Below are 56878 nucleotides of genomic sequence, written 5' to 3'. Positions count from 1 at the left end.
GTGCTCAAGGCTCGCAACTGCTCGGCCGCGTGCAGCGCGCCACCACCGGCGATGATCATCGGCCGCTTGGCGCGGCGCAGTGTGTCGGCCGCCTGCTGGATATCTGCCGCGGCGGCCGGGCCACGAGCCGGGCGCCGGCGCACCTCGCCGGTCCAGTCGCGGGCGACTTTCGCCGCCAGCACATCCAGGGGCACGCTGATGTGCACCGGGCGCGGGCGCTCGCTGTCGAACACGGCAAAGGCCCGGGCCAGCAGCTCCGGCAGGTCTTCCGGGCTCAGGGCCAGGGCCGAGAACGCGGTGATCGGCGCGGTGATGGCGCGCTGGTCCTGGGTTTCGTGCAGCGAGCCCCAGCCCTTGCCCAGGCTGGCGCTGTGGTTGACGCTGGAAATCACCAGCAGCGGAATCGAGTCGGCGTAGGCCTGGCCAATCGGCGTGGCGACGTTGGTCACCCCCGGGCCGCTGATGACGAAGCACACCCCGGGCTTGCCGCTGACCCGGGCGTAACCGTCGGCCATGAAGCCCGCGCCCTGTTCATGCCGGGTCAGCACATGGCGGATGCCGCTGCCCGGCAGGCCGCGATACAGCTCCAGGGTGTGCACCCCGGGAATGCCGAACACTGTGTCGACGCCGTAGCCGGCCAGCAGGCGCACCAGGGCCTGGCCACCGGTCAAGGTCTGATCGTGCATGTCTCTCTCCTCAAGCCTGGCCAAGGCGAATCAACGCATCGACCGCGACGGTGCCCTGGGCACCGACCAACAATGGGTTCACATCCAGTTCCAGCAATTGCCCGGCGTGTTCGCAGGCATAGTTCGCCACCGCGCCGATGGCCGCCACCAGCGCGCCAAGATCGGCCGCCGGGCGCCCGCGAAAACCCTGCAGCAAGGCGGCGCTGCGCAGGCTCAGCAAGGCCTGGCGGATCGCCCCTTCGGTGGTGGGCAGCAGCAGGCTGCGGCTGTCCTTGAGCAGTTCCACCAGCACCCCGCCGGCGCCTATCACCAGGGCCAGGCCGAAGTCGTTCTCGCGCTTGATGCCGACAATCAGCTCCGCCAGGGGCGGCGCGGCCATGGGCTCCAGCAACACCCGATCAAAGGCCACATCGGGTGCATGCTCGGCCACCCGCGTGCGCATCAGGCGCAGGGCCGCGCTCAGGGCTTCAGGGTCCTTGAGGTTCAGGGCCACCGCCCCGGCCTCGGTCTTATGCGGCAACTGTGCGCTGACCGCCTTGAGCACCAGCGGATAACCAACAGCGGCCGCCGCGCTCAGGGCCTGCTCGGGGCTGCTCAGCACGCCGTCGGGAATACTCAGGCCGAAGCCGCGCAGGGCCTGCTTGGACTGCCACTCGTCCAGCAGCACGCCGGCGCCATGCAAGGCCTGCGGGCACAGCGGCACCAGGGCCGCCTCGCCCAGGGCCAGCAGCGCCTGACGCCGCTGCTGATAGGCGACGATCCGGCCCCAGGCCGCCAGGCCATCCTCCACCCCCTGCAAAGCGGGAATGCCCTGGGCATGCAGACGCTCGCGGGCGCTGGCGGGCAGCAGTTCGGGAAAGGCCGAAGTGACGAAGCCGCGCTGGCCGTGGCGTTGCAGCGCGGCGCAGAACAGCTCCAGCAGCAGGTCGCATTCCTTGCGCTCGCCGGTGAACTCGGCCGGGTAGTCCAGCACCAGCATGGCGCTGTCGGCCTGGGTGCGCAGGGCGCTGTCGAGCATGGTTTGCAGGGCCTGGGCATCGCCCCAGATGGCGGTGGTGAAATCCAGCGGGTTGACCAGGTTGGCGTAGCCCGGCAGCACCTCGGCCAACTCGGCGCATTGCTCGGCATCCAGCTTGGGCAACTGCAGGCCGTTGCGCTCGGCGTAGTCAGCGATCAGCCCGGCGTCGCCCCCGGAACAGGCCAGGGCCATCAGTCGCGGACCTTCCGGCAGCTGGCCGCAGGACGCGGCCTTCAAGGTTTCGACAAAGCTCACCGGACCGCTGACCCGGATCACCCCCAGGCGCTGGAACAGCGCGTCGTACAGCGCGTCCGATCCCGACAGCGAACTGGTGTGACTCAAGGCCAGCTCGGCACCGATCTGCGACACCCCGGTCTTCAGGGCGATGATCGGAATGCCCTTCTCCAGGGCCTTGTACGCCGCTCGGGCAAAGCCCGGCACATTCTTCAAGCCTTCCAGATGCAAGCCGATGGCCGTGACCCGGGGTTCGTCCAGCAGCACGTCCATCAATTCGGCAATGCCCAGCTGCGCCTGATTGCCCACCGAGGCCATGTAGGCCACCGGCAGCGAGCGGTCGCTCATGGACAGGTTGTAGGCAAAGTTGCCGCTCTGGGTCAGCACCGCTACCCCGCTCGGCACCGCTTTACCGCCATGGGCCACCGGCCACAGCGCGGCGCTGTGCAGGTAGTCCAGCAGGCCGTAACAGTTGGGGCCGAGCAGCGCCATGCTGCCGGCCGCCTGCAGCAATTGCTGCTGCAGGGCCTGGCCCTGGGCGCCGGTTTCGGCAAAGCCCGAGGCGTAGCAGATGGCTCCGCCGGCGCCCTTGGCCGCCAACGCCGCGACGCAGCTCAGGGTCAGCTCGCGGTTGGTGGCGACGAACACCGCATCCGGGCCGCAAGTCAGCTGTTCGATGCTGGCCACGCAGGGCACGCCATCGAGCTCGGCATGCTGCGGGTTGACCAGCCACATGGGCCCGGCAAACCCGCCTTCGGCGCAGCGCCTGAGGGCCCGGGCCATGCTGCGCCCGCCGACGAAGGCCAGATGCCGCGGGGCCAGCAGGCGCTTGAGATTGTCACGAAGAGTCTGGGACATGACGGCAGTTCTCCAGGGCGTTCAGCGCATCAGCGGCCGCAGCAGTTCACGGGAAATGATGTGGCGCTGGATCTCCGAGGTGCCCTCCCAGATCCGCTCGATCCGCGCGTTGCGCCAGATGCGCTCCACCGGCCCCTCATCCATCAGGCCCATGCCACCGTAGATCTGCACCGCCTCGTCGGCCACCCGGCCCAGCACCTCGCTGGCAAACAGCTTGGCCATGCCGGCCTCGCCGTCGGTCATGCTGCCCTGGTCCATCTTCCAGGCGGTGTGCAGGGTCAACAGCTCGGCGGCGCGGATCTGCGTGGCCATGTCCGCCAGCTTGAACGAAACCCCTTGGTAACTGCCGATGGCCTGGCCGAACTGCTTGCGGTCCGCCGCCCATTGCAAGGAGGCATCCAGGGCGCGCTGGGCCTGCCCCACGCAGTTGGCCGCGACCATCACCCGCCCTGCGGTGAGCCAGGCGTTGGCCACGTCCCAGCCCTTGCCCACCTCCCCCAGCACCTTGTTGGCGGGCACCCGGCAGTCGTCGAAGAACATCTCGAAGGTGTGGTAGCCACGGTTGCTCACGCACTTGGGGCCACGGCGGATGGTCAGGCCCGGGGTGTCGCGGTCCACCAGGAACGCGGTCACCGCGTTGCGCTGGCGGCCGTTGTGCTCATAGGTGCCGGTGACCGCGAACACGATGGCGAAATCCGCATGCCCGGCGTGGCTGATGAAGTGCTTGCTGCCGTTGAGCACGAAGTCGCCGCCCTCGCGCACCGCGCGGGTCTTGATCGCATTGGCATCGGAACCGGCGCCGGGCTCGGTCAGGGCGAAGCAATCGACCTTGCGCCCTTGCACGCAAGGCAGCAGGTAGTCGCCGATCTGTGAGCCGGTGCAGGCCATGAGGATCTTCGACGGCCGCGCAACGAACACATGCAGGGCCCAGGAACACTTGGCCAGCTCGCGCTCGATCAGCGCCTGGGACAGGTAGTCCAGGCCGCCGCCGCCCACCTCCTCCGGCATGTTGAAGGCATAGAAACCGGCGGCGATGGCCTTGCTGCGGATTTCTCCGGCGAGGTCGGCGCTGACCTCATCGGCGCGGTCCACCGCCTCTTCGTGGGGCAGCAACTCCTTGCTGACAAAACTGCGAACCGCGTCCACCAGCATTTCTTGTTCTTGGCTGAGTTGGAAATTCATGGCGCTACCTGTGAGTGAGTGACGGTGCAAAAAACCAGTGATCGGGCAGGACGGCCTGCCGAAAAAACCTTCCCGTAGGAGCCAGCTTGCTGGCGAAGAGGCCCTTGAATAAGGCGCTGTTCTTGCGGGCGCCTTCGCCGGCAAGCCGGCTCCTGCAAAATGGGCGCACGACCCAGGGGCCCTTGCGCAGGCAAACGCAATGCCGCCCTGCCGCTCCTACAACCCCTGGAAACGTGGCGGGCGTTTTTCCGTGGCGGCGTGCAAGGCTTCGGCGCCGTCGGCACTGCGCCCGCACAACAGACCGGCGGCCAGCTCGGCCGCCAACTGCTGCGGCAAGCTGCGCTCGGCGCCCTGGCGTATCAGCTTCTTGGTCTGGGCAAAGGCGAAGGTCGGGCCCGCCGCCAGGCGCGCCGCCAGCTCACTGACGCAGGCGATCAACTGCTCATCGGCACAGACCTCGCCCACCAAGCCGGCGGCCAGGGCCCGGTCGGCGCTCCACAACTCATCGAGAAACAGCAGGCGCTTGGCCTGTTCGCTGCCGATCAAGCGCGGCAGGTGCCAGCTGGCGCCGGCATCCGGCGAGTAGGCCATGCTGGTGTAGCCGGCCTTGAACCGCGCCGACTGCGCCGCCACCCGCAGGTCGCAGCACAGGCTCAGGTCCATGCCCGCACCCACCGCGGTGCCGTTGATGGCAGCGATGGTGGGTTTGTCCAGGCTGTGCAGGCGGGACATCAGGGCGTGGGCGGTTTCGGTCCAGCCGTAGCTTTCCAGGGCGCCGCGGGCTTCGGCTTCGGCCCACTCCGCCAGATCGGCCCCGGCGCAGAAACTGCGGCCGCTACCCGTCAGCACCACGGCCCGGACGTTGGGGTTGCTGTTATAGGTTTCCAGCAGGCTGTGCAGTGCTTTGAGGGTCGGGATGTCCAGGGCGTTGCGTTGCGCCGGGCGGTTGAGGGTGATCCAGGCGACACCGGCTTCGATCCGGTTGAGCAGCGACGATGAAGGGGTCATGGGCGTCCTCGAATTATTGTGGTTGGCGTGAGGGGGTGACTTGAGGGTGATACTAAACGAGTGTTCAACAAGGCGGCAATTGCCGGGGCCTAGAGCTCCTATTGGTCGAATCCTTGAGATATCCCTTTGTTTTTATTAGGTAAAAACCTGGGCTTTGGGGGTTATTGCGCGGGGGTTGTTACAACTTCGAACAAGCCTCGACAAAAGTGCGCGAGGGTGGACGGCGAGGCATGCCCCTCCGTAGGAGCTGGCTTGCCAGCGAAGGCGTCCGCCCAAGCACTGCATGCCTGACGGGCCTCTTCGCCGGCAAGCCGGCTCCTACGGGAAATGTGGGGGGCCGGACCGTGGAAACACCGCCCCCCTCGGTAGGAGCTGGCTTGCCAGCGAAGGCGTCCGCCCAAGCGCTGCATGCCTCACGGGCCTCTTCGCCGGCAAGCCGGCTCCTACGGGAAATGTGGAGGGCCAGACCGTGGAAACACCGCCGCCCTCGGTGGGAGCTGGCTTGCCAGCGAAAGCGTCCGTCCAAGCGCTGCATGCCTGACGGGCCTCTTCGCCGGCAAGCCGGCTCCTACGGGAAATGTGGGGGGCCGGACCGTGGAAACACCGCCGCCCTCGGTGGGAGCTGGCTTGCCAGCGAAAGCGTCCGTCCAAGCGCTGCATGCCTCGCGGGCCTCTTCGCCGGCAAGCCGGCTCTTACGGGAAATGTGGGGGGGGGGGGGCCAGACCGTGGAAACACCGCCGCCCTCGGTAGGAGCTGGCTTGCCAGCGAAGGCGTCCGCCAAGATGCTACTGTTCTCCCCTCTTCCCCAAGCTGCGAGCAATCATGTCCATCGTCATACGCACCCACCCCCGTCTGACCATCGGTGTGCTGATCGGCTGCGCCGTGGGCTTTCTGGCCCCTGCCGAAAACCTGACCAGCAAGGTCCTCATCGGCTGGAACGCCGCCGTCTGGTCTTACCTAGCGCTGATGTTCTGGCTCACCGTGCGAGCACGGGCCGATCAGGTCAAACGCATCGCTGAAACCGAAGATGAAAACGCCGGGCTGGTGCTGCTGATCATCTGCATCGCCGCCATCGCCAGTCTGGTGACCATTACCCTGGAACTGGTGGGCAGCAAGGACCTGGACACTACCCGGCGCCTGCTGCACTACGCCTTTACCGGTATCACGGTGATCGGCTCCTGGCTGTTGGTGGGGGTGATTTTCAGCGTGCACTATGCGCGCCTGTATTACACCTGGAGCGGCAAGGAGCCGGCACTGCGCTTCGCCGAGGGCCTGACCGATCCGGACTATTGGGACTTTCTGTATTTTTCCTTCACCATCGGCGTCGCGGTGCAGACCTCGGACGTCGGCGTGGCCACTCGCGAGCTGCGGCGGATCGTCCTGGCCCAGTCGCTGATCGGTTTTCTGTTCAATACCGCGATCCTGGGTTTCTCCATCAATATCGCCGCCGGACTGTTCAGCTGAACCGGTACAAGACAACGTGAAGCCGATCCTGGCCGCTGCGCGGGATCGTCCGTGAGAATCGCGACGGCCTCGTCCGCAATGCCATATGGCGAGTGCGAGGCTGGATAACCGCAGTTGATCCAATGCGAACGGCCTCCAGTACTGACCAACTAAAATCAGTTGCACTGATCTAGCTCGCCAATAAATCGCCCCATCACTTCAAGATCAATTTCAGATTTATCTTAAAGACCCTCTCTCGCACTAAAAATAAAATGGCCGGCTTTTACAGCCCAGGACTTAGCCAACTAACCACTTGACGTTAGTTCCTCGCTTTAAAGTAACTCCCCTCTGCTGAACGCCTGAAATTCGCCGACCTCGCCATGCGCAAAAGACCAGAACACTTGTAATAGAGCACCCGCACGCCCCTTCCATAGAGCCCACAGCAATCAGCCGCCCCCCAAAAGCAGCCTGTAACTTCTACGGGCTGTTGTGCTTTCTGCTTCGCCAAAAGGTTAAAACGTTGAAATACCCATCCGTAATAACAGCAATCGCCCTGCTATACAGCGTTGCTTATTCAGCGCAGTCCCATGCACTCACTACAATCGACGGTATTGATTTAGGTTCTTCGAGTAACGAGGACTCTATGGTCTTCGGCATATCCGCTGACGGTCGTGTAATCGCGATAAACACAACATCACACACAAGCCAGGATCGCGCATTCAAATACAGCGATGCCACTGGCATGGTCGATCTGGGGACCTTGGGTGGAGACGATTCCTTTGCCTATGCCATATCCGCCGACGGCAGTGTGGTCGTGGGAAAATCAGCTACCCCAGACTCGATTCATGCCTTCAAGCACTCCGACGCGACCGGCATGATCGATCTAGGCACATTGGGCGGCGCGTCATCCAGCGCCAATGGCGTATCCGCTGACGGCGCCGTGGTGGTTGGCGACTCCTTGAATCTCCAAGGGCGGACTCGTGCCTTCAGGCACACGGAGGCGACCGGCATGATCGATCTGGGGACCTTGAAGGCAGACAACAGTGGCGACGCCCTTGCAACGGCGGTGTCCGGCGACGGTAGCGTAGTCGTGGGGCTGGCGGACACCGATACCGGTTCGAACGTACAACACGCGTTCAAGCACACCGATGCCAACGGCATGACCGACCTGGGCACGCTCGGCGGAACAACCTCCGGAGCCTTGGGAGTATCCGCCAACGGTTTGGTGGTGGTGGGCAGTTCAGAAACCATCACCGGCGCGACTCAAGCGTTTAAACACACTGACGCGAACGGCATGGTCGGGCTCGGTTCCTGGGGCGGCGACTCCAGTGCTTACGCGGCGTCCGCCGACGGCCGCGTGGTCGTCGGGTTTGCCATCACTGCAGAAGGCGATAGCCACGCCTTCAGACACACCGATGCAGGCGGCATGATCGATTTGGGCACGTTGGGCGGCCAACAGTCGGCAGCGACTGGCGTGTCCGCCGACGGCAATATTGCCGTCGGCCTGAGCCTAACGGCGAATGGCGCCCTACACGCCGCACTGTGGAAAATCACGGAAACCGGCACTCACCTGCTTGATCTGGACAATACCCGGACCGCGATGGCCAAAAGCGCCAATCAGGCATGGGGAGTCCTGGACCTGCGCAGTGCGCAACTGGATCGGTTGATGAGCCAGGAGTGCCAGATCGACAGCGGCTCGTTCTGTATCGGGGTTGGCCCCAGCTACAGCACAAACCGCGAGACTCGCCAGACCTCCACGAGCCTGACCCTGGGCGCCCGTCCTGACGAACACCTGCGTGTAGGCATCACCCTGGAGCAGAACCTCGATCAGCAATTGCCGGACAACTACACCAATGCAGGCTCCAACGCCCCGGCAGTGGCGATGTTCGTTGCCGTGGACGAATCGGGCCAGGGCCTGGGTTGGCAGGGGCGTCTGGCGGCGGCCTATCTGTCGTCCAAGGTCGATATCCGCCGTGAGCAACTGGCTTATACCGAAGCCGGTAAAGGGCGTTCGAGCCTGCGTGGCAAGGCCTTCAGCATCGAGGGTGGCTATGGCCTGCGCCTCGATAGCCTGAACGTGACGCCGTACATCGGCCTCAGCCAGACTCAAGTCAGCCGCCAAGGCTATAGCGAGCACAGCGGCGCCGTAATGGCGGCCAGCTACGCCAAAATGCAGCGCTCGGTGACCAGCCTGAACGCCGGCGTACGGACCGCCAAGCGCCTGACCAAACAGCTGGAGCTCAATGCCAACCTGGGCCTGATCCAGGACCTGCACAAAGACCAGGATGCCTTTCAAGCCCGCATGGACGACCTGGGACGCTACACCTACCAAGCCGATAAACAGCACTACACCCGGTTTGCCGCAGGCACCGGGGCAAGCTATGCCTTGAACCAGAACAGCACCGTGCATGCCGGTGTGTTCTGGACACAGGAGCCTGGCGGCAACGACACGACCGGTATTCAAACCGCCTTTACCTATCAGTTCTGATAGCGGCCCAGGCCCTGGCACAACCGCCAGGGCTGTTGCTGATCGCGACCTGGATGAGCCTGCGGGCGTGAAGTGCACCCGGGCAGTCGCCACAGGGCAAAAGCCGGTCGCTGCAGAGCGTTTCCCGGACCATCAGGGCCACGTAAGGTGGCCAGCACGGCGCAACAAGACGCCGCTCTGAACAACAAGCCACCTGCCGCAAGAGATCCTCTGATGAAAACACCGTTCAAGCGTTGTTTCCTGCTCCTGTGCGCCACTGCACTGCTCAGTGCCCCCACCTGGGCCGCCGAGCCCCCGTCCTGCAAGGCCGTGCGCATGGGGGTGGTCAACTGGACCGATGTGATCGCCACCAGTGCCATGGCCGATGTGCTGCTGGGTGGTCTGGGCTATGACAGCAAGCAGACCAGCGCGGTGCAGCAAATCATCTTCGCCGGCATCCGCGACCGGCGCCTGGACATCTTCCTCGGCTACTGGAAGCCGGCCATGGACCAGAACATCGCGCCCTTCCTGGAGGCCGGGCAGGTCAAGGTCATGGACCGGCCCAGCCTCACGGACGCCCAGGCGACCTTGGCGGTGCCGGACTACGTGGCCCAGGCGGGCCTGAAAACCTTCGCCGACATCGCCCGATTCAAGGACCAGCTGGGGGGCAGGATCTACGGCATCGAGCCCGGCAGCGGCGCCAACACCACGATCAAGACCATGATCGACACCGACCATTTCGGCCTCAAGGGCTTCAAGCTGATCGAGTCCGGCGAGGCCGGGATGCTGGCGGCGGTGCAGCGGGCGATCAATCGCAAGGAATTCGTGGTGTTCGTCGGCTGGACCCCGCACCCGATGAACATCAACATGGCCATCACCTACCTCAGCGGCAGCGAAGACGTGTACGGCCCCAACGAGGGGGCGGCCACGGTGTCCACGGTCACCGTGCCGGACTACGCCGAGCGCTGCCCCAATGTGTATCGACTGCTGCAGAACCTGAGCTTCAGCGCGGCCCAGGAAAGCCAGCTGATGGTGCCGATCATGCAGCGCAAGACGCCCCAGGACGTGGCCCGGCAATGGCTGCGCGAGCATCCCGAGGACCTGCAGCGCTGGCTGACGGGGGTCACCACCTTCGACGGCGGCGATAGCGTGGCCGCGGTCAAAGCCAACCTGTAACCGCCCTCCGTAGGAGCCGGCTTGCCGGCGAAGGCGGTCTCACGGACCTTCGCTGGCAAGCCAGCTCCTACCCCTGTGAGGCTATCCATGAGCCGTTACCCGCTTTCTGCCGAGCTGGCGGCCTTCGTCCGGCGCACCCTGAGCTACACCAGCACCGACAGCAGCCTCCAGGGCCTGCGCGACAGCTATGAGCGCATGTGCCGGGACTTCACCCCGCCCCGTCCGCCCGGGCTGGCCGTGCATGACCTGCAACTGGCAACAGTGCCGCTGCGGGCCTATCACCCGGATCGTCCGCCCCCGGCGTCGGGCTGGCCCTGGCTGCTGTACCTGCACGGCGGCGGCTGGGTGTTGGGCAGCCTGGATTCCCACGATTTCATCTGCGCCGCGCTGGCCGACGAACTGGAGATCCTGGTGATCGCCGTGGATTACCGCCGGGCTCCGGAACACCCGTTCCCGGCGGCCTTCGACGATTGCCTGGGGGTCTGGCGCGCCCTGGAGCAGGGCCTGAGCCCGCTGCCCCTGGACCGCCGGCGACGGCTGGTGATGGGTGACAGCGCCGGTGGCAACCTGGCCGCGGCCCTGTGCCTGGCCCTGCGCGATGCCGCCGAACCCTTGCCCGCCGCCCAGGTGCTGGTCTACCCAGGATTGGGTGGCGCGGCCGACCTGCCCTCGCGCAGCCGGTACGCCGATGCGCCGCTGCTCAGCAGCAGCGACCTGGACTGTTTCCAGGCCCTGTACCTGCCTGGCCGGCCACAGCGCTCGGCCTATGCCCGGCCGCTGCTGGCGCAGCAGTTCGACGGTCTGCCACCGGCCTTCATCGCCCTGGCGCAGTTCGACCCGCTACGCGACGACGGCGAGTGCTATCACCGGCACTTGCTCGCGGCCGGGGTCGCCAGCCAGCTGTACCCGGGCCTGGGGCTGGTGCACGGTTGCCTGCGCGCCAGGGGCCTGGCCGCCGAAGTCGACGCGCTCTACAGCGCCCTGTTGCGTTACCTGCAGCAGCACCTGACGCGCCCCTGAGGGCGACCGTTGGTCAGCCATCCAGCGCCGCGCGGGATATTTCCTGCTTCGGCACCCTTGACGGCGAACGGCTTTTTGCGGTTTCCTGAAACCGGTTTCAGCTCCATCTCCGGAACGACTGCAAACCGATAATTCCAAGAATAAGGTCCGCACCCTTGAATCCGTTTTCCGCCGCCCAGCGCAATCGCGTCACCATGCTCGATGTCGCCCGTCATGCCGGGGTCTCCAAGGCCAGTGTGTCGCGCTTCATCGGCGACGACCGCGCCCTGCTCTCCGATGCCACCGCCCTGCGCATCGAGCAAGCCATCAACGACCTGGGCTACCGCCCGAACCAGATGGCCCGCGGCCTCAAGCGCGGGCGCACCCGCCTGATCGGCATGCTGGTGGCGGATATCCGCAACCCCTATTCGATTGCCGTGATGCACGGCGTGGAAACCGCCTGCCGCCAGCACGGCTACAGCCTGGTGGTGTGCAACACCGACCGCGACGATGCACAGGAAGCCCGACACCTGGCCAACCTGCGGGCCTACAACATCGAAGGCCTGATCGTGAATACCCTGGGCCACCACCTGGAGCAACTGCAGCAATTGCAGCAGGAACTGCCCCTGGTGCTGGTGGACCGCAAGCTTGCCTCCCTGCACGCCGATCTGGTGGGCCTGGACAACCCGGCGGCGGTACACACTGCCATCGAGCACCTGGACCACCAGGGCTACCGCGACCTGCTGCTGGTCAGCGAACCCCATGACGGCACCAGCTCGCGGCTCGAACGCAGCGCCGCGTTCCAGGCCGAGATTACCCGGCGCCCGGCCTTGCGCGGCCAGTCACTGGAAACCGGCGAGGCCCTGGCCCACCACCTGAAGAACTTTCTCGACACCCCCGGTCCCGGGCCCAAGGCGCTGTTCTGCGCCAACGGCGTGGCGACCCTGGCGGCGACCCGCGCCCTGCGCGAACTGCAGTGCCCGCTGTTCGAGGACATCGGCCTGATCGGTCTCGACGACCTGGACTGGTACCCCCTGGTGGGCAGCGGCATCACGGCCCTGGCCCAGCCTACCGCCGCCATCGGCGCCAGCGCCTTCGACTGTCTGCTCAAGCGCCTGCAGGGCGACGCCGCAGCGCCGCGGGTGATGGATTTCCCGGCGCAGTTGATCGTCCGCGGCTCCACCGTGTTGTAACGGCGGCGCAGGCGCCACGAGTTTTTTAACGAACAAAAATGAAACCGGTTTCAGAGGTCAGAAACATGCAGCGATCACCCGTTTCCATCAGTCTGTCCAGCTACGGCGCGGACCTTGTGCGTGAGCACGGTCAGGCGCATTTCATCCCCTTGGTGGCCGCCGCCGGCGCGTCCTGGATTGAATGGCGCGAAGAGCTGCTGAGCGACGAAAACCCCGCGCAGCTGGCGCAAAGCGCCGAGCAACATGGCCTGGAAAGCGTATTTTCCTCGCCCCTGGAGCTGTGGCAGGCCGAACGCCGCGAACCCAATCTGGAACTCGCCGCCACCTTGCAACGGGCCCGGGCGTTCGGCGCCCGCGACCTCAAGGTGTCCCTCGGCCACTTCAACGCGCATCACGACCTGCACAGCCTCGGCCGCCTGCTGGCGGCGCAGCCGGTGCGGCTGCTGGTGGAGAACGACCAGACCGATCACGGGGGGCGCATCGAACCCTTCCAGCGCTTTTTCAGCGCCGTGCAAGGGCTGGACCTGCCGCTGCGCATGACCTTCGATATCGGCAACTGGCAATGGCAGGCGCAATCGGCCCTCGATGCCGCGCGCCTGCTGGGCCGGCATGTGGCCTACGTGCATTGCAAGGCCGTGCGCCTGCGCACCGACGGCAAGCGGGTGGCCATAGCGCCGGACGCCCCGGAACTGCGGCAATGGGAACACCTGCTGCGGCACATGACTCAAGGCATTACCCGGGCCGTGGAATACCCGCTGCAAGGCGCCGACCTGCTGGCGCTCACCAGCGAACAGGTCAAGCTGCTGGCGCACCTTGGCCAATCGCGACTGGAGCCTGCCCATGTCTGAGATCGATATCCTGTCCTTCGGTGAAACCATGGCGATGTTCGTCGCCGAACACAGCGGCGATCTGGCCCAGGTCGAGCACTTTCACAAGCGCATCGCCGGGGCCGACAGCAATGTCGCCATCGGCCTGTCGCGCCTGGGCTTCAAGGTGGCGTGGCTGAGCCGGGTCGGCAACGATTCACTGGGGCGCTTCGTGCTCGACACCCTCGAAGCCGAGGGCCTGGACTGCCGCTTCGTGCGCCGCGACCCGCTGCACCCTACCGGCTTTCAGCTCAAGTCCCGGGAAGAAACCGGCGACGACCCGCGAGTCGAGTACTTCCGCCGCGGCTCGGCGGCCAGCCACCTGAGTCTCGACGACCTGGCCCCGGCCCTGCTCCAGGCCCGTCACCTGCACGCCACCGGCATTCCCCCGGCCCTCTCGGACTCGGCCCGGGAGCTGTCGGGCCACCTGATGCAGACCCTGCGCGCCAGCGGCCGCAGCGTGTCGTTCGATCCCAACCTGCGTCCCGGCCTGTGGGCCAGCGAAGCGCTGATGATCCGCGAGATCAACCGCCTCGCGGCCCTGGCCCACTGGGTGCTGCCGGGCCTCGGCGAGGGCCGCCTGCTCACCGGCCGTGACGACCCGGCGGACATTGCCGCGTTCTACCTGGACCAGGGCGCCGAAGCCGTGGTGATCAAGCTCGGCGCCCATGGCGCCTACTACCGCACCCACCTGGACGCCGGCTTCGTCGACGGCGTGCCGGTGTCCCAGGTGGTGGACACCGTCGGTGCCGGCGATGCCTTCGCCGTGGGCCTGATCAGCGCCCTGCTGGAAAGCCGCAGCGTGATCGAAGCGGTGCAGCGCGCCAACTGGGTCGGCAGCCGCGCGATACAGAGCCGTGGCGACATGGAAGGCCTGCCCCGACGCCACGAACTGCCGGACCAGGCACCGCCCCTTAAAACCGCCTGCGCCCTGTAGGAGCTGGCTTGCCAGCGAAGGGGCCCACCAGGGCGATGCAAGGCTCGAGGGCCTCTTCGCCGGCAAGCCGGCTCCTACACACCGGCATTGCGCATCCGAACGAAAACCCAGAACCACCTGTTGCGACAAAAACAACAAGCTCAGGAGAACTTTCATGGACAACCTCAAACTCGCCGCCCGCCGCTGGTGGTACATCATGCCGATGGTCTTCATCACCTACAGCCTGGCCTACCTGGACCGCGCCAACTATGGCTTCGCCGCCGCCTCCGGGATGGCCGAGGACTTGCAGATCACCCCCGGGCTGTCATCGCTTTTGGGGGCGCTGTTCTTCCTCGGCTATTTCTTCTTCCAGGTGCCGGGGGCGATCTACGCGCAAAAACGCAGCGTGAAGAAGCTGATCTTCGTCAGCCTGATCCTCTGGGGCGGCCTGGCCACCCTCACCGGGATCGTGTCCAACGCCTACACGCTGATCGCCATCCGCTTTCTGCTCGGGGTGGTGGAAGCGGCGGTGATGCCGGCGATGCTGGTGTACCTGTGCCACTGGTTCACCCGGGCCGAACGCTCCCGGGCCAATACCTTCCTGATCCTCGGCAACCCGGTGACCATGCTCTGGATGTCGGTGGTTTCGGGCTACCTGGTGCAACACTTCAGCTGGCGCTGGATGTTCATCGTCGAAGGCTTGCCGGCCGTGCTCTGGGCCTTTATCTGGTGGCGCCTGGCCGATGACCGGCCCAGCCAGGCCCAGTGGCTCGGCGCCCAGGAGAAACAGGACCTGGAAAGCGCCCTGACCGCCGAACAGCAAGGCATCAAGGCAGTGAAGAACTACGCCGAGGCGTTCCGCTCGCCCAAGGTGATCATCCTTGCCCTGCAGTTCTTCTGCTGGAGCATCGGGGTCTACGGTTTTGTCCTGTGGCTGCCGTCGATCCTCAAGCACGGCGCGCAGATGGACATGGTCGAAGCCGGCTGGCTCTCGGCCCTGCCCTACCTGGCGGCGGTGATCGCCATGCTCGCGGTGTCCTGGGGTTCGGACCGGACCCAGAAGCGCAAGCGCTTCGTCTGGCCGCCGCTGCTGGTGGCCGCCCTCGCCTTCTACGCCTCCTACCTGCTGGGCGCCGAGCACTTCTGGTGGTCCTACGGCCTGCTGGTGATCGCCGGGGCCTGCATGTACGCGCCCTATGGGCCGTTCTTCGCCATCGTTCCGGAGATTCTCCCGGCCAACGTGGCCGGTGGCGCCATGGCCCTGATCAACAGCATGGGCGCCCTGGGCTCCTTCGGCGGCTCCTACCTGGTGGGCTACCTGAACAGCGCCACCGGCTCCCCCGGGGCCTCCTACCTGCTGATGAGCGGCGCGCTGCTGCTCTCGGTGCTGCTGACCCTGCTGCTGGCACCCGGCGCCGGCGCGCCCCGGGCCAAGGGCCTGCCCCTGCCGCGCCGCCTGGCCCATTCCTGAATCGCCACAGAGAACCGACATGAAAAAACACCTGGTGCTGTACAAGAAACTCTCGCCGTCGCTGATGGCGCGCCTGCAGGAACAGACCGTGGTCACCTTGATCGAAGACCTGGGCCCCGCCGGCCTCAAGGCCCTGCGCCAGGCCCTGCCCAGCGCCGACGGGCTGCTGGGCGCGAGCCTGCGCCTGGACGCCGAACTGCTGGACCTGGCACCGCGCCTGCAGGCGGTGGCCAGTGTCTCGGTGGGGGTCGACAACTACGACATCGACTACCTGACCCGGCGCGGCATCCTGCTCAGCAACACCCCCGACGTGCTCACCGAAACCACCGCCGACACCGGCTTCGCGCTGATCCTGGCGACCGCCCGGCGGGTGGTGGAACTGGCCAACCTGGTGCGCGCCGGGCAATGGCAGCGCAACATCGGTCCGCTGCATTTCGGCAGCGACGTGCACGGCAAGACCCTGGGCATCATCGGCATGGGCCGGATTGGCGAGGCGTTGGCCCAGCGCGGGCATTTCGGCTTCGGCATGCCGGTGATCTACCACAGCAACAGCCCCAAGCCGGCGGTGGAGCAACGCTTCAACGCCCGCTACCGGAGCCTGGAGCAACTGCTGCAAGAGGCCGACTTCATCTGCCTGACCCTGCCCTTGACCGAGAAGACCCAGGGGCTGATCGGCCGCCGCGAACTGGCTCTGATGCGCCCGGAGAGCATCTTCATCAATATTTCCCGGGGCAAGGTGGTGGACGAAGCGGCGCTGATCGAAGCCTTGCAGGCCCGACGGATCCGCGGCGCCGGGCTGGACGTGTTCGAGCGCGAACCGCTGGCTCCGGACTCAGCGCTGCTGCAACTGCCCAACGTGGTGGCCACTCCGCACATGGGCTCGGCCACCCACGAAACCCGTGAAGCCATGGCCCGCTGCGCGGTGGACAACCTGCTGGCGGCCCTGTCCGGGCAGCGCCCGCCCAACCTGGTCAACAGCGCCGCCTGGGACCTCAGGACACGACAGGCCGGTTAACGAATCGCCACCACCACAGCGCCCCTGACGACCGTAGGAGCTGGCTTGCCAGCGAAGGCGTTCACCTGGGCGATGCAAGACTTGATGGCCTCTTCGCCGGCAAGCCGGCTCCTACGGAAATATCGTGCGGTGCCAGGGCGACCGTAGGAGCTGGCTTGTTGTGGCTCAATATTCCTGGACCACTCTGTAGGAGTTTCAACCTAAGGAAGCATCATGGGATTTCGGGTTGTTAGCGCTGAAGAAAAGGCTGAAGCCATTCGCTTGGTCGTGGAAATGAATTACTCGGTGCCTAAGGCATGTGAGCAAACCGGGGTTGGACCTACAGCCCTGCGACGCTGGGTCGCCAGATGGCGCAAGGAGCATGAAGGAGCCTTGCTGCCCACACGCCCTCAGGACCAGGAACTGATTGATTCACTGCAGGCCAGGCTCGCCTTGCTGGAAGCCGAGAATAGCGTCCTAAAAAAGCAATTGCCCTCTCATCTGAAGGTGCTGTTCAGCCGAATCAAATGATCGAGGGTTTGAAAGGACAGCTCTCCATTCGGCACTGCTGCCGACTTCTGGGCGTGCCTCGCAGCAGCTATTACGCCAAGCCCGTGGCTCGGTCTGAACCTGGGGTCGAGCGGCGACTGGAAAAGACCATTCGGCAACTGCACCGGGAGCATCGAGGTGCCCTGGGCGCCCGGGGATTTGCCAGAGAGCTCAAAAACAGGGCGTAGCGGTTGGGCGCCATCGTATGGGCCGTCTGATGAAAAACCTTGGACTGGTCAGGCGACGAGCCCGTTACGCTCACTATCGTCGGACCGGAAAGCCCAGCAATACCGCAGCCAATGTCCTCGATCGTCGCTTTAATCCTGCATCACCCAATACGTTTTGGGCCGGAGACATCACTTACATTCGCGTCGGTGGAAGCTGGCTGTACCTGGCAATCGTGATGGATTTGTTTTCACGTCGGATCGTCGGCTGGGCCTTTTCCAGGACCGCCGATGCCGAGCTGTCGCTCAAGGCGTTGCGGCTGGCTGTTGGCATACGTCGGCCTGGTTCAGCGCTGGTATTCCACTCGGACCAGGGCTGCCAATACACCGCGGATCGCTTTGTCGAATACCTGGCTGAAAAGCAGATCGTGCAGAGCATGAGTCGACGCGCAAACTGCTGGGACAACGCGGTGGTGGAGCGTTATTTCCGGACACTGAAACACGATTGGTCGCCTGAAAATGGCTACCAGAATCATTTTGAGGCGCAGAAGGATGTGATGGATTTCATTGCCCATTACAACCATCGGCGTTGCCACAGCGCCTCGAACGATCTGCCGCCCGCCGCTTTTGAAAGGCTGGCGGCCTAATGCTCCTACAGAGTGGTCCAAAAAAACTGGACCACTACAAGCCGGCTCCTACGGAAATATCGTGCGGTGCCGGGGCGACCGTAGGAGCTGGCTTGCCAGCGAAGGCGTTCACCAGGGCGATGCAAGACCTGATGGCCGCTTCGCCGGCAAGCCGGCTCCTACGGAAATATCGTGCGGTGCCAGGGCGACCGTAGAAGCTGGCTTGCCAGCGAAGGCGTTCACCAGGGCGATGCAGGACTTGATGGCCTCTTCGCCGGCAAGCCGGCTCCTACAAGAGGCTACGGGGTACGGGTGGCGGGTTGGGGGGGCGGCGTTCGAGGAGTTCGCCGGTGCAAAGGGCAATGCGCCGGCAGGCTTCAGTCAGGCGCTCGCAGTCCAGCACCAGGCCGATGCGGATGTGCCCCGCGGCACTGGGGCCGAAGGCTTCGCCGGCCAGCACCGAGACACCGTGGCCCTCCAGCAGGCAGTCGGCGAAGGATTGGGCGTCCAGCCCGGTGCTGCGCACGTCCACCATGACGAACATGCCGCCATCCGGGCGGATCGGGGTCAGGCCCGGGCACTGGCTCAGCAGCGAACACACCAGATCCCGGCGCCGCCGGTACTCTTCGCGCATCTGCGCCACCTCCGGCAGGTCGCGGTCCAGGGCCACCACCGCCGCGTTCTGCACAAAATCCGGCAGGCCGTAGAGCATGCACAGGGACAGATTGCTCAGGTGCCCGGCCAGGGTCGGCGGGGCAATCACCCAGCCCACCCGCCAACCGCTCATGGCGTGGGACTTGGACAGGCTGTTGATGGTGGCGGTGCGCTCGCCCATGCGCGGCAGGCTGCCCGGGCTGAAGTGCCGGCCCTCGTACAGCAGGTCACAGTAGACCTCGTCGGAAATCAGCCACAGATCGTGGGCAAAGCACAGCCGCGCCAGGGCTTGCCAGTCTTCCAGGGACAGGCTGGCGCCCGAGGGGTTGTTGGGGCTGTTGAGCAGCATGGCCCGGGTGCGCGGGGTGATCCGCGCCGCCACTTCCCGCGGATCAACGCGAAACCCCTGCTCGGCCCGCACCGGCACCGGCACGATGCGCGCCGCGCAGGCACCGAACACGCCCTGGTAGGTGACGTACATGGGCTCGGCTACCAGCACCTCATCCCCGGGATTGAGCAGGCACTGGGCCACGGAGAACACCGCGCATTGCGCCCCGGGCAGTACCACCACGTGTTCGGCGTCGACGATCTGCCCGCTGCGCTGATGATGGTGCCGGGCAATGCAGCTGCGCAGCGCCAGATTGCCGCGCACGTCCGAATAATGGGTGTCCCCGGCCAGCAGGCTGTCGATCGCCGCCTGGACCACCGGCCTGGGGGTGTCGAAGTCCGGGTCGCCGATGGTCAGCAGCAACACGTCCCTGCCCTGCTCGCGCAGGGCCAGGGCCCGGTAATGGATGTTCCAGGCCGCGGAACCTTCACCGGCAATCCGTTGGGTCAGGGCTGAGTAGCGCATCGCTTTCTCCATGAAAGATGCCTCAGGCAAAACCCTAGGTGCTGCCGGGCCGCTCGTCGAGTGCCCGGACCCACCGTTCGTGCCCCTAGATCACGAAACGCCCGACCATGGTGTTGAGATCCACCGCCAGGCGCGACAGTTCATGGCTGGCGGCGCTGGTCTGGTCGGCGCCGGCCGCCGACTGGGTGGCCAGGTCACGGATGTTCACCAGATTGCGGTCCACCTCACGGGACACCTGGGCCTGCTCTTCCGAAGCGCTGGCGATCACCAGGTTGCGCTCATTGATCTGGTTGATCGATTCGGCGATCTGCTCCAGGGACTCGCCGGCGGCGCGGGCCAGTTGCAGGGTGCTCTGGGTGCGCTGGTTGCTCTGCTGCATGGACTCCACGGCCTCGCCGGTGCCGTTCTGGATGCCGGCCACCATCTTCTCGATTTCCTGGGTCGACTGGGCGGTGCGATGGGCCAGGGCCCGCACCTCGTCGGCCACCACCGCGAAGCCGCGCCCGGCCTCGCCGGCCCGGGCCGCCTCGATGGCAGCGTTGAGGGCCAGCAGGTTGGTCTGCTCGGCGATGGCGCGGATCACGTCCAGCACCTTGCCGATGTCCCGACCCTGGGCCGCCAGCCCTTCGATCATCAGCGCAGTGCCCTGCACGTCCTGGGCCATGGTCTGGATCGCCTCGACGGTCTGCACCACCCGATCCCGACCTTCGCGGGCAGCCTGGGTCGAATGCTGGGAAGCCTCGGAAGTGGACACTGCGTTGCGCGCCACCTCCTCCACCGCCGCAGTCATTTCATTGACCGCGGTGGCCGCTTGCTCGATCTCGGTGTTCTGCTGCTGCACCCCACGGGAAGCTTCTTCGGTGACCGCGCTGAGTTCCTCCGAGGCCGAGGCCAGCTGGGTCGCCGAGCCGGCGATCTGTTCGATGGTCCGGCGCAGGCTGGCCTGCATCTCGGACAAGGCACGCAGCAGCCGCGCCGGTTCGTCCTTGCCGTCGACCTCGATGACCTGCCGCAGGTTGCCACCGGCAATGACCTCGGCGGCGTTCAGCGCCTTGTTCAGCGGGGTGACGATGCTGCGGGTCAGCAACAGCGCCAGGACGATGGTCAGCAAGGCGGCGATCACCGCGACGATGACGATCCCGGTGATGGCCCCGCTGTAGTGCTCGCCGGCGGCCTGGGACGCGCTCCTGGCCCCGGCGGCGTTGATGGCGATGAGCTTGTTCAACTGCTCGCCCATCTGGTCGGTGCCGTCCTTGATCCGGGTGTTGATCAGGTTGCGCAGCTCATCCAGCTTGTCCTGGCGCGAGAGTTCGAGCATTTCCTTCTGCGCCTGCAGGTAGTTTTCCAGGGTCAGGGCGAAGGCCTTGTAGAGCTCCGCCTCCTCCGCAACCATGGGCAACGCCGCATAACCGGACTGGGCCTGGCGGACCTTGTCCACCAGCGCGCCGATGCGCGTCTGGGCTTCGGCCAGGCCCGCAGGGTCGCGGTTGACCAGCACCCGGAACGAGAGAATCCGCAGGCGCAGCACGTTCTCGGTGAGGTTGCCGAGAAAGCCGACGCTGGGCAGCTGGTTGCTTTCCATGTCGACCGAGGCTTCACGGATGACCGACATGCGATTGATGGCGAACACCCCCAGCACTACGACCAGCAAGGCAATGAAGGCAAAACCGAGGAAAGCACGGGGGGCGATATTCAGGTTACGCAAGGACATAGGGCGACTCTCGAAGGAGAACGGGGCGACGTGCATCCATGCCAATGACCGTCAGGCGCGTCAGGTGCTGCACCGACGAGGGACACCACGGGACCTAAGCTCGTGGACCTGTAAGAGATATCGGCCGAACTTGAGCTTTTATATGGCTGACTCGCAAAAATATTTCCAAATATGACAAATGTTTCAGGCTTGATACGGCGCAGCTCGAAGTGAATCGATAAAGCAGCAAAGTGCCATCACTCGGCGCCTGCCAGCGGTCGCCAGAGGGGCCATGGAAAGTGCAACTCATTCGCCGGAAAAGCCATTTTTTCAGCGCCGGCGCCTGCCCATCATGGGCCCAGTCCATAAAAACAATGCCGAGACTGGATATGAAACCTGAAGACTTTCGTGCCGCAACCGACCGCCCGCTGACCGGTGCCGAATACCTGGCCAGCCTGCGCGACGACCGTGAAATCTACATCTATGGCGACCGGGTCAAGGACGTCACCACCCACCCGGCCTTCCGCAACTCGGCGGCCTCCATGGCGCGCCTGTATGACGCCCTGCACGACCCCGCCACCCACGAGCAACTGTGCTGGGACACCGACACCGGCAATGGCGGCTACACCCACAAGTTCTTCCGCTCGGCGAAAAGCCCCGACGAACTGCGCCAGCAACGCGACGCCATCGCCGAGTGGTCGCGCCTGACCTACGGCTGGATGGGCCGCAGCCCCGACTACAAGGCCGCCTTCGGCAGCGCCCTGGGGGCCAACCCGGAGTTCTACGGGCGCTTCGCAGACAACGCCCGCACCTGGTACAAGCGCATCCAGGAAGCCTGCCTGTACCTCAACCACGCCATCGTCAACCCGCCCATCGACCGCGACAAACCGGTGGATCAGGTCAAGGACGTGTTCATCTCGGTGGATGAGGAAGTCGACGGCGGAATCATCGTCAGCGGCGCCAAGGTGGTGGCCACCAACTCGGCCCTGACCCACTACAACTTCGTCGGCCAGGGCTCGGCCCAGTTGCTCGGGGACAACACCGACTTCGCCCTGATGTTCATCGCGCCGATGAATACCCGCGGCATGAAGCTGATCTGCCGCCCGTCCTACGAGCTGCAGGCGGGCATGACCGGATCGCCCTTCGACTACCCGCTGTCCAGCCGCTTCGATGAGAACGACGCGATCCTGATCATGGACAAGGTGTTCATCCCCTGGGAAAACGTGCTGATCTACCGCGATTTCGAGCGCTGCCGCCAGTGGTTCCCCCAGGGCGGTTTCGGCCGGCTGTTCCCGATGCAGGGCTGCACCCGGCTGGCGGTCAAGCTGGACTTCATCAGCGGGCTGCTGGTCAAGGCCCTGCAATGCACCGGCTCCCTGGAGTTTCGCGGGGTCCAGGCGCAAGTGGGCGAAGTGCTGGCCTGGCGCAACCTGTTCTGGTCGCTGACCGACGCCATGCACGGCAACGCCAGCGAATGGCTGAACGGCGCCTACCTGCCCAGTGCCCAGGCGCTGCAGGCGTACCGAGTCCTGGCGCCCCAGGCCTACACCGACATCAAGAAGATCATCGAGCAAGTGGTGGCCAGCGGCCTGATCTACCTGCCCTCCGGCTCCCGCGACCTCAAGGACCCGCTGCTCAACCAATACCTGAGCACCTACTGCCGGGGTTCCGGCGGCATGGGCCACGAAGAGCGGATCAAGATCCTCAAATTGCTCTGGGACGCCATCGGCACCGAGTTCGGCGGCCGCCACGAGCTGTACGAGATCAACTACGCCGGCAGCCAGGACGAGATCCGCATGCAGTGCCTGCGTCACGCCCAGGCCAGCGGCTCGATGAAGGCCATGACCGACCTGGTGGACAAGTGCCTGGGGGACTACGACCTCGACGGCTGGACCGTGCCGCACCTGAGCAACCCCGACGACATCAACATGCTCGACCGCATCCGCCAATAGCCACGCAGCCGGCGTGTGTAGGAACTAGCTCATGTAGGAGCGGGCTTGTGTAGGAGCTGGCTTGCCAGCGAAGACGCCCGCCAAAGCACCACACCCCCCCAGGCCCGCTTCGCCGGCAAGCCGGCTCCTACAGGTCAAGCTCGCCGTCAGCCCCGCGTTGGCAGCCAGACACCCGGCTGCCCTGCGCCCACGAGGAATTCGTCATGCCTGTACTCGATCCCAAGCAACTGGCCTTTCGCAACGCCATGGCCCACATGACCGCTGCGGTCAACGTCATTACCAGCAACGGCCCCGCCGGCCGCTGCGGCATCACCGCCACCGCGGTCTGCTCGGTCACCGACAGCCCGCCGACCCTGATGGTCTGCGTCAACCGCAGCAGTGCCCTGAACCCGGTGTTCAAGGGCAACGGCCAGCTGTGCGTCAACGTCCTGGGCGGCGAACACGAAGAGGTCGCCCGGCATTTTGCCGGCATGACCGGGGTGGCCATGGACCAGCGCTTTGGCCTGCATCCCTGGCGCGACGGCCGGCAGGCCCTGCCGGTGCTGGAGGGGGCCCTGGCCAGCCTCCAGGGGCGCATCACCGAGGTCCAGGAAATCGGCACCCATTCGGTGATGCTGGTGGAGCTGGATGAAATCAGCGTGCGCGAGCAAGGCGACTCGCTGGTGTATTTCAGCCGCTGTTTCCACCGCCTGCAGCACCCCCGCCCGGCCGCCTGACTGATCTGGCTTGCCGGCCGTGGGCAAGACCTGGTGCTGGCCTGACGTCACTGCGCCTGGCCGCTACCGAAGTGGCCACGGCGCTTCACGAAGGGTCCGGCTGCTGTAGTCCGAAACACACCCCCTGGGGATCGTGGCACAGGCAGAACCGGCCGAAGCCGGGCTCGTGCTCGCTGAGCGCGCCCGCCTGGCCACCCAGGGCCCGGACCTGCAAGACACTGCCGGCCAGATCCTCGACCTGGAAGTACAGGACCATGCGCGCCGCGGGGTCGTCGCCGTGTACCCCGACGCTGAACGACGGCGCCTGCAACCAAGCGTTGTGCTCCGCCCCCAGCGGCTGCGGCGACCAGCCGAACAGCTGCTGAAAGAACACCAGCGCCCGATCACCATCGAACACGCCAATTTCCACATGAGACAGTCGACCTGACATACATCCTCCACATTCACCGAGACAGAGTCGCCAGTGTCCGCCTAGGGTCGGGGCAGGGTCTTGAACAAAACTGACCTGGGACGCGATGGGCTCTAGCCCTCCAGCAACGACGCCGGCTTGCCCGGGATCGTCGCCCAGCCGCCCCGGGCATAGGCGCCCGGGGAACAGCCGGCGAATGCCTGGAACTCGCGGCTGAAGTGGCTCTGGTCGCTGTAGCCGCACAGCATCGCCACGTGCACCAGCTCCAGCGCCGGTCGCGATTCCAGCAACTGCTGGGCGCGGGCAAAGCGCAGGTGCCGGGCGCAGGCCTTCGGTCCTTGCCCCAGATGGGCCTTGAAACGACTGGCGAAATGCCGCCCGCTGCAGCCGGCCCGCTCGCTCAGATGGTGGATCGGGATACAGCCACCACTACGCTGCAGTTCCTCCCAGGCCAGGCGCACCATCGGCGGCACGTCACGGCGCGAGTTCTGCAGACGCTCGACAAGAAAGCTTTCGACCCGCAGCAATCGACTGGTCCAGCAAGGGTTTTCTTCCAGCGCCTCGACCAACAAGCCAACCGCCGCGCCCCACAGTTCCGGCAAATCCAGCCAAGGGCTGGCAAGCACTTGGCTATCGCCCTGAAACAGGCGGTACGCGGCCCAGGGCGGCAGCTCCACCTCGATGCATGAATGCACACCGCTCTGCTCGACGATCACCGGAGCGGCCGGGCGGCTCACCACGAACGCCTGGCAGCGCTGCTCGCGCCCATTGGCGGCGAGCCCGTAGGGGGACGCCAGGCCGATCACCAGCTTGACCTGTGGCTGTGCGACCTCAAGCCGTTGCACGCTGCCCGGCAGCGTTTCGCTGAAGCCGCACAAGCGCGCCCCCCAGGGCCGCAGCCTGACCGCATCAAACCCGCTGACGCAGTGCGAAACGGAAAAAGGCAGCCTCGGCATCGAACTCACTCCCAATGGGAATCCCGGATTCACCCGCTCAAGCATAGCGACCCGCGCCGCTGGGCCATGGGCCACCTCCTGCATCTGTAGGATGGCGGCCACCGCCCCAGCCATCGATACTCGTCCCAGGCCCTGCCCACGTCCCCCAGGCGTACGGTCCTCAACCACTTCCGTGACGAAAACAATAACAACGTCGCACAGAGGTACAGCCCCATGAACCGACCCGATCACGCTCCGGCCAGCCTGTTGCAGGCCTTCAGCGAGCTGACCCTGGACTTGCAGCAACTGGCGCAGCACAAGGACATCGAAAGCCTTCCCCCCCATGCCCTGGCGCGCATCGGCAAACTCTTGCCCTTCGACAGCGCCTGGTGGGGTCGCGCCGCCCTGGTGGATGGCCTGCCGGATGAGCACAGCTGCTACCTGTACCGCCTGCCGCCGAGCTACCTGCCGGACTGGCAATCGATCCGCCACACCGATGTCACCGTGCACCGGGTGCACGAGGTGCCGGGCCGGGCGGTGATCGTCGACATGGCCGACCCGGACAACGGCGCCGGCCTCAACTGGCTGGGCCGCCAATACCACATCGGCGAACTGCTGTGCGTGGTGCACATCGACCCCCACACCCAGCTGAACAACCACCTGGCCCTGTACCGCGCCCCGGGGGCCCCGCGCTTCAACCAGGACGACTGCCAGTTGCTGAACAACCTGATGCTGCACCTGGTGGCGGCGGTGTCGGCCAATCAGATCCGCACCCTGGTGGCGATGCGCGAACGGCTCAGTCGCCCGCGCAACCTGGCCCTGGCGGTGTGCGACCAGCGCGGGGTACTGCAGTGCGCCGAACGGGGGTTTGTCGACCTGCTACTCAATGAATGGCCGCGCTGGAACGGTCCGCAATTGCCCATGGCGTTGGACAGCAACGGCTTCGAGGGCAAGCGCCTGCAGATCGACTGCTCCGCCGTGGGCGACCTGTACCTGCTGGCGGCCCGCAGCCGCGCCCTGCTACCCAAGCTCAGCCCCCGGGAAAACGCCGTCGCCCAGTGCTTCGGCGACGGCAAGACCTACAAGGAAGTGGCCCGGGACCTGGGCATATCGCCCAACACCGTGCGCCATCACATCCGCGCCATCTACAGCAAGCTCGGCGTCAAGGACAAGGCGCGCATCGCCCAGTTGCTCCACGCCCCGCCCGACTGATCCAGACCGCTGATCCGCACTGACTTGCGCCGTCGCGTTTGACGGCCACGGGCAGCCTTTGCCTGTTTTTTGCCCCACTGCCGTGTGCCGGCGAGCCGTTCGCCGAATAACAACACCTACAAGAGACGCACCGCCCATGACAAGGATTCCGACCCGTACCGCCCTGGCCCTGGCCCTGGCTGGCGCCCTGGCCAGCCTGTCGCTCAACGCCGCGGACCTCAACGCCCGGGACTTCTTCGCCGCCCCCGCGGGCACCAGCCTCGGCGTGCTGTACCTGCCCGCCACCCGCGCCGGCGATTTCCACGGCCCGGCCGACAGCAGCGGCAAGGCCGATCTGCGGATCAACGCCATGGCCTACCGTCAGGTGTTCTTCAGCGACCTGTGCGGCACCCTGTGCACCCCACAGTTCATCGTGCCCTTCGCCGACATCAGCGCCCGCCTGCCCGGCGCCGAGCACCGCAGCAGCGAAAGCGGCTTCGGCGATCCCCAGGTCGGCGGCACGCTGTTCTTCATCAACCAGCCGCAAACCCGCACCTACAGCGGCCTGCTGACCCTGGTCACGCTGCCCCTGGGCGAGTACCACAGCCGCAACCCGGACGTGTCACCCGGGGCCAACCGCTGGGGCGCGACCTTTGTCTACAACTACACCCAGGGCCTGGGTGAAAAATGGGTGCTGGAAGCCAACCTCGAAGCCCAGCTCTACGGCAGCAACAACGACTATCTGGGCAGCGACCTCAAGCAGGACCCGCTCTATCGCCTGCAAGCCTTCGCCTCCTACGACTTCACCCCCTCAACCTATGGCGCCCTGCGCCTGATCCACGCCGACGGCGGCGAACTGCGGATCAACGACCGGCGCATCGACGATACCCACAAGCGCTACACCCAGGTCGGCTTCGAGCTCGGGCACTGGCTGGACAAGCAGAACCAGCTGCTGTTCAGCCTGTCGCAAAACGTCGCCACCGAGAACGGCTTTGCCGGCACCGATGCCCTGCTGCGCCTGGTCCACGTGTTCTGAACCCCTTGCCTGCGGAGCCTGTCCATGACCACCCGGAACCCCACCTTGAGCGTCACCTCACACCTCAACCACCCGCCTCTGGGCCTGCTGGCGGCCATCGTGCTGTTCGCCGCCATCACCCCCGCGGTGCTGTTGATGGCCCCGGCCATCGCCGCGCAACTGGCCAGCCAATGGCAATTGAGCCCGACCCGGATCGGCGACCTGTTTTCCGCCGAGCTGGGGGCCATGAGCCTGGCCACCCTGCCAGCCATCTGGTGGCTGAAACACATCGACTGGCGCCGGGCGGCGTTGTGCAGCGCCCTGCTGTTCATCGTCGCCAACCTGCTGTCGATGCTGGCCCATGACTATTCGCTGTTGTTGATGGCGCGCTTTGGCAGCGCCCTGGCCGGCGGCTCGCTGATGATCATCTGCCTGGCCAGCGCCGCCGCCAGCCCCACGCCCAGCCGTGCCTACGGCTTCTGGGTGATGGGTCAACTGGTGCTGGGGGCCATCGGCCTGAGCCTGCTGCCCATGCTCTTCCAACGCTTCGGCCTGGGCGCCTGCTACCTGATCCTGGCGCTGCTGATGACCCTGTGCCTGCCCCTGGTCCGCTGCTTTCCGGCGGGGGCGGCAGGCCCTGGCGCCGACGCGCCGCCGGCACCGGCGATCTCCCGACTCAAGGCGGGCCTGGGGATTCTCGGCATCCTCACCTTCTACATCAGCCTCAGCGGGGTCTGGACCTTTATCGGCGCCATTGGCAGCCAGTCCGGCCTCTCGGCCCAGACCAACGGCGACATCCTGGCCATCGCCACCCTGATGGGCATCGTCGGGGCGCTGTGCGCCACCCTGTTCGGCGACCGCCTGCCCCGCGGCGTCCTGCTTGTGCTGGGCTACGGCCTGATGGCGGGCTCGGTGCTGCTGCTTCTGGACCAGCCCCGGCTGGCGCGTTTTGCCCTGGCGGCGCTGGTGTTCAAGTTCACCTGGACCTTCATCCTGCCGCTGATCCTGGCGCGCATGGCCGAGATGGATCGCAGCGGCCGGCTGATGAATGCCTCCAATCTGGTGATCAGCGCCGGGCTGGCCATAGGCCCGACCCTCGCCGGGCGCCTGATCGAAAGCAGCGGCGGCTTCCAAGGGCTATTGCTGGGGGGCGCGCTGCTCACCCTGGCGTCCCTGGCCTTGGTACTCGGTTGCCGTACCCCGCGCTAGCCAGCCGCGAAGCGCCCCGGCCAGCACTCCTCTTTTCCCTGAAAAATGGACATCACCATGACGAGCAAAACCGCGTTCCTCTTCGATGAACTCTGCCTGTGGCACAGCGCCGGCCCCCATGTGCTGACCCTGCCGGTGGGCGGCTGGGTGCAACCGCCGTCCGCCGCCGGACACGCCGAATCCCCGGAGACCAAGCGCCGCCTGAAAAGCCTGATGGACGTCAGCGGCCTGACCCGACAATTGCAGGTGCGCAGCGCCCCACCCGCCAGCGAAGCGGACCTGCTACGGGTCCACCCAATCGACTACCTGCAACGCTTCAAGGCCCTGAGCGATGCCGGGGGTGGCCACCTGGGGGAAGAAGCACCGGTAGGGCCTGGCAGCTATGAAATCGCCAAGCTGTCCGCCGGCCTGGCCCTGGCGGCGGTAGACGCCGTGCTCAGCGGCGAAGCCGAGAATGCCTATGCTCTGTCGCGGCCACCGGGACACCACTGCCGCGCCGACCAGGCCATGGGCTTCTGCTTTCTGGCCAATATCGCCATCGCCATCGAAGCCGCCAAGGCCCGCCACGGGCTGGGCAAGGTGGCGGTCATCGACTGGGATGTGCACCACGGCAACGGCACCCAGTCGATCTTCGAGGAGCGGGCCGATGTGCTGACCCTGTCCCTGCACCAGGACGGCTGTTTTCCGCCGGGCTATGGCGGTGAACACGAACGCGGACGCGGCGCCGGCCTGGGCTGCAACATCAACGTGCCGCTGCTGCCCGGTGGCGGCCATGACGCCTACCTGTACGCCATGGAGCAGATCGTGGTGCCGGCCCTGGAGCGCTTCGAACCCGAGCTGATCATCGTCGCCTGCGGCTATGACGCCAACGCCGTGGACCCATTGGCGCGGATGCTGTTGCACAGCGACTCGTTCCGCGAGATGACCCAGTGCCTGCGCAACGCCGCCGAGCGCCTGTGCCATGGGCGCCTGGTGCTGGTGCATGAAGGCGGCTACTCCGAGGCCTACGTGCCTTTTTGCGGGCTGGCGACCCTGGAAGCGCTGTCGGGCATCCGTACCGCGGTCCAGGACCCGATGCTGGAGTTCGTGCGCCAGCAGCAGCCCAAAGCGGAGTTCACGGCCTTCCAGCGCCAACTGCTGGACCGTCAGGCCGCGGCCCTGGCGGCCGCCGCTCGCTGACCCACCCTGCTTCCTCCCGGGGCTGATGTTCACCGGCATGACGCCGGGCATCAGCCACCGCCTGCCTCGTAGCATCTCCCCGCGTCATCACCCCACGCCAAGAGCAGCGGTCCGACACATGCACCGCGACAATGGCCAAAGGTTTCCTATTCTCTCCTCGACAACCTGACCCACAGGTCCAGTTCCTCGCCACTCCTTTCCAGAAGAAACCTCGCGTGCCGCAGCGACGCGCCATTGCCTTCGCAACCGGGTGTGTCGCGCGTCGGGACCTGTCCGTCTGCTAGTCCGCCTTCCCCGGTTACCGGGATTTTGCGCTGATCGGGGGCTTGCCTGTTCGCTGAGACAAAGGAGATGTCCATGCACCGCAAGACCAAGGATTACCTCGACGAGATCGACTTCTGGCAGAAGGCCCGCGCCCGCCTGTTGCAGCAAGCGGCGCAGCTTCGCAGGCATCAGGGTGACGCCGTCACACCGGATGTTTCCAGGGCGCTGCTGGACGATCTGTTGCACAAGTGTGGCCTGGATACCCTGCGCCGCGCTCGCGACCGGGCTGGGCAGCACGGACCGGAAACGACCGGAAACCCGCCACCGCGCGACCCGCTGGACTGAATGCCCCGGCTAAGCCAGCCCCCGGCTCCGGGCCTGGCTGGGAGTCAGCTGAAAGCGCGCCTTGAAGGCCCGGGCAAAATGCGCCTGGCTGGCAAAACCATGGCGATAGGCGACCTCGCTGATATCCAGCCCTGCCCCCTGGCGGCTGCACAGCAACTGGCGGGCCAGTTGCAGGCGCCTGTCGAGAATGAAGCGGCTCGGCACCAGGCCCTCCAGGGCAAACAAGCGGGCCAGGTGCCGGGTGGAAATGCCGGTCTGGGCCGCCACCCGCTCGCAACTCAGGGCGGGGTCGGCCAACTGCTCATGGATGCATTGCTTGGCCGCCAGCAGGTAGGAGGCACTCAGGGCATTGATCGGCCGCTGCCCGGCCTGCCCGGCAATGATGCTGGCGAGCAGTTCGAAGGCCTGGTCCTGGTAGGCCTCTGCGTCCTCGCACAACGGCTGCTGGAAAAAGGCCCGGGTACGTTCCCCCAGGGTGCGTAGCAACAGGCGCTGGACCCCGCTTTCGCTGCTGACCCGCAATGGCCGGTCGAAGCGTTTCAAGCAGCGCTCGGCAAACTGCTCCTGGGGTATGTCGAAGATGAACTGGCGCATCGCCCCGGAGAAACCGAACAGGTAGGGTTTGTCGGTGCGATAGACCACCAGTTCCCCCGGTTGCAGCACCTGGCAGCTGCCGTCCTGGTAGAAGAACGACCCGCTGCCGGTGACCAGGGACACAAAGACCGACTCCTTGGGCACGCCGCGAATCATCGAGCTGTCGCGCTCCACCACGTGTTCGTTGCCGACAATGCGCGCCAGGCGCATGGCGCTCAGTTGCAGGTTGTCCTGGCGGGCAGCGAAGCCGTCTTCGGCGTAGGAGTTGCACTTGAGCCCCACCAGGGTCGTGGCGTTGTAGTCCTCCCAGAAACTCAGGCGCTGTTCCGGGTCGACGGCCTGGGTGCTGGCATGCCGGGTTTCGAGCAAGGCGCATGGAGACATTGTTGTTCTTCTCATGGGCGGCGGGATATTCCCCGGACGGCAAGGCCGCGTCCGGACACCTGAGGCCACATGCATTGCGGGCCACGGCCATTCATTAACATCTGAATCATATGACCTGTCAACTCGAAACGTGGTGGCCACAGGCGGCCCCGGCAGCCTTGTCGGCGGCCGGAAAACAGCCCGTCTGAAACAGGCAAGCAACCGGTCCGATCCGGTCAAACCGACGCCCCGCAACCGGCCTACAGTCGTCCTCGCAACCTCCACGGCCGCCCTGCCCGGCGGCCCAGGCTCCCCCATAACGACAAACGAGGCCGACCATGCCCGAAGCCGCCCACGGTGAATTCTGGAAAGACTTGCAACCCATCGCCCACTGCTTCAAGCCCGACGCCAAGCCCGAGGTCTACCTGCCGGACGCCGCCAGCGACGACCTGAGCCTGTACGTGCCCTTCACCGCAACCGTGTCCTCGCGGCCCCTGTGGATTTCCCCCAGCGAGAACCGCTGGTGCGACATCCTCATGGCCCGCAGCGCCGGGCTGGTGAACCGCCATTACCACCCCCACGAAGTCTTCGCCTACACCCTGTCCGGCAAATGGGGCTACCTGGAACACGAATGGACCGCCCGCGCCGGGGATTTCGTCTACGAAACCCCGGGCGAAGGCCACACCCTGGTGGCCTATGAGCATGAACAACCGATGCGGGTGTTCTTCATCGTCAAGGGCCCGCTGATCTGGCTCGATGAACACGGCGAGCCCGACGGCTATTTCGACGTGCATTCCTACATCGCCCTGTGCCGCGAGCACTACGAAAAGATCGGCCTGGGCGCGGCCCATATCGACACCCTGTTTCGCTGACCTGCGCCGCTCACGCCTCCTCGGAGAACCACCATGGCTTATAAAAACAACAAGGCCGGTTACGAGAACACCTTGCTCGGGGTGCTGTTCCTGACCTTCGGCTTCGTCTTTTTCGATCGTCTGGCGCTGTCCTTCCTGTTCCCGTTCATGGCCGACGAACTGCAACTGAGCAACCGCCACCTGGGCATGCTGTCGTCGGTGCTGGCCCTGGCCTGGGCGCTGTCCGGGGCCCTGGTGGGCGCCTGGTCGGACCGCAGCGGCAGGCGCAAACCGCTGCTGATCGTTGCGGTGCTGCTGTTTTCCCTGTGCTCGGCCCTTTCCGGGCTGGTCACCGGCTTCCTCAGCCTGTTGCTGTTTCGCGCCATCATGGGCCTGGCGGAGGGGCCGATCCTGCCGCTCTCGCAATCGCTGATGGTGGAAGCCTCGTCGCCCCAGCGCCGGGGCCTGAACATGGGCCTGCTGCAAGGCTCGGCGGCCGGGCTGCTGGGGGCGGTGATCGGCCCGCCGGTACTGATCGCCCTGGCCGAGGCCTATGGCTGGCGCCATGCCTTTATCGTCTCGCTGATTCCCGGCCTGCTGATCGCCCTGCTGATCTGGCGCTACGTGCACCCCGACCCGTCAGCGGCAGAGCCGCGGACGCACGCCGCGCCAGGCAACAACGGCGGACAGCGGCTGGCCCTGCTGAAAAGCCGCAATATCCTGCTCTGCACCCTGATCAGCTGCGTGTTCCTGACCTGGTTCATCATCCTCATCTCCTTTACCCCGACCTTCCTGGTCAAGGTCCGCGACTACAGCCCGGCCAGCATGGGCACGGTGATGAGCTGCCTGGGCGGCGCCTGGGTGCTCTGGGGCTTCGGCGTGCCGGCGATCTCCGACCGCATCGGCAGGCGACCGACCCTGGTGCTGTTTTCGCTGATCGCCGCCTGCTGCCCGATCGCCCTGCTCTACGCCTCGTCCCCCTGGATGCTCGGCGTTCTGATGCTGCTGACCTACACCGGCCTGGGCTGCTTCACCCTGTTCATGGCCACCATCCCGGCGGAAACCGTGCCCCGGGAAGTCATGGCCACCGCCCTGGGCATGATCATGGGCATCGGCGAACTGGTGGGCGGCTTCGTCGCCCCGACCATCGCCGGGTTCGCCGCCGACCGCCTCGGCCTGTCCATTGTCATGTGGATGTCCTGTGGCGGCGCCCTGCTGGCGGCGCTGCTGGCGCTGTTCCTCAAGGAAACCGCCCCGGCGGTGCTGGCCCGTCAACAACGCCGACAACCCAAGGGTTCTTCTGTCCTGCAAGGAAACCAGCCATGAAAGCATTGCGTTGGCACGCCGCCCGGGACCTGCGCCTGGGCCAGGTACAACTGCGCCGGCCCGGCCCCGGAGAAGTCCTGCTGCAGGTGGCCTACTGCGGTATCTGCGGCAGCGACCTGCACGAATACGCCGACGGGCCGCACTCGATTCCCCAACACGTGGCCCATCCGCTGTCCGGCTGCCGGGCGCCACTGACCCTGGGTCATGAATTCTGCGGCCAGGTCGTGGCCCTGGGGCCCGGGGTCGAGCCGAGCCTGCTGGGACAGCGGGTGGCGGTGGAGCCGGAGTATCGCTGTGGCGAATGCCAGTACTGCCGCGTCGGCCAATACAACCTGTGCGAGTCCATGGGTTTTATCGGCCTGATGGGAGACGGCGGTTTTGCCGAGCAGGCGCTGGTGCCGGCCTACATGCTGCACCGCCTGCCGGACAGCGTCAGTTTCAAGCACGCCGCCGTGCTGGAGCCAGCCGCGGTGGCCTGCCACGCCCTGAACCAGAGCAGCCTGATCGCCGGCGACAGTTGCGTGGTGTTTGGCCTGGGGCCCATCGGTCTGCTGCTGGTGCTGCTGGCCCGGCTGCGGGGCGTGGAGCGGATCTACGCCGTGGACCTGGACCCCGGGCGTCGGCGCCTGGCCCTGGAGTTCGGCGCCTCGGCCGCCCTGGACGGCGCCGACCCACAGTTGCCGGAGCGTCTACGGCAACTGAGCGACGGCGGCTGCGACACGGCCTTCGAGGCTGCCGGCAGCCAGCAGACCCTGAGCCATGCCCTGCACTGCCTGCGCAAGGGCGGTGCAGTGGTATTGGTGGGCCTGATGGGCAGCGTGCAGTTCGACGCCTTCCACCTGCTGAACAACGAGCTGCGCCTGCTCAGCAGCGTCGGTTACCGCCATGTGTATCCCGAGCTGATCGAGCTGCTGGCCAGCGGGCGCCTGGACCTGTCCCGGGTGGTGACCCGCTGCCTGGCCCTGGAGCAGGCGGTGGAACAAGGCTTTAAGGCGCTGTTGCAAGACAAGAGTCAGATCAAGGTGCTGGTCAACCCGACACCGGCCCTGGCCGAGGCCTGAGCTACAGCGTTCAACACTCAAGACAAAAACAACAAGAACCGAGTACCCGACATGAAGCCTATCCATGTGCTGTGCCCGCTGCTGGCAGCCTTGCTGCTGCCAGTGATTTGCCTTGCCGATGCCCAGCCCGCGCCCCGCAGCGGCCCGCTCTCCGGCCTGGGCGACTATCTGGCCGACCGGGGCATCACGCCCCATGTGCAGTTTCTCAGCCTGGCGATGAAGAACCTCGACACCGGCCCCCGCCCCCACAGTTTCGGCAATAGCGGCGATCTGTTCGTCGGCGCCGATATCGACCTGGGAACCTTCGCCGGCCTGGACGGCGCGGCGCTGCACTTCGAACAGACCCTGTTCATCCTCGACCAGCAGACCGGCGTACCCACCTCGCGCAACTGGCAAGGCGCCGCCGGCAGCTACTTCGGCGGTGCGCCGATCCACAACGACCTCACCAGCAACCAGTTGAGCCTTTTGACCTACCAGCAGACCTGGCTCGATGGCCGGGTCGACCTGAGCCTGGGACGGAGCAACGCCCGGCGCTACTTCTATATCTACAACTGTGAAAGCACCATCACCTGCAACGACCCGATCATCGATTCGTCCACCGGCATCCTGCCGCCGCCCTACGGCAGCTGGGGCGGCTACCTGAAGTACCGGCTGACGCCCCAGTGGTACGTGCACGGCGGCGCCTTCGAATCCAATCCAGTGGACTACCTCAAGGAGCGCAAGGGCCTGGATTTCAGTACCGACGACGCCAGCGGCACCAGCCTGCTGCTGGGCATCGGCAGCCAGAACCAAGAGGCCTACAGCGCCCATTACGAGCTCAACGGCTACTACAACACCGGCAAGCAGGTGGACCCGCTGACCGGGGCCACGGCCTTCGGCAGCGGCGGCGCCTTCTTCAAGTTCCAGCAGGCGCTGTGGCGCGCCGACACAGGCAGCGGCACCGCGCCCCAGGCCTTGCTGCTGTTCGGTTCGCTGTCGGCGGCCGCCGATGACAAGCAGCCCTTCAGCCAGTTCGCCGAGGCCGGACTGACCTATCTGGCGCCCTTCGACCGCCCCCGGGACAAGCTCAACCTCAAGGCCAGCTACCTGCGCCTCAACGATCATCAACTGCGCTTCCAGCAACAGGCACGCACTGCCAACGGCGGCGACCCGCGCCTGGGCGAGCGCAATGTCTATGCCCTGGAAGCCAACGCCCATATCGCCCTGACCCGGCAACTGGCGGTGGAGCCCAGCGTCCAGTACCTGATCAACCCGGACAATTTCTACAACCCCGAAGCCCGCGAGCTGAGCGGCAACGGCTTTGTCGTCGGCCTGCAAGTGACCCTCGACGTCGGCTCGCTGCTGGGGCTGTGAGATGGATTTCTGTGACTGCCCAGGAGGTATCCCCCATGACTGAACACTCCACGCAAACCTTCGACTACATCGTGGTCGGCGCCGGCTCCGCCGGTTGCGTGCTGGCCAACCGGTTGTCCGCCGACCCCAGGCTTCAGGTGTGCCTGATCGAGGCCGGGCCCAGCGACCGCAGCCTGCTGCCGGCGGCCTATGTGCGCACACCGGCAGGGATCATCCGCCTGATCGCCAACCCGCGCTGGAACTGGATGCACAGGTTCTGCCCCCAGCCCAGCAGCGGCGAGGTGCCGATCCCCTGCCCCCGCGGCCGGGTCTGGGGCGGCTCCAGCGCGATCAACGGCATGATCTACATCCGTGGCCATCGCCAGGACTTCGACCGCTGGGCCGCTGCCGGCAACCAGGGCTGGAGCCATGACGAGCTTTTGCCTTACTTCAAGCGCTCGGAGCATTTCGAGCCGGGCGTCGAACCGGGCGACTCGCCCTGGCACGGCCGGAATGGCGAGCTCAACGTCGCCGCACAGCGCAGCCCGAGCCCGGTCAACCAGGTGTTCTATGAAGCGGCCACGGAACTGGGCTGGAGCTACAACCCGGACTTCAACGGCCCGGAACAGGAAGGCTTCGGCCCCTTCCATGTCACCCAGATCAACGGCGAGCGCTGCAGCGCGGCCCGGGCCTTCCTGCACCCGATCCTGCAGCGGCCGAACCTGACCGTTCTGAGCAGCACCCTGACCCACCGGGTGCTGCTGCAGGGTACCCGCGCCTGCGGCGTGGAGATCAGCCAGAACGGCGAGGTCCGGCAGTTGCAGGCGCGTCGGGAAGTGGTCCTCTGCGCCGGGGCGATCAACTCGCCGCAGTTGCTGTTGCTGTCCGGCATCGGCCCGGCCGCGGAACTGGAGCGCCACGGCATCCTGGCGCGCCACCCGTTGCCGGGGGTCGGCCTCAACCTGCAGGACCACCAGGACATCGTGCTGATGTACCGCAGCGATCCCGAACTGGGTTACGGCCTCTCGCCCAGGGGCCTGCTGCCCCTGGCCCGTTCGCCCTGGCAATACCTGACCCGGCGCCAGGGCCCGCTGACGTCGAACACCGTGGAGTCCGGGGCCTTCTTGCGCCTTACGCCCGAAGACCCGGTGCCGGAGCTGGGGCTGATCGTCGCCCCGGCCCTGAAGAACCAGCCCCAGCGCCTGATTCCCGCGGGCCATGGCATCAGCCTGCACGTGGCGGTGATGCACCCGCACAGCCGAGGTCGGGTGCGCCTGAACTCCGCCGACCCGCACGACAAGCCGCTGATCGAGGCCAACTTCCTCAGCCACCCCGAGGACCTGCGCAAGCTGGTGGCCGGCTTGCGCCTGGTGCGCCAGCTGGCGGCAACCCGGGCCTTCTCCAAACGCTTGCGAGGCGAGCTGGTGCCCGGCCCGCAGGTACAGAGCCAGGAGCAGATCGAACAGTGGATCCGCCAGCACCTGGGTACGGTGTTCCACCCGGTGGGCAGCTGCAAGATGGGCCACGACGAACTGGCGGTGGTTGACGACCAGCTACGGGTCCACGGCCTGCAGGGGCTGCGGGTGGCGGACGCCTCGATCATGCCGAACCTGATCACCGGCAACACCAACGCGGCGGCGATCATGATCGGGGAAAAGGCCGCGGACCTGCTGCTGGGTACGGCACCGGCGCAACCGAACAGCGTGCCTCAAGGCGCAACATGCACTTGAAGCCGGGGCTCAGGGGCGCTTCGGCGCCTCGGCACTCCAGAGTACCGGCCAGTTGTCGTAGCCCAGGCCACTGCAATTGGGCATGCGCCGGTAGTCGGTGAGCTGGAAGGCCAGGCCGTCGAAGTGCCAGCTGGCCATTTCACCGCAGTCGCCCATCCCCCGGCCCATGAGGAAACTGCTGAGCTCGCCGGTCTCGGGGTAATAATTGAGGCCCCCGGCATGGTCGACGCTGCCGTCCGGCAATGCCTGCATCTGCAGGGGTTGCAGCGCATAGGGCGCGGTGCGCGAGCGGCTGCTGATATCGAACAGGCAGATATAGGCGCCGCAGTCGGAAAACTCGACCACCAGCGCATGCTGCGCGGTCAGGGGATAGAGCTCGATCCTCGGCGGCATGACGTAGTCGTCGTCCTCTGCAGACTTGGGCGGCGGCAAGGTTTTCTGCACCGCTGCCCGCAGCCCGCTGCGCTCTCGGGCACTGAGGGGCGTCACCCCGGGATAGGGCCGCAATGCCTTGGCCGCCTGGACCCTGGGCACCGCACTTGCCCGCTGTTCGCCGGGTGCCGCCAGGGCGCTGACCGTGCCCAGGCGTTGCTGTACCTGATCCACCCGTTGCAGCAAATCCGGCAGCCCCTTGAGCAGCACCTGAGCCGGTTCCTCTCCCGGCAGTTCCAGCACCTGCGCGGTGCGCAGGCGCGCCAGCCATTGCCGGGCCAGCGCCTGATCGTCAACCCGGTAGTACTGTTGTTCACGGGTACTGTCGGGGGCTTCCGGCTCCTGCACCAACGCCGCCAGCAAACCAGGCTCGAGCGGCTGGCCATCAAGGCGCAGGGCGGCCGGCTCGAAGGGTACGCCCTGATGCTCCAGTTGCAGTTGCAGCTGGCCCTCGGGCCCGGCCTGGCTGCGGATCAACAGCGTCAGGTGGTTGACCTGCTCGGCAAAGGCGATGTTCGGCGCGTAGAGCAGTTGGCAGTCGCGGCGGTTGTCGCAGGCGCTGATCCAGCCCTCCTGCTGCAGCCACAGCGGCGTCAGCTCCGGCAGCTCCCGGGCCAGGCACGGCGCGGCGCCAAGCACCAACAGGGACAACACAACGGCACGCAGCATGACGACGCTCCTTGTCGGACAAAGGCGCGGATTCTGCCATGGTCGCAAGGCTCCGAATACAGCCATTGGCGACGGCCTGAGCAAAGCCACGCGGCCCCCTCGGTCAACCCGGCCCTTCCCGCTTTTCAGGGCCCGGGCGCCTCGGCCACAGGCGGGTTGGTCAACCCCTGGCGCGCCCGGTACTCACCCGGCGCGATCTTGGCGTAACGCTGGAAAAAGCGGCTGAAATACGCCGGGTCCTTGAAGCCCAGCTGGTAGCAGATCTCGTTGATCGAGCTTCCGGTGAACAGCAGCAGGCGCTTGGACTCCTGCATCAACCGCTCATACACCAGGCGCTTGGACGGCAGGTCGGCGATGCGTCGGCAGACGTCGTTGAGCCTTGCTTCAGTGACGCCCAGGGCGCTGGCGTAGCGTGCCAGGGGCCAGTGCTCCAGGTAGCGGGCTTCGATCAGTTCGTTGAAGCGATGGAAGATCTGCAGGTCTTCGTGGCGTGCCGGACGGGCCTTGAGGGAGTTGGCCGAGAGCCTGAGCAGGCTGATCATCAGCAGCCGGGTCAGGGCTTCCAGGGCCGGCTCGCGCCCGGCTCCCTGCCCCGCGATCTCCTGCTGCAGCTCCTGGAACAGAGACTCCAGCCGCCGTACTTCACTGACGAATTCCGGCCCCAGCCGCGCCAGGGCCACACAGGCCGGCGGCAGCTGCGGCGCCGGGGCCAGTGCCGGGTCGGCGCCGATCAGTTCCCACACCAGTTGCTGGCGCACGGTGAGCACATGGCCTTCGCTGTCGGCCTCGGTGACGAAGGCGTGGGGGATGGTCGGTGGCGTGAGAAAGAACATCGGCCCCGATTCCAGGTACTGCTGGTCGTCGAGGTAGACCCGCACCGCGCCGCTTTGCACGTAATGCACCTGAAAGAAGCGGTCGTGGCGGTGCACCGGCATGTTGCGACCGAAGAAGCCGGCCAGGTTGCTGAGCTTGTCGTAGTGCACCTGGGCATCGGCGTAACGCTGGTCGTAGACCTGGCCGATGTTGATGTTGGGAATCGGTTGACGTGGGTTCATGGCACCCCTCTGTTGTTATTTTTCAGCAGGCAAAGCCTTGGCATCCTGCGGGATTCGCCGCTGGCCCGCCACTTCGCCATGGATTCTGCAAGCTCGTCGCTTGACGATCGTTAACATATTAAATATAACGTTAATACATTAACGAACTCGACCCGCCAGCGGCAAGCCGCCACGGGAACCAACACCAGGAGAGCCCGATGAGCCGTGCACTGAACGATCACGCCGGCGGCACCCTGTTCGGCGTTGCGCTGAACTACCAGGGGTTGCTGAACAGCCATCTGCAAAGCTTCACCCAACCGCCCTACCAGAAGCCCCCAGTGAAACCGGTGCTGTTCATCAAGACCCCCAACACCCGCAACGACCATGAAGCACCGGTGGTGTTTCCCAAGGACGTCGAACGCCTGCAACCGGGCCCGGCCCTGGGGGTGGTGATCGGCAAGCGTGCCAGCCGGGTGCGCCTGGAAAACGCCCTGGAGCATGTCGCCGGCTACACCATCGTCAACGAATTCAGCCTGCCGGAAGACAGCTACTACCGCCCGGCGGTCAAGGCCAAGTGCCGCGACGGTTTCTGCGCCATCGGCCCGCAGCTGGTGCCGGCCGCCGAGGTCAGCGATCCCCACGACCTGAGCCTGGAACTGTTCGTCAACGGCGAGCGGGTGCAGCACAACAGCACCGCCAACCTGGTGCGCAGCATTCCCCAGCTGATTGCCGAGATCAGCGAATTCATGACCCTGCATGCCGGCGACGTACTGATCACCGGCACCCCGGAAGGCCGGGTCGACGTGCGCCCCGGCGACCGAGTCGAAGTGCAGATCAGCGGCCTGGGTCGCCTCGCCAACTCCATCGTGGCCGAATAAGGAACCGACATGAAACACGCGCGCATCCGTTATCAGGGCCAGGTCCACGACGCTCGGGTCACCGGCCCCAACACCCTGCAACTGGAAGACGGCCGGACCCTGGCCGAGGATCAGGTGCAGTGGCTGCCACCGGCCGCCGGGACAATGTTCGCCCTGGGCCTGAACTACGCCGACCACGCCGCCGAACTGGCCTTCACGCCGCCCACCGAGCCTTTGGTGTTCATCAAGTCGCCGGGCACCTACACCGGCCACAACCAGGTGACCTGGCGCCCGGACAACGTCGCCTACATGCACTACGAGTGCGAGCTGGTAGCGGTGATCGGCAAGACCGCGCGCAACGTCAAGCGCGAGGACGCCCTGGAATATGTGGCCGGCTACACCCTGTGCAACGACTACGCGATCCGCGACTACCTGGAGAACTACTACCGGCCCAACCTGCGGGTGAAGAACCGCGACGCCACCACCCCGGTGGGCCCGTGGATCATCGACGCCGCCGAGGTGCCCGAGCCTAACCGGCTGACCCTGCGCACCTGGGTCAACGGCGAGCTGCGCCAGCAAGGCAGCACCGCCGACATGATTTTCGATGTCCCCTACCTGATCGAGTACCTGTCCGGCTTCATGACCCTGCAACCGGGCGACATGATCGCCACCGGCACCCCCGAAGGCCTGTCCGACGTGGTGCCCGGCGATGAGGTGGTGGTGGAGATCGAAGGCATCGGCCGGCTGGCCAACCGCATCGTCAGCGAAAGCGAATTCTTCGCCCAGCACGCCCATACACAACCCACCACCGCGGCCAAGGAGCACGCATAAATGATCAAGCACTGGATCAACGGCCGCGAAGTCGAAAGCCGTGAAGTGTTCACCAACTACAACCCCGCCACCGGTGAAGCCATTGGCGAGGTGGCCAGCGGCGGCGCCGAGGAAATCGCCCAGGCGGTGGCGGCGGCCAAGGACGCCTTCCCGAAATGGGCCAATACCCCGGCATCGGTGCGCGCCCGGCTGATGCGCCGCCTGGGCGCGCTGATCGAGGAAAACGTGCCGCGCCTGGCGGAGCTGGAAACCCTGGACACCGGCCTGCCGATCCACCAGACCCGCAACGTGCTGATTCCCCGGGCCTCGCACAACTTCGATTTCTTCGCCGAGGTCTGCACCCGCATGGATGGCCACAGCTATCCGGTGGACGACCAGATGCTCAACTACACCCTGTACCAGCCGGTGGGCGTCTGCGCCCTGGTGTCGCCGTGGAACGTGCCGTTCATGACCGCCACCTGGAAGACCGCGCCGTGCCTGGCCCTGGGCAACACCGCAGTGCTGAAGATGAGCGAACTGTCACCGCTGACCGCCAATGAGCTGGGCCGGCTGGCGCTGGAGGCCGGGATTCCCGCCGGGGTGCTGAACATCGTCCAGGGCTACGGCGCCACCGCCGGCGATGCCCTGGTGCGCCACCCGGACGTGCGGGCGATTTCCTTCACCGGTGGCACCGCCACCGGCAAGAAGATCATGCAGACCGCCGGCCTGAAGAAGTACTCCATGGAGCTGGGCGGCAAGTCGCCGGTGCTGATCTTCGAGGACGCCGACCTGGAGCGGGCCCTGGACGCCGCGCTGTTCACCATCTTTTCCCTGAACGGCGAACGCTGCACCGCCGGCAGCCGGATCTTCATCCAGGAAAGCGTCTACCCGCAGTTCGTCAAGGCATTCGCCGAACGCGCCAAGCGTCTGATCGTCGGTGACCCGCAAGACCCCAAGACCCAGGTCGGCTCGATGATCACCCAGGCCCACTACGACAAGGTCACCGGCTACATCCGCATCGGCCTGGAAGAAGGCGCGACCCTGCTGGCCGGTGGTCTGGAACGCCCGGCCAACCTGCCGGCGCACCTGGCTCGCGGGCAGTTCATCCAGCCCACGGTGTTCGCCGACGTCGACAACCGGATGCGCATCGCCCAGGAGGAGATCTTCGGCCCGGTGGTGTGCCTGATCCCGTTCAAGGACGAGGCCCAGGCCCTGCAACTGGCCAACGACACCGAGTACGGCCTGGCCTCCTACATCTGGACCCAGGACATCGGCAAGGCCCATCGCCTGGCCCGGGGCATCGAGGCTGGGATGGTGTTCATCAACAGCCAGAACGTGCGCGACCTGCGCCAGCCCTTCGGCGGTGTCAAAGGCTCGGGCACCGGCCGTGAAGGCGGCGAGTACAGCTTCGAGGTGTTTGCCGAGATCAAGAACGTCTGCCTTTCCATGGGCAGTCACCCCATCCCGCGCTGGGGCGTGTAAGGTTCAGAACCGTCCCGGATCCCCCAACAAGAAGATGTTTCAGGAGAAGCACCATGGGCGAAGTCGTCATGGCCGCCAAGGTCTGCCACGTTCCCTCGATGTACCTGTCCGAACTGCCGGGCAAGCACCACGGCTGCCGCGAGGCGGCCATTGCCGGGCACAAGGAAATCGCTCGCCGCGCCCGGGCCCTGGGGGCCGACACCGCGGTGGTGTTCGATGTGCACTGGCTGGTCAACAGCGGTTACCACATCAACTGTGGTGAAGCCTTCAACGGCACCTACACCAGCAACGAGCTGCCGCACTTCATCAAGAACATGACCTACGACTACCAGGGCTGCCCGGAGCTGGGGGAACTGATCGCCGCCGAGGCCAACGCCGCCGACGTGCGCACCCTGGCCCACAATATCCCCAGCCTGGAGCTGGAATACGGCACCCTGGTGCCCATGCGCTACATGCACATGGACGTGCCCGCCGCCGAGCACTTCAAGGTGGTGTCGATCGCCGCCTGGTGCGCCTGGCACAAGCTGGAAGACAGCTTCACCTTCGGCGCCGCGGTGCGCCGCGCCATCGAGAAAAGCGAGCGCAAGGTCCTGGTGCTGGCGTCCGGCTCGCTGTCCCACCGTTTCTCCAACGACCGCGAAGCCGAGGCCAACATCCACAACTGGACCCGGGAATTCGACAAGCAGGTAGACCAGCGGGTGGTGGAACTGTGGCAGCAGGGACGCTTTCGCGAGTTCTGCGCCATGCTCCCGGACTACGCCAGCAGCTGCCATGGCGAGGGCGGCATGCATGACACGGCCATGCTCCTGGGGCTGTTGGGCGGGCCTGACTACAACCGCCCGGCCGAGATCGTCACGCCGCTGTTCGGCAGCTCCGGCACCGGCCAGATCAACGCCATCTTCTAGAAGCAGCGGCAAGTTTCCAGCCACAAGCTGCAAGACCACATCGACAGCAGCGGCAAGTCGCCAACCTACAGCCGCAAGAGAACCCTCTTGCAGCTTGTAGCTTGCCGCCTGCCGCTGCCTCCCAAGGAGGCTCCCGTGCCGCATTTCATCGCTGAATACACCGACAACATCGAACAGGCCGCCGATCTGCCCGGGCTGTTCGCCAAGGTTCATGACTACCTGGACGCCACTGGCGAGTTTCCCCTGGGCGGCATTCGCAGCCGCGGGGTGCGCCTGGACACCTGGCGCATGGCCGACGGCAAGCATGACTACGCCTTCGTCCATATGCGCCTGCAAGTGGGCGCCGGGCGCGACCTGGCCATCCGCCGCAAAGTCGCCAAGGGCCTGTTCGAGATCATCACCGCGCACTTCGCTGCGCTGCAGGCGCAGCGCTTGCTGGCGCTGTCGTTCGAGATGAGCGAGCTGGATGCCGAGTTGAACTTCAAGCTCAACAACGTGCATCAGTTTCTGCACGGACAGGGCTGAGCATTGTGCCGGCCCTTTCGCCGGCAAGCCGGCTCCTACACAACGCCCACGCACCCCGTAGGAGCTGGCTTGCCAGCGAACAAGCCCTCAAGCCTTGTACCGGCCCTGAGTCCGCCTTCGCCGGCAAGCCGGCTCCTACACAGCGCCCACGCAACCCGTAGGAGCTGGCTTGCCAGCGAACAGGCCCTCAAGCCTTGTACCAGACCTGAGTCCGCCTTCGCCGGCAAGCCGGCTCCTACCAACGCCCATGCAACCCGTAGGAGCTGGCTTGCCAGCGAACAAGCCCTCAAGCCTTGTACCGGCCCTGAGTCCGCCTTCGCCGGCAAGCCGGCTCCTACCAATGCCCACGCACCCCGTAGGAGCTGGCTTGCCAGCGAACAGGCCCTCAAGCCTTGTGCCAGGCCTGAGCAAGCCGCCCCACACAAGAACAATAACGAGATCTCCCCATGTCCCATCCCGCAATCGCCGAAGCTCCTGTGGCCGAGGTCAACGACTGCTATCGCAAGATCACCTGGCGGCTGATGCCGCTGCTGTTCGTCTGCTATATCTTCGCCCACCTGGACCGCATCAATATCGGCTTCGCCAAGCTGCAGATGACCCAGGACCTGGGCTTCAGCGACAGCGTCTACGGCCTCGGCGCCGGGCTGTTCTTCGTTGCCTATGCGCTGTTCGGGGTGCCCAGCAACCTGGCCCTGGAGCGGGTCGGACCGCGGCGCTGGATCGCCCTGCTGATGCTGGTCTGGGGCCTGCTGTCCAGCGCCCTGATGCTGGTGGACAGCGCCTGGGGCTTCTACGTGCTGCGCTTTCTGCTGGGGGTCGCCGAGGCGGGGTTCTTCCCCGGCATCCTGGTGCTGCTCAACCGCTGGTTCCCGGCCAGCCGCCGGGGGCAGGTCACCGCGCTGTTCGCCATCGCCGTGCCCATGGCCGGGGTGATTGGCGGGCCCCTGTCGGGGTGGATCCTGGAAAGCTTCCACGACTTCGGTGGCCTGCGCGGCTGGCAGTGGATGTTCCTCATCGAAGGCCTGCCGGTGGTGCTGCTGGGGCTGGTGGTGCTCAAGGCCCTGCCGGAAAGCATCGAACGAGTGGACTGGCTGAGCCCGGCGCAGAAAACCCGGCTGCTGCAGGCGCTGCAGCAGGAAGAACAGCGCAAATCGATCACCCGCTTCAGCGGCATCCTCAGGGAGCGCCATGTCTGGTTGCTGGTGTGCATCTACTTCGCGGTGATGCTGGCGGTGAACACCATCGCCTTCTGGATGCCGACCCTGATCCATCACGCCGGCATCGCCCGGGACAGCAATGTCGGCCTGCTCAGTGCCCTGCCCTACCTGGCCGGCTGCCTGTTCATGCTGGGCATCGGCCGCTCCTCGGACCGCCTGCGCGAGCGCCGCTGGCATCTGGCGATACCGCTGCTGATGTCCAGCCTCGGCCTGATCCTCACCGGGCTGGCCCCAAGCGATCCGTGGCTGGTGATGTTCGGCCTGCTGGTGGCGGGCATGGGCGCCAGTGCCGCGCTGCCGATGTTCTGGCAACTGCCGCCGGCCTTTCTGGCCAGCAGCACCCAGGCCGCGGGCATTGCCCTGATCAGTTCCTTCGGCAGTGTCGCCGCCTTCCTCGCGCCCTACCTGATCGGCGTGGTACGCGACGCCACCCAGAGCGCCAGCCTGGCCCTCTACGCCCTGGCCCTGCTGATCGCCCTCGGCGCCTGGCTGGTGCTGCGGGTGCCGGCCCATATCGTCAACCCTCGGGAGAAATAACCATGCTCAGCCCCTCGGATATCCAAGAGGCCGCCGCGCGCCTCAATGCCGCCGAACGCAGCCGCGAACAGATCGGCCAGTTGTCCCTGCAATACCCCGACATCAGCATCGAGGATGCCTACGCCATCCAGCGCAGTTGGGTGCAGCAAAAGATCCGCGACGGCCGCAAGCTGGTGGGCCACAAGATCGGCCTGACCTCGCGGGCGATGCAGGTGTCGTCGAATATCACCGAGCCGGATTTCGGCGCTCTGCTGGACGACATGCTGTTCGATGAAGGCACGGACATTCCCTTCCAGCGCTTTATCGTGCCGCGGGTCGAGGTTGAGCTGGCGTTCATCCTCGGCAAGCCGTTGAAAGGCCCCCACTGCACCCTGTTCGATGTGCTGGACGCCACCGACTGGGTGATCCCGGCCCTGGAAATCATCGACGCGCGCATCCAGCAGCTGGACCCGCAGACCCAGGCCACGCGCAAGGTGTTCGACACCATTTCCGACAACGCCGCCAACGCCGGGGTAGTGATGGGCGGCCGCGCTGTGCGCCCGGGGGATGTGGACCTGCGCAAGGTGCCGGCGGTGCTCTACCGCAACGGCGTGATCGAGGAATCCGGGGTGTCCGCCGCGGTGCTCAATCACCCGGCCAAGGGCGTGGCCTGGCTGGCCAACAAGCTGGCGGCCCATGACGTCGGCCTGGAGGCCGGGCAGATCATTCTCGGCGGCTCCTTTACCCGCCCGGTGGCCGCTCGTCCCGGGGATGTTTTCCATGTGGACTACGATCAGTTGGGCAGCATTGCCTGCCGTTTTGTCTGAGGAGACTGCCATGGACATGCCGTTGAACCTGTTCAAGCAACGCCTGCAACACAGCGAACCGCAGATCGGCCTGTGGCTGGGGCTGGCGGACGGCTACTGCGCCGAGCTGGCGGCCAATGCCGGTTTCGACTGGCTGCTGCTGGACGGCGAACACGCCCCCAACGACCTGCGCAGCCTGCTGGCGCAGTTGCAGGCCATCGCACCCTACGCAGCCCAGGGCATCATCCGCCCGCCGATCGGCGACACCGCGCTGATCAAGCAACTGCTGGACATCGGCGCCCAGACCCTGCTGATCCCCATGGTCGAAAGCGCCGAGCAGGCGCGCCAGCTGGTGCGCGCCATGCACTATCCGCCGCTGGGGGTACGTGGCGTGGGCAGCACCCTGGCCCGGGCGTCGCGCTGGAACAGCATCGCCGACTACCTGGAGCGGGCCGATGAACAGATGTGCCTGCTGGTGCAGGTCGAGAACCTCGAAGGCCTGGGCAACCTGGATGAGATCCTCGCGGTGGACGGCGTCGATGGCGTGTTCATCGGCCCGGCGGACCTGTCCGCGGCCATGGGCCATCGGGGCAACCCCGGGCACCCCGAGGTGGTGGCGACCATCGAGGACGCCATCGTGCGCATACGCCGGGCGGGCAAGGCCGCGGGGATTCTCAGCGCCGATCAGCGCTTGGCCCGGCGCTGCATCGAACTGGGGGCCAACTTCGTCGCCGTGGGGGTGGATACCACGGTGTTGATGAAGGGCTTGCAGAGCCTGGTCGGGCAGTACAAGACCCTGGATGCCCCCACCCGCGACGGCGGGGTCTACTGACGGGCGCTGGCCGTAGGAGCCGGCTGGCCGGCGAAGGCGTTGTCGCGGACGTGGCAAGGCTTGGCGGCCTCTTCGCTGGCAAGCCAGCTCCTACATGGGGGCAGGCAGGCTCAGGCGGTGGTTCGTAGGAGCCGGCTGGCCGGCGAAGGCGTTGTTGCGGGCGTGGCAAGATCTTGCGGCCTCTTCGCTGGCAAGCCAACTCCTACGTGGGGGGGGGGGCAGGCTCAGGTGGTGGTTCGTAGGAGACGGCTTGTCGGCGAAGGCGTTGTCGCGGGCGCGGCGTGGGGTGTTTAGCGGTGGGGATTGCCCAGGCGCCAGAGGCGGGCGATGTCGGTCGCGCGTTCGCGCAGCAGGCGCGGAGCTTCGCGGCAGGCCTGCTCCAGGCTCATGGGGCCGCTGGTCAAGGCGAAGGCCGCGTCCACGCCGTGGGCGTACATCTGCTGGTAACCCTCGCCCAGGGTGCCGGCCAGCACGATCACCGGAACGCCCTGCGCCCGGGCGATCCGCGCCACACCGAACGGGGTCTTGCCGCGCAAGGTCTGGGCGTCGAAACGCCCTTCGCCGGTGATCACCAGATCGGCGCCCTGTATGGCCTGTTCCAGGCCCACCAGTTCCGCCACCACTTCCACGCCCGGGCGAAACTGCGCGCCCAGAAAGGCCTTGGCGGCAAACCCCAGGCCGCCAGCCGCACCGCTGCCGGGTTCGTCACGCACGTCCTTGGCCAGCACCTCGGCGCAGCGCTGGGCAAAATGCCCCAGGGCCTGGTCCAACTGCTGCACCTGCTGCGCTGATGCGCCTTTCTGCGGGCCGAAGATCGCTGATGCGCCCTGTTCGCCGCACAGCGGGTTGTTGACGTCGGCGGCGATTTCAAAACGCACCCGGGCCAGGCGCGGGTCCAGGCTGTCCAGCTCGATGGCGGCGAGGTCGGCCAGGGCCAGGCCGCCACGGGGCAGCATCCGCCCCTGCTGATCCAGCAACTTCACGCCCAGGGCCTGCAGGGCCCCGGCACCGCCGTCGTTGGTGGCGCTGCCGCCGATGGCCAGGATGATGCGTTGGGCGCCAGCATCCAGCGCGGCCAGGATCAATTCCCCCGTCCCGAAGGTGCTGCTGTTGCAGGCATCGCGCTGGTCCAGCGCCAGCAATTGCAGGCCGCTGGCCTCGGCCATTTCGATGATCGCGGTGTGACTCTGGGGCAACCAGCCCCAGCGCGCTTCGACCGTCGCCCCCAGCGGCCCCTGGACCGGATGGCGGCGCAGTTGCCCGTCACAGGCGGCGAGAATCGATTCCACCGTGCCCTCGCCACCGTCAGCCATCGGGCACTGACGCAGTTCGGCGTCGGGCCAGACCTCGGCCAGACCCTGGGCAATGGCCTGGGCCACGCCTGCGGCACTCAGGCTGTCCTTGAACGAGTCGGGGGCGATGATGATCTTCATGGGGTGTTCTCCGGTTCTTGTGCCGCCATGCTGCCACTTGGCGCCGGCGCTGACCCCGGGCCGCTGCACAAGTCCGAGGGCGCTTTATTGTTCATTGCTACAACCACGCAACCTCGCCTAGCGTTGCAACCGCTGCCGCAGGCGGCGAACGGGCGCGAGGGCCTTGAAGGCGATACAGGTTTGGCTGGAAATTGCCGCAGCCTCGCGCAGGCGCGGTAGCGGTTACAGGGGGTCCTGTGGAGCCGTGCTATGGGGCAGCAATTGCACCCCCAGATAAAGCGCCAGCATGCCGTCCAGGCGCAAGGGGTCGACGCCGCTAAGCTCGGCGATGCGCTCCATGCGGTAGCGCAGGCTGTTGCGATGGATACCCAGGGCGTCGGCGCAAGCCTGGCTCTGGCCGTCGTGCTCGCACCAACTGCGCAGGGTCGCCAGCAGCTGGCCGTTGCTGTCCTTGGCCAGGACCTTGCGCAAAGGCGTCAGCAATTCGTCCAGGGCATCGTCGTTGCGATGGCGCCAGAGCATCACCGGCAGGCGGTAGCGGTTGAGGGTCAGCAGCCGCGAGTCCGGCAGGATGTCGCGGCCGTAGGCCAGCAGGTCGCCGACCCGACGGTAGCAGCGGCGCAGGCCAGCCAGGCCATCGGCCTGCCCGCCGACGGCGACCCGCAGGATGTTCCAGCCCTGGGCGTCGAGTTTTTCCAGCAGCCGCGGGTTGTCCAGGCTGAGGCTCGCCGGGCGACACCAGAGCAGCGAGGTCTTCGACGAACTGACGCACCAGCTGTCCGGGTAGCGGCTCATCAGCCAACTGCTCAGGGTTTCGACGCCCTGCCCCGCGGCCTGCTCCAGGCCCAGTTCGAACAGGTAAGGCGTGCGCGCCAGTTGCGGCTTGAGGCCCATCTGCCGGGCCTCGTCCACCAGCCGCGGCGAGTCGCCGCCATCGCTCAGGAGCAGGGCCAGCAAGTCGTCGCAACGCTGGCGCCGCCATTGCTGCTCGGCCTGCTGGTGACGCTGGCCCACCAGCATCTCGGCGGTCATGCGCACCAGTTCAGCGTAGGTACGCAGCAAGGCCGGATCACCAGTGATGCCCAGCACCCCGATCAGCCGCTGGTCATGCAGCAGCGGCAGGTTGATTCCCGGTTGCACGCCCTTGAGCTGGCGCGCGGTAGGCTCGTCGATCTCCACCACCCGGCCGTTGGCCAGCACCAGTTGCGCGCCCTCATGCCGAGTATTGATGCGTTCCGGCTCGCCGCTGCCGAGGATCAGGCCCTGGCTGTCCATGACATTGACGTTGTAGGGCAGGATGGCCATCGCGCGGTCGACGATGTCCTGCGCCAGGTCATGATCGAGTTCGAACATAGGGGAAAGATCCTTGGGCATTGTTCAGTGGCACAGGGGCCGTGGCCAATCGCTGTGCGCCGGCACAAAGACAGCGACCTTGGCGTGACCGAGACTCTCGGGGCGGTCAACGTTACCCTTGCACCGCGAAAAATCATAATAAAGAGAGACACACCATGTCACAGAGCGCCGCTGTCCCACTGGCCCAGGCTGACGACAAGAACGCCGTCTACAAGCGCATCACCCTGCGCCTGATCCCCTTCATCTTCGTCTGCTACCTGTTCAACTACCTCGACCGGGTCAACGTCGGCTTTGCCAAGCTGCAGATGCTCGACGCCCTGAAATTCAGCGAAACGGTCTACGGCCTGGGGGCCGGGATCTTCTTCATCGGCTACGTGCTGTGCGGCGTGCCGAGCAACCTGGCGCTGAACCGGTTCGGCCCGCGGCGCTGGATCGCGCTGATGATGATCACCTGGGGCACCTTGTCCACCTGCCTGCTGTTCGTCACCACGCCGACCCAGTTCTACACCCTGCGCCTGTTCACCGGGGCCGCCGAAGCCGGCTTCTTCCCCGGGGTGGTGTTGTACCTCTCGCAGTGGTTCCCGACCTTCCGCCGGGGCCGGATCATGGCCCTGTTCATGTCGGCGATCCCGGTGTCCGGCTTGCTCGGCAGTCCGTTCTCCGGCTGGATCCTCAACCATTTCGCCGCCGGGCAAGGCGGTCTTGCCGGCTGGCAGTGGATGTTCCTGCTGCAGGGCATTCCCACGGTGGTCCTGGGCGCCCTGGCGTTTTTCCTGCTCAGCGACAGCTTCGCCCACGCCCAGTGGCTGACACCCGCTGAACGCGCAGTGCTGGCCGCCGACCAGGCCAGCGACGCCGCCAACCAGCCGAAAACCGCCAGCGACTCCCTGGCCGCGGTGTTCAAGAACCCGGCGATCTGGGCCTTCGGCCTGATCTACTTCTGCATCCAGAGCGGGGTCTACGCGATCAACTTCTGGCTGCCGTCGATCATCAAGAACCTGGGTTTTGCCGACAATCTGGTGATCGGCTGGCTGAGCGCCATTCCCTACCTGCTGGCGGCGCTGTTCATGCTGCTGGTGGGGCGCTCGGCGGACTTGCGCAAGGAGCGCCGCTGGCACCTAGTCGTACCGATGCTGATGGGCGCCGCAGGCCTGCTGATCGCGGTGAACTTCGCCGCCAACCCAGCCCTGGCCATCTTCGGCCTGACCCTCGCCACCATGGGCGCCCTCACCGGCCTGCCGATGTTCTGGCCGGTGCCCACCGCCCTGCTCAGTGCCGGCGCGGCGGCCGGAGGCCTGGCGTTGATCAACTCCATGGGGCAGATGGCCGGCTTTCTCAGCCCCTACCTGGTCGGCTGGGTCAAGGACAGCACCGGTTCCACCGACGCGGCGCTGTACCTGCTGGCGGCGGTGATTGTCGGCGGTAGCCTGCTGGCGCTGCGCATGACCCGCACCCTCAACCGCTGAGCCTGCGGCAACGCCAAAAGCCCGTTCGAGCCCAGGCTGGAACGGGCTTTTTGCATTGCTGGCGTCAGTCCGGCGCACCCGCGTGCCGGGTGTAATCGTGGCTGATGGCCAACTCCCCCGCCGCCGGAGCATCCAGCTCCAGCACCAGGCCGCCGGGCAGGCGGACGAAGATCTGCCAGATGCCGTCTTCCGGCACTTGCGCCACCTGATGCTCCAGGCCACTGGCCTGCACCCGCAGCAGCACCGCGGTGGCGGGTTCCTGGGTGCTGAAGGCGATGTGGCTCAGTTGCGGCTCGGGGCTGTCGGCCTGTTCGATGACGTGGACCAGCGCCTGGCGGTCCTGATACAGCCAGCGCCCGGGAAAGGGAAACGGCGGGCGCCGCCCCCTTTGCAGGCCCAGCAAGTCGGCAAACGCCGCCTGCAACGCCTCGCCCTCGGCAACGTTGAACGCCAGGTGGTCGAAGCGCCAGTTCACAGCAGGCCACCGCCATCGACGTCGATCAGGCTGCCGCTGATAAAGCCGTTTTCCATGGCCAGGATAAAGGCCGCGGCGATGTCGTCCGGCTGGCCGACACGGCCCACCGGCAGGCTGGCGGCGGTGCGTGCGAACATCGCCTGACGAGCCTCCTCGGCCATCCCGGCATAGGCTTCGGTGGCGGTGACCCCGGGGCTGATGACATTCACCCGACGTGGCGCCAGCTCCTTGGCCAGGTGCTTGCCCAGGGCTTCGAGGGCGGCATTGAGGGTGGTCTTGAGCACCTGCCCGGGGACCATCTTGCGCGACAACAGGCCCGAGGTGAGGCTGATGCTGCCTTGGGGCGCGAGCGTCGGCAGCGCCGCCTGGACCGCGCGCCACACGCCCCAGAACTTCACCTCGAAAGCCCGCTGGGCGTCCAGCAGGTCGGTGTCGGCCAGGGGCTTGGCGACGATCGCCGGACCGGCACTGATCACCAGATGGTCGAAGGCCCCCACGCTGCTGAACAGATCGCGGACGCTGGCGGCATCGGTGATATCCACGGCGAGGCTGCGGGCCGACGCCGGCAACTGCGCCTGCTGCTTTTGCAGGGCGTCGAGGCTGCGCCCGGCCAGCACCACCCGGGCGCCACGTTCGGCGGCCCGGCGGGCCACTGCGGCGCCAATGCCGCTGCCGGCGCCGATCACTACCACGGTCTGCCCGGCCAAGCTTGAGTTGGAAAGAGTCATTGCGATCACCTGTTGCTATTGAAAGTGATTGCATCATCCCAGCTTGCCAATCGCAGAAAAATCCAGCTAAAACGCAAAGATCTTTAAAGGATTTTTACTAATGAGCTCGATCCTCGACTTGGAAATCTTCGTGCGCACGGCGGACTCCGGGAGCATTTCCGCCGCCGCCCGCTCCCTGGGCCTGACCGCGGCCGCCGCCAGCATCGCCCTCAAACGCCTGGAAACCCGCCTCGGCAGTCGCCTGCTGGCGCGTTCAACCCGCAGCATGCGCCTGACCGAAGAAGGCCGGCGCTACCTGGACAGCGTGCGCCTGGCCCTGGCCACCCTGGAGGACGGCGAGCAGGCCCTCAAGCAACAGGGCCAGGGCCTGGCCGGGGTGTTGCAACTGTCGGCGCCCTCGGATTTCGGCCGCAATGCGCTGCTGCCCTGGCTCGATGAGTTCAAGGCCGAGCACCCGCAACTGCGCCTGCAGCTGCGGCTCAACGATCGCCGCGCCGACCTGTTCCGCGAGGCCGTGGATGTGGCCCTGCGCTTTGGCGTGCCCGAGGATTCGAGCCTGGTGGCCCTGCCGATTCTTCCCGAGCATCGCCGCCTGGCCTGCGCCAGCCCGGCCTATCTGGCCCGTTGCGGCGCCCCGCAGGCGCCCGAGGAACTCTCGCAGCACAGCGCCCTGCTCTACCTGCGCAACGACCGGCCCTATGACAGCTGGCGCTTCAGCCGTGGCGACGACACCCGCGAGGTGTCGGTGCGCGGCGACTACCTGTGCGACGACGGCGAAGTGGCCCGGCGCTGGGCCCTGGCCGGCCACGGCATTGTCTACAAGGCCCGGCTGGATGTGGCCGAGGACATTCGCGCCGGGCGCCTGGTGCCGCTGCTCGGCGACTGGCAAGGGGAACTGGCGCCGTTCAATCTGCTGTGCCCCCATCGCCTGCAAGTGTCGGAGCGGGTGCGCCTGCTGCACAGCTTTGTGTTGCAGCGCTGCCGGGCGCTGTGCCCCTGAACAGCATCGCTCCTGAGGCGGCTGGCAACTGCGCGCTTCGCCGGCAAGCCGGCTCCTACGCAATGTCCTGGCAGGCGATCTCACGGACCTCTTCGCCGAAAAGCCGGCCCCGGCGAGGAGGCGCCATTCAGGCATTGCGCAAGCCCGCCGTTGTGGTATCTGATGGTCGCCCCGATGGCCGGAAATACCCTGGCCACCCCTCTAGCACAAGGATTTCGCCCATGAGCTATCGCATCCTCGGCCATTCCGGTCTCAAGGTTTCCAGCCTGACCCTGGGCACCATGATGTTCGGCGAGCAGACCAGTACCGAAGACTCGTTGCGCATCATCGACAAGGCCTGGGACCAGGGGATCAATTTCATCGACACCGCCGACGTCTACACCCAGGGCCGCTCCGAGGAGATCGTCGGCGAGGCCATTGCCCGCCACCGCCATGAGTGGGTACTGGCCTCCAAGGTGGGGTTCGGCCCGGCGGATGGGGTGCCCAACCGCAGCGGCCTGAGCCGCAAGCACATCTTCAACGGCATCGAGGCCAGCCTGACCCGCCTGGGCACCGACTACCTGGACATCTACTACCTGCACCGCGAGGACCACAACACCCCGCTGGAGGTGAGTATCTCGGCCATCGGCGACCTGCTGCGCCAGGGCAAGATCCGCTACTGGGGCCTGTCCAACTACCGCGGCTGGCGGATCGCCGAGGCGATTCGCCTGGCCGACCAGCTGGGGGTGGACCGCCCGGTGATCAGCCAGCCGCTGTACAACATCGTCAATCGTCAGGCCGAAGCCGAGCAGATCACTGCCGCCAAGGCCTATGGCCTGGGCGTGGTGCCTTACAGCCCGCTGGCACGGGGCGTACTCAGCGGCAAGTACGCCCCGGACGTGGCGCCGGACAGCGGCAGCCGCGCCGGACGTCAGGACAAGCGCATCCTGGAAACCGAGTGGCGAGTGGAATCCCTGCGCATCGCCCAGCAGATCCAGGCCTACGCCCAGGGCCGCGGGGTCGATATCGTCGAGTTCGCCATTGCCTGGGTGTTGAACAATCAGGCGGTGAGCTCGGCCATCGTCGGTCCGCGCACCGAGGCCCAGTGGGATGCTTACACCCGGGCCCTGGAGGTGCGGATCAGCCCTGAGGATGAAGCCTTCATCGACGCCCTGGTGACCCCGGGGCACGCCTCGACCCCGGGCTTCAACGATGTGGGTCATTTCGTCTCCGGTCGTTTTCCGCACTTGGGCTGAACCCTGCCGGTGGCGGCGCAAAGGCGCGCGCCACCGGCCTCGGGCTCGACCGGCAGTGCGGCGCGTTGGCCATAGACGAGAAAAAATCCCGCCACGATGGCGCAATCAGAGCAAAAAACTCGCGCCTGACCCTCTATATTCCCCCTCGCTTCTCCCCCTTATTTCTGTGTGTCCCGAGCGTTCGGGTATTACGAGGACAGTGTGTCTAAAGGAATCGCGTTATCGGTTTTGGCGTCGGTGCTGTTTGCCGTCATGTATTTCTACACCTCGCTGCTGGCGCCCCTGACCGGGGTGGAGATCTTCGGCTGGCGCATGCTGCTGACCCTGCCCTGCATGACCCTGTTCATGATCCTCAGTGGCGAGTGGCCGCGGGTCGGCCAAGTGCTGCGACAAGTGGCCAGCAAACCGCTGCTGAGCCTGGCGCTGCTGCTGTCGTCGGCCCTGGTGGGAGTACAGTTGTGGCTGTTCATGTGGGCGCCGCTCAACGGCTACAGCCTGGATGTGTCCCTGGGCTATTTCCTGCTGCCGCTGACCATGGTCCTGACCGGACGCATCGTGTATGGCGAGCGTCTGTCGCGCTTGCAGAAAGTCGCTACGCTGCTGGCCTGCCTCGGGGTGCTCAACGAACTGTATCAAGTGGGCAGTTTTTCCTGGGCGACCCTGGTGGTGGCCGTGGGCTACCCGGTGTATTTCGTCCTGCGTCGGCGCCTGGGCACCGATCATCTGGGCGGCCTGTGGCTGGACATGGCGCTGTTGATCCCAGTGGCGCTGTGGTTCGTACAAGGCGGCGAACAGGGATTTGCCGTGGTCCACAGCCATCCTGGCCTGTACCTGCTGATTCCCCTGCTGGGGGTGATCAGCGCCTCGGCGCTGGCGTGTTATGTCATCGCCAGTCGCTTGCTGGCCTTCAGCCTGTTCGGCCTGCTCAGTTATGTGGAACCGGTGTTGCTGCTGTTGGTCGCGCTGCTGCTGGGGGAAAGCATCAAGGCCGGGGAATGGCTGACCTACATACCGGTCTGGCTGGCGGTGCTGGTGCTGGTGCTCGAAGGGGTCAGGCACCTGATGCGCCAACGTCGCAACTGATGGACGCGCCCGCATTGGCCCGGATGGGCCAGGTGCGGCCGTGGTTGGGGCTCAGGGCTTGATCTGCTTGAGCTCATTGAGCAGGGCCAGCAAGGCCTGCATCTTGTCTTCGCCAAACTGCTGCTGGATTTTCTGGTAGTTGATTTCCATGTCGCCGCTCATGGATTCGAAACAGGCCTGGCCCTTGTCGGTCAGGGTAATGAACAGACGGCGCTGGTCTTCCGGGGACTTGCGGCGGCTGACGTACTGGTCGCGCTCCAGGCGGGTCAATACCCCGGTCATGCTCGGCGGCAGGATGCAGGCCATCTTCGCCAGCTGGTGGCTCTCCAGCTCGCCGTTCTGGCGCAGGATGCGGATCACCCGCCACTGCTGCTCGGTCAGGTCGTGCTGGTTCAGCGAGGGACGGAAAAACGCCATGGCGGCCTCACGGGCCTGCAGCAGGGTCAGGGTCAGGGAAGGTCTGGGTGTGTTCATCAAGGCGTCGATCGAGGGCTGGGAAA

49 protein-coding genes and 3 pseudogenes (1 of these 52 running past the window's edge) are annotated in these 56878 nt (G+C 66.1%); 35 read left to right on the top strand and 17 right to left on the bottom strand.

Annotation, left to right across the window (positions count from 1 at the left end):
- The 4 genes from BLV47_RS13600 to BLV47_RS13585 all read right to left on the bottom strand — a co-directional run.
- A protein-coding gene (locus tag BLV47_RS13600) for a 5-guanidino-2-oxopentanoate decarboxylase (protein ID WP_092314326.1) crosses the window boundary here: on the bottom strand, positions 1-686 show its start. 922 nt of this gene lie to the left of the window's left edge; only the first 686 of its 1608 coding nucleotides appear in the window; it begins with the start codon at positions 684-686; its stop codon lies off the left edge, out of view.
- Between the two features lie 10 nt (positions 687-696).
- Complete coding sequence (locus BLV47_RS13595) at positions 697-2796, bottom strand: acetate--CoA ligase family protein (RefSeq protein ID WP_092314324.1); 2100 nt, start codon at positions 2794-2796, stop codon at positions 697-699.
- 21 nt (positions 2797-2817) lie between these two features.
- Positions 2818-3978 carry an acyl-CoA dehydrogenase family protein gene (locus tag BLV47_RS13590; protein ID WP_092314322.1) on the bottom strand — a complete coding sequence of 387 codons (1161 nt, stop codon included), beginning with the start codon at positions 3976-3978 and terminating at the stop codon, positions 2818-2820.
- Positions 3979-4194: 216 nt separating this feature from the next.
- Positions 4195-4986 carry an enoyl-CoA hydratase/isomerase family protein gene (locus tag BLV47_RS13585; RefSeq protein WP_092314320.1) on the bottom strand — a complete coding sequence of 264 codons (792 nt, stop codon included), beginning with the start codon at positions 4984-4986 and terminating at the stop codon, positions 4195-4197.
- Positions 4987-5809: 823 nt separating this feature from the next.
- Here BLV47_RS13585 and BLV47_RS13580 point away from each other — a divergent pair.
- From BLV47_RS13580 to BLV47_RS13530, 11 genes and pseudogenes are all read left to right on the top strand, one after another.
- On the top strand, positions 5810-6451 hold the full coding sequence (locus BLV47_RS13580; RefSeq protein WP_092314318.1) for a DUF1345 domain-containing protein: 642 nt from the start codon (positions 5810-5812) through the stop codon (positions 6449-6451).
- 622 nt (positions 6452-7073) lie between these two features.
- On the top strand, positions 7074-8918 hold the full coding sequence (locus BLV47_RS13575) for an autotransporter outer membrane beta-barrel domain-containing protein (protein ID WP_092314316.1): 1845 nt from the start codon (positions 7074-7076) through the stop codon (positions 8916-8918).
- 213 nt (positions 8919-9131) lie between these two features.
- Positions 9132-10073 carry a choline ABC transporter substrate-binding protein gene (locus BLV47_RS13570; RefSeq protein ID WP_092314314.1) on the top strand — a complete coding sequence of 314 codons (942 nt, stop codon included), beginning with the start codon at positions 9132-9134 and terminating at the stop codon, positions 10071-10073.
- Between the two features lie 87 nt (positions 10074-10160).
- Entirely contained in the window at positions 10161-11093 is a 933-nt protein-coding gene (locus BLV47_RS13565; protein WP_092314312.1) for an alpha/beta hydrolase, read from the top strand.
- A 155-nt stretch (positions 11094-11248) separates the two neighbouring features.
- Positions 11249-12265 carry a LacI family DNA-binding transcriptional regulator gene (locus BLV47_RS13560; protein WP_092314310.1) on the top strand — a complete coding sequence of 339 codons (1017 nt, stop codon included), beginning with the start codon at positions 11249-11251 and terminating at the stop codon, positions 12263-12265.
- Between the two features lie 65 nt (positions 12266-12330).
- Positions 12331-13113 carry a sugar phosphate isomerase/epimerase family protein gene (locus tag BLV47_RS13555; protein ID WP_092314308.1) on the top strand — a complete coding sequence of 261 codons (783 nt, stop codon included), beginning with the start codon at positions 12331-12333 and terminating at the stop codon, positions 13111-13113.
- Positions 13106-14068, top strand: a complete 963-nt coding sequence (locus BLV47_RS13550; RefSeq protein WP_092314306.1) for a sugar kinase — start codon at positions 13106-13108, stop codon at positions 14066-14068. The genes BLV47_RS13555 and BLV47_RS13550 overlap by 8 nt, the downstream gene beginning before the upstream one ends.
- 154 nt (positions 14069-14222) lie before the next feature.
- Entirely contained in the window at positions 14223-15518 is a 1296-nt protein-coding gene (locus BLV47_RS13545; RefSeq protein WP_092314304.1) for an MFS transporter, read from the top strand.
- Between the two features lie 19 nt (positions 15519-15537).
- A complete protein-coding gene (locus BLV47_RS13540) occupies positions 15538-16533 on the top strand; it encodes a 2-hydroxyacid dehydrogenase (protein ID WP_092314302.1) in 996 nt (331 codons plus the stop codon).
- Between the two features lie 213 nt (positions 16534-16746).
- A complete protein-coding gene (locus BLV47_RS13535; RefSeq protein ID WP_092308884.1) occupies positions 16747-17043 on the top strand; it encodes a transposase in 297 nt (98 codons plus the stop codon).
- A 169-nt stretch (positions 17044-17212) separates the two neighbouring features.
- Positions 17213-17872 (top strand): annotated as a pseudogene (locus BLV47_RS13530) (IS3 family transposase); the annotation flags it as partial.
- Between the two features lie 268 nt (positions 17873-18140).
- Here the strand turns inward: BLV47_RS13530 and BLV47_RS13525 are convergent.
- From BLV47_RS13525 to BLV47_RS37005, 3 genes and pseudogenes are all read right to left on the bottom strand, one after another.
- Positions 18141-19358: a pyridoxal phosphate-dependent aminotransferase gene (locus BLV47_RS13525; RefSeq protein WP_092314298.1), complete on the bottom strand. Its 1218-nt coding sequence runs from the start codon at positions 19356-19358 to the stop codon at positions 18141-18143.
- Positions 19359-19443: 85 nt separating this feature from the next.
- Positions 19444-20043 (bottom strand): annotated as a pseudogene (locus BLV47_RS37010) (methyl-accepting chemotaxis protein); the annotation flags it as partial.
- 306 nt (positions 20044-20349) lie between these two features.
- Positions 20350-21069 (bottom strand): annotated as a pseudogene (locus tag BLV47_RS37005) (MCP four helix bundle domain-containing protein); the annotation flags it as partial.
- A 368-nt stretch (positions 21070-21437) separates the two neighbouring features.
- On the opposite strand from BLV47_RS37005, the gene hpaB reads away from it, so the two are divergent.
- A complete protein-coding gene (gene hpaB / locus BLV47_RS13515; protein WP_092314294.1) occupies positions 21438-23000 on the top strand; it encodes a 4-hydroxyphenylacetate 3-monooxygenase, oxygenase component in 1563 nt (520 codons plus the stop codon).
- A gap of 203 nt (positions 23001-23203) precedes the next feature.
- Entirely contained in the window at positions 23204-23716 is a 513-nt protein-coding gene (hpaC, locus tag BLV47_RS13510) for a 4-hydroxyphenylacetate 3-monooxygenase, reductase component (protein WP_092314292.1), read from the top strand.
- A gap of 85 nt (positions 23717-23801) precedes the next feature.
- On the opposite strand, the gene BLV47_RS13505 is transcribed toward hpaC, so the two are convergent.
- Complete coding sequence (locus BLV47_RS13505; protein WP_092314290.1) at positions 23802-24146, bottom strand: VOC family protein; 345 nt, start codon at positions 24144-24146, stop codon at positions 23802-23804.
- A gap of 92 nt (positions 24147-24238) precedes the next feature.
- A complete protein-coding gene (locus tag BLV47_RS13500) occupies positions 24239-25081 on the bottom strand; it encodes an AraC family transcriptional regulator (protein ID WP_167365660.1) in 843 nt (280 codons plus the stop codon).
- A 213-nt stretch (positions 25082-25294) separates the two neighbouring features.
- Here BLV47_RS13500 and BLV47_RS13495 point away from each other — a divergent pair, with 213 nt between their 5' ends.
- The 5 genes from BLV47_RS13495 to BLV47_RS13475 all read left to right on the top strand — a co-directional run bounded on the left by BLV47_RS13495 (position 25295) and on the right by BLV47_RS13475 (position 30263).
- On the top strand, positions 25295-26272 hold the full coding sequence (locus BLV47_RS13495; protein ID WP_092314288.1) for a helix-turn-helix transcriptional regulator: 978 nt from the start codon (positions 25295-25297) through the stop codon (positions 26270-26272).
- Between the two features lie 136 nt (positions 26273-26408).
- Complete coding sequence (locus tag BLV47_RS13490) at positions 26409-27287, top strand: transporter (RefSeq protein WP_092314286.1); 879 nt, start codon at positions 26409-26411, stop codon at positions 27285-27287.
- A 24-nt stretch (positions 27288-27311) separates the two neighbouring features.
- Positions 27312-28475, top strand: a complete 1164-nt coding sequence (locus BLV47_RS13485; protein WP_092314284.1) for an MFS transporter — start codon at positions 27312-27314, stop codon at positions 28473-28475.
- A 57-nt stretch (positions 28476-28532) separates the two neighbouring features.
- Positions 28533-29654, top strand: a complete 1122-nt coding sequence (locus BLV47_RS13480; RefSeq protein ID WP_167365659.1) for a class II histone deacetylase — start codon at positions 28533-28535, stop codon at positions 29652-29654.
- Between the two features lie 357 nt (positions 29655-30011).
- Positions 30012-30263: a hypothetical protein gene (locus tag BLV47_RS13475; protein WP_092314280.1), complete on the top strand. Its 252-nt coding sequence runs from the start codon at positions 30012-30014 to the stop codon at positions 30261-30263.
- Positions 30264-30272: 9 nt separating this feature from the next.
- Here the strand turns inward: BLV47_RS13475 and BLV47_RS13470 are convergent, their stop codons facing one another.
- Positions 30273-31241 carry a helix-turn-helix domain-containing protein gene (locus tag BLV47_RS13470; RefSeq protein WP_092314278.1) on the bottom strand — a complete coding sequence of 323 codons (969 nt, stop codon included), beginning with the start codon at positions 31239-31241 and terminating at the stop codon, positions 30273-30275.
- Positions 31242-31558: 317 nt separating this feature from the next.
- Here BLV47_RS13470 and BLV47_RS13465 point away from each other — a divergent pair, with 317 nt between their 5' ends.
- The 5 genes from BLV47_RS13465 to BLV47_RS13445 are packed head-to-tail and all read left to right on the top strand — an operon-like array spanning position 31559 to position 37520.
- A complete protein-coding gene (locus BLV47_RS13465; protein WP_092314276.1) occupies positions 31559-32092 on the top strand; it encodes a 2,4'-dihydroxyacetophenone dioxygenase family protein in 534 nt (177 codons plus the stop codon).
- A 33-nt stretch (positions 32093-32125) separates the two neighbouring features.
- Positions 32126-33397: an MFS transporter gene (locus tag BLV47_RS13460; RefSeq protein WP_092314274.1), complete on the top strand. Its 1272-nt coding sequence runs from the start codon at positions 32126-32128 to the stop codon at positions 33395-33397.
- Positions 33394-34458 (top strand): 2,3-butanediol dehydrogenase, encoded by a 1065-nt coding sequence (locus tag BLV47_RS13455; RefSeq protein WP_092314272.1) that lies wholly within the window; start codon positions 33394-33396, stop codon positions 34456-34458. Before BLV47_RS13460 ends, BLV47_RS13455 begins: the two co-directional genes overlap by 4 nt.
- A gap of 51 nt (positions 34459-34509) precedes the next feature.
- Complete coding sequence (locus BLV47_RS13450; RefSeq protein WP_092314270.1) at positions 34510-35811, top strand: carbohydrate porin; 1302 nt, start codon at positions 34510-34512, stop codon at positions 35809-35811.
- 35 nt (positions 35812-35846) lie between these two features.
- Positions 35847-37520 (top strand): GMC family oxidoreductase, encoded by a 1674-nt coding sequence (locus BLV47_RS13445; protein WP_092314268.1) that lies wholly within the window; start codon positions 35847-35849, stop codon positions 37518-37520.
- Between the two features lie 9 nt (positions 37521-37529).
- On the opposite strand, the gene BLV47_RS13440 is transcribed toward BLV47_RS13445, so the two are convergent.
- The gene (locus BLV47_RS13440; protein WP_092314266.1) at positions 37530-38621 is read right to left on the bottom strand and encodes a DUF1176 domain-containing protein; all 1092 of its coding nucleotides are present in this window, start codon (positions 38619-38621) and stop codon (positions 37530-37532) included.
- Positions 38622-38746: 125 nt separating this feature from the next.
- Entirely contained in the window at positions 38747-39676 is a 930-nt protein-coding gene (gene hpaA, locus BLV47_RS13435) for a 4-hydroxyphenylacetate catabolism regulatory protein HpaA (protein WP_092314264.1), read from the bottom strand.
- A gap of 197 nt (positions 39677-39873) precedes the next feature.
- On the opposite strand from hpaA, the gene BLV47_RS13430 reads away from it, so the two are divergent.
- The 8 genes from BLV47_RS13430 (at position 39874) to hpaI (ending at position 47605) form a co-directional block, all read left to right on the top strand.
- Positions 39874-40533, top strand: coding sequence for a fumarylacetoacetate hydrolase family protein (locus BLV47_RS13430; RefSeq protein ID WP_092314262.1), 660 nt, complete (start codon positions 39874-39876; stop codon positions 40531-40533).
- A gap of 9 nt (positions 40534-40542) precedes the next feature.
- A complete protein-coding gene (locus BLV47_RS13425) occupies positions 40543-41343 on the top strand; it encodes a fumarylacetoacetate hydrolase family protein (protein WP_092314260.1) in 801 nt (266 codons plus the stop codon).
- Complete coding sequence (gene hpaE / locus BLV47_RS13420; RefSeq protein WP_092314258.1) at positions 41344-42804, top strand: 5-carboxymethyl-2-hydroxymuconate semialdehyde dehydrogenase; 1461 nt, start codon at positions 41344-41346, stop codon at positions 42802-42804.
- Between the two features lie 53 nt (positions 42805-42857).
- Positions 42858-43709, top strand: a complete 852-nt coding sequence (hpaD, locus tag BLV47_RS13415) for a 3,4-dihydroxyphenylacetate 2,3-dioxygenase (RefSeq protein WP_092314256.1) — start codon at positions 42858-42860, stop codon at positions 43707-43709.
- 135 nt (positions 43710-43844) lie between these two features.
- Positions 43845-44234, top strand: coding sequence for a tautomerase family protein (locus BLV47_RS13410; protein ID WP_092314254.1), 390 nt, complete (start codon positions 43845-43847; stop codon positions 44232-44234).
- A 446-nt stretch (positions 44235-44680) separates the two neighbouring features.
- Complete coding sequence (locus tag BLV47_RS13405; protein WP_092314252.1) at positions 44681-45988, top strand: MFS transporter; 1308 nt, start codon at positions 44681-44683, stop codon at positions 45986-45988.
- 2 nt (positions 45989-45990) lie between these two features.
- Positions 45991-46794, top strand: a complete 804-nt coding sequence (gene hpaH / locus BLV47_RS13400) for a 2-oxo-hept-4-ene-1,7-dioate hydratase (protein ID WP_092314250.1) — start codon at positions 45991-45993, stop codon at positions 46792-46794.
- A gap of 10 nt (positions 46795-46804) precedes the next feature.
- Positions 46805-47605 carry a 4-hydroxy-2-oxoheptanedioate aldolase gene (gene hpaI / locus BLV47_RS13395; RefSeq protein ID WP_092314248.1) on the top strand — a complete coding sequence of 267 codons (801 nt, stop codon included), beginning with the start codon at positions 46805-46807 and terminating at the stop codon, positions 47603-47605.
- 290 nt (positions 47606-47895) lie between these two features.
- Here the strand turns inward: hpaI and BLV47_RS13390 are convergent, their stop codons facing one another.
- Both BLV47_RS13390 and BLV47_RS13385 read right to left on the bottom strand, forming a co-directional pair.
- The gene (locus tag BLV47_RS13390) at positions 47896-49038 is read right to left on the bottom strand and encodes a glycerate kinase (RefSeq protein ID WP_092314246.1); all 1143 of its coding nucleotides are present in this window, start codon (positions 49036-49038) and stop codon (positions 47896-47898) included.
- Positions 49039-49260: 222 nt separating this feature from the next.
- A complete protein-coding gene (locus BLV47_RS13385) occupies positions 49261-50391 on the bottom strand; it encodes a sugar diacid recognition domain-containing protein (protein WP_092314244.1) in 1131 nt (376 codons plus the stop codon).
- Positions 50392-50546: 155 nt separating this feature from the next.
- Between BLV47_RS13385 and BLV47_RS13380 the strand changes: the two genes are divergently transcribed.
- A complete protein-coding gene (locus BLV47_RS13380; RefSeq protein ID WP_092314242.1) occupies positions 50547-51857 on the top strand; it encodes an MFS transporter in 1311 nt (436 codons plus the stop codon).
- A 64-nt stretch (positions 51858-51921) separates the two neighbouring features.
- Here the strand turns inward: BLV47_RS13380 and BLV47_RS13375 are convergent, their stop codons facing one another.
- Both BLV47_RS13375 and BLV47_RS13370 read right to left on the bottom strand, forming a co-directional pair.
- Positions 51922-52332: a VOC family protein gene (locus BLV47_RS13375; RefSeq protein WP_092314240.1), complete on the bottom strand. Its 411-nt coding sequence runs from the start codon at positions 52330-52332 to the stop codon at positions 51922-51924.
- Entirely contained in the window at positions 52329-53060 is a 732-nt protein-coding gene (locus BLV47_RS13370) for an SDR family oxidoreductase (protein WP_092314238.1), read from the bottom strand. The genes BLV47_RS13375 and BLV47_RS13370 overlap by 4 nt, the downstream gene beginning before the upstream one ends.
- Positions 53061-53160: 100 nt before the next feature.
- Here BLV47_RS13370 and BLV47_RS13365 point away from each other — a divergent pair, with 100 nt between their 5' ends.
- From BLV47_RS13365 to rarD, 3 genes are all read left to right on the top strand, one after another.
- Positions 53161-54060, top strand: coding sequence for a LysR family transcriptional regulator (locus BLV47_RS13365; protein WP_092314236.1), 900 nt, complete (start codon positions 53161-53163; stop codon positions 54058-54060).
- Between the two features lie 221 nt (positions 54061-54281).
- Positions 54282-55295, top strand: coding sequence for an aldo/keto reductase (locus BLV47_RS13360; protein WP_092314234.1), 1014 nt, complete (start codon positions 54282-54284; stop codon positions 55293-55295).
- A gap of 201 nt (positions 55296-55496) precedes the next feature.
- The gene (gene rarD, locus BLV47_RS13355) at positions 55497-56378 is read left to right on the top strand and encodes an EamA family transporter RarD (RefSeq protein ID WP_092314232.1); all 882 of its coding nucleotides are present in this window, start codon (positions 55497-55499) and stop codon (positions 56376-56378) included.
- 51 nt (positions 56379-56429) lie between these two features.
- Here rarD and hpaR read toward each other — a convergent pair whose 3' ends face one another.
- On the bottom strand, positions 56430-56852 hold the full coding sequence (gene hpaR, locus BLV47_RS13350) for a homoprotocatechuate degradation operon regulator HpaR (RefSeq protein WP_011061668.1): 423 nt from the start codon (positions 56850-56852) through the stop codon (positions 56430-56432).
- Positions 56853-56878 lie beyond the last annotated feature (26 nt).

The sequence above is a fragment of the Pseudomonas saponiphila genome, assembly GCF_900105185.1.
Classification (GTDB): domain Bacteria; phylum Pseudomonadota; class Gammaproteobacteria; order Pseudomonadales; family Pseudomonadaceae; genus Aquipseudomonas; species Aquipseudomonas saponiphila.
This window is presented reverse-complemented; position numbering and strand designations above follow the sequence as displayed.

Excerpts from the sequence above, each read along its gene's own strand:
- BLV47_RS13595 (WP_092314324.1), bottom strand. The coding sequence starts at position 2,796 with ATGTCCCAGACTCTTCGTGACAATCTCAAGCGCCTGCTGGCCCCGCGG.
- BLV47_RS13590 (WP_092314322.1), bottom strand. The coding sequence starts at position 3,978 with ATGAATTTCCAACTCAGCCAAGAACAAGAAATGCTGGTGGACGCGGTT.
- BLV47_RS13585 (WP_092314320.1), bottom strand. The coding sequence starts at position 4,986 with ATGACCCCTTCATCGTCGCTGCTCAACCGGATCGAAGCCGGTGTCGCC.
- BLV47_RS13580 (WP_092314318.1), top strand. The coding sequence starts at position 5,810 with ATGTCCATCGTCATACGCACCCACCCCCGTCTGACCATCGGTGTGCTG.
- BLV47_RS13575 (WP_092314316.1), top strand. The coding sequence starts at position 7,074 with ATGGTCTTCGGCATATCCGCTGACGGTCGTGTAATCGCGATAAACACA.
- BLV47_RS13570 (WP_092314314.1), top strand. The coding sequence starts at position 9,132 with ATGAAAACACCGTTCAAGCGTTGTTTCCTGCTCCTGTGCGCCACTGCA.
- BLV47_RS13565 (WP_092314312.1), top strand. The coding sequence starts at position 10,161 with ATGAGCCGTTACCCGCTTTCTGCCGAGCTGGCGGCCTTCGTCCGGCGC.
- BLV47_RS13555 (WP_092314308.1), top strand. The coding sequence starts at position 12,331 with ATGCAGCGATCACCCGTTTCCATCAGTCTGTCCAGCTACGGCGCGGAC.
- BLV47_RS13550 (WP_092314306.1), top strand. The coding sequence starts at position 13,106 with ATGTCTGAGATCGATATCCTGTCCTTCGGTGAAACCATGGCGATGTTC.
- BLV47_RS13545 (WP_092314304.1), top strand. The coding sequence starts at position 14,223 with ATGGACAACCTCAAACTCGCCGCCCGCCGCTGGTGGTACATCATGCCG.
- BLV47_RS13540 (WP_092314302.1), top strand. The coding sequence starts at position 15,538 with ATGAAAAAACACCTGGTGCTGTACAAGAAACTCTCGCCGTCGCTGATG.
- BLV47_RS13535 (WP_092308884.1), top strand. The coding sequence starts at position 16,747 with ATGGGATTTCGGGTTGTTAGCGCTGAAGAAAAGGCTGAAGCCATTCGC.
- BLV47_RS13525 (WP_092314298.1), bottom strand. The coding sequence starts at position 19,358 with ATGCGCTACTCAGCCCTGACCCAACGGATTGCCGGTGAAGGTTCCGCG.
- hpaB (WP_092314294.1), top strand. The coding sequence starts at position 21,438 with ATGAAACCTGAAGACTTTCGTGCCGCAACCGACCGCCCGCTGACCGGT.
- hpaC (WP_092314292.1), top strand. The coding sequence starts at position 23,204 with ATGCCTGTACTCGATCCCAAGCAACTGGCCTTTCGCAACGCCATGGCC.
- BLV47_RS13505 (WP_092314290.1), bottom strand. The coding sequence starts at position 24,146 with ATGTCAGGTCGACTGTCTCATGTGGAAATTGGCGTGTTCGATGGTGAT.
- BLV47_RS13500 (WP_167365660.1), bottom strand. The coding sequence starts at position 25,081 with ATGCCGAGGCTGCCTTTTTCCGTTTCGCACTGCGTCAGCGGGTTTGAT.
- BLV47_RS13495 (WP_092314288.1), top strand. The coding sequence starts at position 25,295 with ATGAACCGACCCGATCACGCTCCGGCCAGCCTGTTGCAGGCCTTCAGC.
- BLV47_RS13490 (WP_092314286.1), top strand. The coding sequence starts at position 26,409 with ATGACAAGGATTCCGACCCGTACCGCCCTGGCCCTGGCCCTGGCTGGC.
- BLV47_RS13485 (WP_092314284.1), top strand. The coding sequence starts at position 27,312 with ATGACCACCCGGAACCCCACCTTGAGCGTCACCTCACACCTCAACCAC.
- BLV47_RS13480 (WP_167365659.1), top strand. The coding sequence starts at position 28,533 with ATGACGAGCAAAACCGCGTTCCTCTTCGATGAACTCTGCCTGTGGCAC.
- BLV47_RS13475 (WP_092314280.1), top strand. The coding sequence starts at position 30,012 with ATGCACCGCAAGACCAAGGATTACCTCGACGAGATCGACTTCTGGCAG.
- BLV47_RS13470 (WP_092314278.1), bottom strand. The coding sequence starts at position 31,241 with ATGTCTCCATGCGCCTTGCTCGAAACCCGGCATGCCAGCACCCAGGCC.
- BLV47_RS13465 (WP_092314276.1), top strand. The coding sequence starts at position 31,559 with ATGCCCGAAGCCGCCCACGGTGAATTCTGGAAAGACTTGCAACCCATC.
- BLV47_RS13460 (WP_092314274.1), top strand. The coding sequence starts at position 32,126 with ATGGCTTATAAAAACAACAAGGCCGGTTACGAGAACACCTTGCTCGGG.
- BLV47_RS13455 (WP_092314272.1), top strand. The coding sequence starts at position 33,394 with ATGAAAGCATTGCGTTGGCACGCCGCCCGGGACCTGCGCCTGGGCCAG.
- BLV47_RS13450 (WP_092314270.1), top strand. The coding sequence starts at position 34,510 with ATGAAGCCTATCCATGTGCTGTGCCCGCTGCTGGCAGCCTTGCTGCTG.
- BLV47_RS13445 (WP_092314268.1), top strand. The coding sequence starts at position 35,847 with ATGACTGAACACTCCACGCAAACCTTCGACTACATCGTGGTCGGCGCC.
- BLV47_RS13440 (WP_092314266.1), bottom strand. The coding sequence starts at position 38,621 with ATGCTGCGTGCCGTTGTGTTGTCCCTGTTGGTGCTTGGCGCCGCGCCG.
- hpaA (WP_092314264.1), bottom strand. The coding sequence starts at position 39,676 with ATGAACCCACGTCAACCGATTCCCAACATCAACATCGGCCAGGTCTAC.
- BLV47_RS13430 (WP_092314262.1), top strand. The coding sequence starts at position 39,874 with ATGAGCCGTGCACTGAACGATCACGCCGGCGGCACCCTGTTCGGCGTT.
- BLV47_RS13425 (WP_092314260.1), top strand. The coding sequence starts at position 40,543 with ATGAAACACGCGCGCATCCGTTATCAGGGCCAGGTCCACGACGCTCGG.
- hpaE (WP_092314258.1), top strand. The coding sequence starts at position 41,344 with ATGATCAAGCACTGGATCAACGGCCGCGAAGTCGAAAGCCGTGAAGTG.
- hpaD (WP_092314256.1), top strand. The coding sequence starts at position 42,858 with ATGGGCGAAGTCGTCATGGCCGCCAAGGTCTGCCACGTTCCCTCGATG.
- BLV47_RS13405 (WP_092314252.1), top strand. The coding sequence starts at position 44,681 with ATGTCCCATCCCGCAATCGCCGAAGCTCCTGTGGCCGAGGTCAACGAC.
- hpaH (WP_092314250.1), top strand. The coding sequence starts at position 45,991 with ATGCTCAGCCCCTCGGATATCCAAGAGGCCGCCGCGCGCCTCAATGCC.
- hpaI (WP_092314248.1), top strand. The coding sequence starts at position 46,805 with ATGGACATGCCGTTGAACCTGTTCAAGCAACGCCTGCAACACAGCGAA.
- BLV47_RS13390 (WP_092314246.1), bottom strand. The coding sequence starts at position 49,038 with ATGAAGATCATCATCGCCCCCGACTCGTTCAAGGACAGCCTGAGTGCC.
- BLV47_RS13385 (WP_092314244.1), bottom strand. The coding sequence starts at position 50,391 with ATGTTCGAACTCGATCATGACCTGGCGCAGGACATCGTCGACCGCGCG.
- BLV47_RS13380 (WP_092314242.1), top strand. The coding sequence starts at position 50,547 with ATGTCACAGAGCGCCGCTGTCCCACTGGCCCAGGCTGACGACAAGAAC.
- BLV47_RS13370 (WP_092314238.1), bottom strand. The coding sequence starts at position 53,060 with ATGACTCTTTCCAACTCAAGCTTGGCCGGGCAGACCGTGGTAGTGATC.
- BLV47_RS13365 (WP_092314236.1), top strand. The coding sequence starts at position 53,161 with ATGAGCTCGATCCTCGACTTGGAAATCTTCGTGCGCACGGCGGACTCC.
- BLV47_RS13360 (WP_092314234.1), top strand. The coding sequence starts at position 54,282 with ATGAGCTATCGCATCCTCGGCCATTCCGGTCTCAAGGTTTCCAGCCTG.
- hpaR (WP_011061668.1), bottom strand. The coding sequence starts at position 56,852 with ATGAACACACCCAGACCTTCCCTGACCCTGACCCTGCTGCAGGCCCGT.